The 57671-nt window shown below is 53.9% G+C and carries 52 protein-coding genes (1 of these 52 running past the window's edge); 33 read left to right on the forward strand and 19 right to left on the reverse strand.

The window, feature by feature from the left end; translation table 11 throughout:
* Positions 1–237: 237 nt before the first annotated feature.
* From WFP70_RS09660 to WFP70_RS09675, 4 genes are all read left to right on the forward strand, one after another.
* The gene (locus tag WFP70_RS09660) at positions 238–1245 is read left to right on the forward strand and encodes a PIN domain-containing protein (protein ID WP_337023371.1); all 1008 of its coding nucleotides are present in this window, start codon (positions 238–240) and stop codon (positions 1243–1245) included.
* 68 nt (positions 1246–1313) lie between these two features.
* Positions 1314–1505, forward strand: a complete 192-nt coding sequence (locus tag WFP70_RS09665; protein WP_337023370.1) for an addiction module antidote protein — start codon at positions 1314–1316, stop codon at positions 1503–1505.
* A complete protein-coding gene (locus WFP70_RS09670; protein ID WP_337023369.1) occupies positions 1487–3673 on the forward strand; it encodes an SEC-C metal-binding domain-containing protein in 2187 nt (728 codons plus the stop codon). The genes WFP70_RS09665 and WFP70_RS09670 overlap by 19 nt, the downstream gene beginning before the upstream one ends.
* A 371-nt stretch (positions 3674–4044) precedes the next feature.
* The gene (locus WFP70_RS09675) at positions 4045–6381 is read left to right on the forward strand and encodes a YecA family protein (protein ID WP_337023368.1); all 2337 of its coding nucleotides are present in this window, start codon (positions 4045–4047) and stop codon (positions 6379–6381) included.
* A 298-nt stretch (positions 6382–6679) separates the two neighbouring features.
* Here WFP70_RS09675 and WFP70_RS09680 read toward each other — a convergent pair whose 3' ends face one another.
* Positions 6680–7009 carry an addiction module antidote protein gene (locus WFP70_RS09680; protein ID WP_337023367.1) on the reverse strand — a complete coding sequence of 110 codons (330 nt, stop codon included), beginning with the start codon at positions 7007–7009 and terminating at the stop codon, positions 6680–6682.
* Between the two features lie 250 nt (positions 7010–7259).
* On the opposite strand from WFP70_RS09680, the gene WFP70_RS09685 reads away from it, so the two are divergent.
* Positions 7260–8036, forward strand: a complete 777-nt coding sequence (locus WFP70_RS09685) for a DUF3750 domain-containing protein (RefSeq protein ID WP_337023366.1) — start codon at positions 7260–7262, stop codon at positions 8034–8036.
* A 257-nt stretch (positions 8037–8293) separates the two neighbouring features.
* On the opposite strand, the gene WFP70_RS09690 is transcribed toward WFP70_RS09685, so the two are convergent.
* Positions 8294–8473, reverse strand: coding sequence for a hypothetical protein (locus WFP70_RS09690; RefSeq protein WP_034825711.1), 180 nt, complete (start codon positions 8471–8473; stop codon positions 8294–8296).
* A 475-nt stretch (positions 8474–8948) separates the two neighbouring features.
* On the opposite strand from WFP70_RS09690, the gene WFP70_RS09700 reads away from it, so the two are divergent.
* Positions 8949–9443: a helix-turn-helix transcriptional regulator gene (locus WFP70_RS09700; protein ID WP_097118596.1), complete on the forward strand. Its 495-nt coding sequence runs from the start codon at positions 8949–8951 to the stop codon at positions 9441–9443.
* 1 nt (position 9444) lies between these two features.
* Here the strand turns inward: WFP70_RS09700 and mgtE are convergent, their stop codons facing one another.
* The 5 genes from mgtE to ppk1 all read right to left on the reverse strand — a co-directional run bounded on the left by mgtE (position 9445) and on the right by ppk1 (position 15560).
* Positions 9445–10878: a magnesium transporter gene (mgtE, locus tag WFP70_RS09705; protein ID WP_097118595.1), complete on the reverse strand. Its 1434-nt coding sequence runs from the start codon at positions 10876–10878 to the stop codon at positions 9445–9447.
* A 126-nt stretch (positions 10879–11004) separates the two neighbouring features.
* Positions 11005–11193: a YfgG family protein gene (locus WFP70_RS09710; RefSeq protein WP_034825717.1), complete on the reverse strand. Its 189-nt coding sequence runs from the start codon at positions 11191–11193 to the stop codon at positions 11005–11007.
* 150 nt (positions 11194–11343) lie between these two features.
* Positions 11344–11943, reverse strand: coding sequence for a tellurite resistance methyltransferase TehB (gene tehB / locus WFP70_RS09715; protein WP_097118594.1), 600 nt, complete (start codon positions 11941–11943; stop codon positions 11344–11346).
* 27 nt (positions 11944–11970) lie between these two features.
* Positions 11971–13494 carry an exopolyphosphatase gene (gene ppx, locus WFP70_RS09720; RefSeq protein WP_034825721.1) on the reverse strand — a complete coding sequence of 508 codons (1524 nt, stop codon included), beginning with the start codon at positions 13492–13494 and terminating at the stop codon, positions 11971–11973.
* 5 nt (positions 13495–13499) lie between these two features.
* Positions 13500–15560, reverse strand: a complete 2061-nt coding sequence (gene ppk1, locus WFP70_RS09725) for a polyphosphate kinase 1 (RefSeq protein ID WP_034825724.1) — start codon at positions 15558–15560, stop codon at positions 13500–13502.
* A 182-nt stretch (positions 15561–15742) separates the two neighbouring features.
* On the opposite strand from ppk1, the gene WFP70_RS09730 reads away from it, so the two are divergent.
* Genes WFP70_RS09730 through pstB form a run of 3 tightly spaced genes read left to right on the forward strand, consistent with a single transcriptional unit; the run spans position 15743 to position 20211 of the window.
* The gene (locus tag WFP70_RS09730) at positions 15743–17836 is read left to right on the forward strand and encodes an ABC transporter permease subunit (protein WP_337023365.1); all 2094 of its coding nucleotides are present in this window, start codon (positions 15743–15745) and stop codon (positions 17834–17836) included.
* Positions 17833–19431, forward strand: a complete 1599-nt coding sequence (pstA, locus tag WFP70_RS09735; protein ID WP_160834299.1) for a phosphate ABC transporter permease PstA — start codon at positions 17833–17835, stop codon at positions 19429–19431. The genes WFP70_RS09730 and pstA overlap by 4 nt, the downstream gene beginning before the upstream one ends.
* A gap of 12 nt (positions 19432–19443) precedes the next feature.
* Positions 19444–20211 (forward strand): phosphate ABC transporter ATP-binding protein PstB, encoded by a 768-nt coding sequence (gene pstB / locus WFP70_RS09740; RefSeq protein WP_038645455.1) that lies wholly within the window; start codon positions 19444–19446, stop codon positions 20209–20211.
* Between the two features lie 137 nt (positions 20212–20348).
* On the opposite strand, the gene purN is transcribed toward pstB, so the two are convergent.
* On the reverse strand, positions 20349–20987 hold the full coding sequence (gene purN, locus WFP70_RS09745; RefSeq protein ID WP_160834301.1) for a phosphoribosylglycinamide formyltransferase: 639 nt from the start codon (positions 20985–20987) through the stop codon (positions 20349–20351).
* Positions 20984–22024, reverse strand: a complete 1041-nt coding sequence (gene purM, locus WFP70_RS09750; RefSeq protein ID WP_337023364.1) for a phosphoribosylformylglycinamidine cyclo-ligase — start codon at positions 22022–22024, stop codon at positions 20984–20986. The genes purN and purM overlap by 4 nt, the downstream gene beginning before the upstream one ends.
* A 239-nt stretch (positions 22025–22263) precedes the next feature.
* Here purM and upp point away from each other — a divergent pair, with 239 nt between their 5' ends.
* From upp to hda, 3 genes are all read left to right on the forward strand, one after another.
* Entirely contained in the window at positions 22264–22890 is a 627-nt protein-coding gene (gene upp, locus WFP70_RS09755) for a uracil phosphoribosyltransferase (RefSeq protein ID WP_034825735.1), read from the forward strand.
* 242 nt (positions 22891–23132) lie between these two features.
* Positions 23133–24416 carry a uracil permease gene (gene uraA, locus WFP70_RS09760; protein ID WP_337023363.1) on the forward strand — a complete coding sequence of 428 codons (1284 nt, stop codon included), beginning with the start codon at positions 23133–23135 and terminating at the stop codon, positions 24414–24416.
* A 93-nt stretch (positions 24417–24509) separates the two neighbouring features.
* Positions 24510–25211 (forward strand): DnaA inactivator Hda, encoded by a 702-nt coding sequence (hda, locus tag WFP70_RS09765; RefSeq protein ID WP_202403671.1) that lies wholly within the window; start codon positions 24510–24512, stop codon positions 25209–25211.
* Here hda and arsC read toward each other — a convergent pair.
* Both arsC and WFP70_RS09775 read right to left on the reverse strand, forming a co-directional pair.
* Complete coding sequence (arsC, locus tag WFP70_RS09770; RefSeq protein ID WP_058959115.1) at positions 25208–25555, reverse strand: arsenate reductase (glutaredoxin); 348 nt, start codon at positions 25553–25555, stop codon at positions 25208–25210. The genes hda and arsC overlap by 4 nt on opposite strands.
* A 5-nt stretch (positions 25556–25560) precedes the next feature.
* Positions 25561–27024: a beta-barrel assembly-enhancing protease gene (locus tag WFP70_RS09775; RefSeq protein WP_097118589.1), complete on the reverse strand. Its 1464-nt coding sequence runs from the start codon at positions 27022–27024 to the stop codon at positions 25561–25563.
* 639 nt (positions 27025–27663) lie between these two features.
* Between WFP70_RS09775 and WFP70_RS09780 the strand changes: the two genes are divergently transcribed.
* From WFP70_RS09780 to WFP70_RS09825, 10 genes are all read left to right on the forward strand, one after another.
* Positions 27664–28269, forward strand: a complete 606-nt coding sequence (locus WFP70_RS09780) for a DsrE family protein (RefSeq protein WP_058959113.1) — start codon at positions 27664–27666, stop codon at positions 28267–28269.
* 34 nt (positions 28270–28303) lie between these two features.
* Positions 28304–28912: a DsrE family protein gene (locus WFP70_RS09785; protein ID WP_058959112.1), complete on the forward strand. Its 609-nt coding sequence runs from the start codon at positions 28304–28306 to the stop codon at positions 28910–28912.
* A 126-nt stretch (positions 28913–29038) separates the two neighbouring features.
* Positions 29039–30055: a substrate-binding domain-containing protein gene (locus WFP70_RS09790; RefSeq protein ID WP_034825748.1), complete on the forward strand. Its 1017-nt coding sequence runs from the start codon at positions 29039–29041 to the stop codon at positions 30053–30055.
* Between the two features lie 23 nt (positions 30056–30078).
* On the forward strand, positions 30079–31083 hold the full coding sequence (locus WFP70_RS09795; RefSeq protein WP_249221656.1) for an ABC transporter substrate-binding protein: 1005 nt from the start codon (positions 30079–30081) through the stop codon (positions 31081–31083).
* A 2-nt stretch (positions 31084–31085) separates the two neighbouring features.
* On the forward strand, positions 31086–31943 hold the full coding sequence (locus tag WFP70_RS09800; RefSeq protein WP_337023362.1) for an ABC transporter permease: 858 nt from the start codon (positions 31086–31088) through the stop codon (positions 31941–31943).
* Positions 31940–32752 (forward strand): ABC transporter permease, encoded by an 813-nt coding sequence (locus tag WFP70_RS09805; protein ID WP_211728299.1) that lies wholly within the window; start codon positions 31940–31942, stop codon positions 32750–32752. The genes WFP70_RS09800 and WFP70_RS09805 overlap by 4 nt, the downstream gene beginning before the upstream one ends.
* The gene (locus WFP70_RS09810; protein WP_097118584.1) at positions 32749–33738 is read left to right on the forward strand and encodes an ABC transporter ATP-binding protein; all 990 of its coding nucleotides are present in this window, start codon (positions 32749–32751) and stop codon (positions 33736–33738) included. Before WFP70_RS09805 ends, WFP70_RS09810 begins: the two co-directional genes overlap by 4 nt.
* Positions 33739–33749: 11 nt before the next feature.
* Entirely contained in the window at positions 33750–34580 is an 831-nt protein-coding gene (locus WFP70_RS09815; protein WP_200578161.1) for a metallophosphoesterase, read from the forward strand.
* Between the two features lie 165 nt (positions 34581–34745).
* A complete protein-coding gene (locus WFP70_RS09820; RefSeq protein ID WP_337023361.1) occupies positions 34746–36338 on the forward strand; it encodes a sensor domain-containing diguanylate cyclase in 1593 nt (530 codons plus the stop codon).
* A 267-nt stretch (positions 36339–36605) separates the two neighbouring features.
* Positions 36606–37673: an AI-2E family transporter gene (locus WFP70_RS09825; protein WP_038645487.1), complete on the forward strand. Its 1068-nt coding sequence runs from the start codon at positions 36606–36608 to the stop codon at positions 37671–37673.
* A 34-nt stretch (positions 37674–37707) separates the two neighbouring features.
* On the opposite strand, the gene bcp is transcribed toward WFP70_RS09825, so the two are convergent.
* On the reverse strand, positions 37708–38175 hold the full coding sequence (bcp, locus tag WFP70_RS09830) for a thioredoxin-dependent thiol peroxidase (RefSeq protein WP_034825761.1): 468 nt from the start codon (positions 38173–38175) through the stop codon (positions 37708–37710).
* Positions 38176–38315: 140 nt separating this feature from the next.
* On the reverse strand, positions 38316–38915 hold the full coding sequence (locus WFP70_RS09835; RefSeq protein WP_370523124.1) for a glycine cleavage system transcriptional repressor: 600 nt from the start codon (positions 38913–38915) through the stop codon (positions 38316–38318).
* A gap of 110 nt (positions 38916–39025) precedes the next feature.
* Here WFP70_RS09835 and dapA point away from each other — a divergent pair, with 110 nt between their 5' ends.
* The 6 genes from dapA to ypfH all read left to right on the forward strand — a co-directional run bounded on the left by dapA (position 39026) and on the right by ypfH (position 45793).
* Positions 39026–39904, forward strand: coding sequence for a 4-hydroxy-tetrahydrodipicolinate synthase (dapA, locus tag WFP70_RS09840; protein WP_337023360.1), 879 nt, complete (start codon positions 39026–39028; stop codon positions 39902–39904).
* 14 nt (positions 39905–39918) lie between these two features.
* The gene (bamC, locus tag WFP70_RS09845; RefSeq protein ID WP_034825767.1) at positions 39919–40950 is read left to right on the forward strand and encodes an outer membrane protein assembly factor BamC; all 1032 of its coding nucleotides are present in this window, start codon (positions 39919–39921) and stop codon (positions 40948–40950) included.
* A gap of 144 nt (positions 40951–41094) precedes the next feature.
* Positions 41095–41808 carry a phosphoribosylaminoimidazolesuccinocarboxamide synthase gene (gene purC, locus WFP70_RS09850; RefSeq protein WP_034825771.1) on the forward strand — a complete coding sequence of 238 codons (714 nt, stop codon included), beginning with the start codon at positions 41095–41097 and terminating at the stop codon, positions 41806–41808.
* Positions 41809–42031: 223 nt separating this feature from the next.
* Complete coding sequence (gene ypfJ, locus WFP70_RS09855; RefSeq protein ID WP_038645493.1) at positions 42032–42895, forward strand: KPN_02809 family neutral zinc metallopeptidase; 864 nt, start codon at positions 42032–42034, stop codon at positions 42893–42895.
* Positions 42895–45024, forward strand: coding sequence for a tRNA(Met) cytidine acetyltransferase TmcA (locus WFP70_RS09860; RefSeq protein ID WP_337023359.1), 2130 nt, complete (start codon positions 42895–42897; stop codon positions 45022–45024). The genes ypfJ and WFP70_RS09860 overlap by 1 nt, the downstream gene beginning before the upstream one ends.
* 73 nt (positions 45025–45097) lie before the next feature.
* Positions 45098–45793 (forward strand): esterase, encoded by a 696-nt coding sequence (gene ypfH / locus WFP70_RS09865; RefSeq protein ID WP_337023358.1) that lies wholly within the window; start codon positions 45098–45100, stop codon positions 45791–45793.
* A 125-nt stretch (positions 45794–45918) separates the two neighbouring features.
* Here the strand turns inward: ypfH and WFP70_RS09870 are convergent, their stop codons facing one another.
* Genes WFP70_RS09870 through WFP70_RS09880 form a run of 3 tightly spaced genes read right to left on the reverse strand, consistent with a single transcriptional unit; the run spans position 45919 to position 47630 of the window.
* A complete protein-coding gene (locus WFP70_RS09870; RefSeq protein ID WP_034825779.1) occupies positions 45919–46107 on the reverse strand; it encodes a YpfN family protein in 189 nt (62 codons plus the stop codon).
* Positions 46108–46132: 25 nt separating this feature from the next.
* Positions 46133–47260: a succinyl-diaminopimelate desuccinylase gene (dapE, locus tag WFP70_RS09875; RefSeq protein WP_034825781.1), complete on the reverse strand. Its 1128-nt coding sequence runs from the start codon at positions 47258–47260 to the stop codon at positions 46133–46135.
* A gap of 1 nt (position 47261) precedes the next feature.
* Positions 47262–47630, reverse strand: a complete 369-nt coding sequence (locus WFP70_RS09880) for an ArsC family reductase (RefSeq protein ID WP_034825783.1) — start codon at positions 47628–47630, stop codon at positions 47262–47264.
* A gap of 404 nt (positions 47631–48034) precedes the next feature.
* Between WFP70_RS09880 and ypfM the strand changes: the two genes are divergently transcribed.
* On the forward strand, positions 48035–48097 hold the full coding sequence (ypfM, locus tag WFP70_RS26780; RefSeq protein WP_141399026.1) for a protein YpfM: 63 nt from the start codon (positions 48035–48037) through the stop codon (positions 48095–48097).
* Between the two features lie 95 nt (positions 48098–48192).
* On the opposite strand, the gene acrD is transcribed toward ypfM, so the two are convergent.
* The 3 genes from acrD to narQ form a co-directional block, all read right to left on the reverse strand.
* Positions 48193–51309, reverse strand: a complete 3117-nt coding sequence (acrD, locus tag WFP70_RS09885; RefSeq protein ID WP_034825785.1) for a multidrug efflux RND transporter permease AcrD — start codon at positions 51307–51309, stop codon at positions 48193–48195.
* A 195-nt stretch (positions 51310–51504) separates the two neighbouring features.
* Complete coding sequence (locus tag WFP70_RS09890; RefSeq protein WP_058959096.1) at positions 51505–52137, reverse strand: response regulator; 633 nt, start codon at positions 52135–52137, stop codon at positions 51505–51507.
* 41 nt (positions 52138–52178) lie between these two features.
* The gene (narQ, locus tag WFP70_RS09895) at positions 52179–53867 is read right to left on the reverse strand and encodes a nitrate/nitrite two-component system sensor histidine kinase NarQ (RefSeq protein ID WP_337023357.1); all 1689 of its coding nucleotides are present in this window, start codon (positions 53865–53867) and stop codon (positions 52179–52181) included.
* 241 nt (positions 53868–54108) lie between these two features.
* On the opposite strand from narQ, the gene WFP70_RS09900 reads away from it, so the two are divergent.
* From WFP70_RS09900 to napA, 4 genes are all read left to right on the forward strand, one after another.
* A complete protein-coding gene (locus WFP70_RS09900) occupies positions 54109–54381 on the forward strand; it encodes a YdgH/BhsA/McbA-like domain containing protein (protein ID WP_058959094.1) in 273 nt (90 codons plus the stop codon).
* Between the two features lie 278 nt (positions 54382–54659).
* Positions 54660–56162: an L-asparagine permease gene (gene ansP / locus WFP70_RS09905; protein ID WP_097118576.1), complete on the forward strand. Its 1503-nt coding sequence runs from the start codon at positions 54660–54662 to the stop codon at positions 56160–56162.
* Between the two features lie 162 nt (positions 56163–56324).
* Complete coding sequence (locus WFP70_RS09910; RefSeq protein ID WP_337023356.1) at positions 56325–56615, forward strand: chaperone NapD; 291 nt, start codon at positions 56325–56327, stop codon at positions 56613–56615.
* Positions 56612–57671, forward strand: the beginning of a protein-coding gene (napA, locus tag WFP70_RS09915) for a nitrate reductase catalytic subunit NapA (protein ID WP_337023355.1). It continues 1427 nt past the right edge of the window; only the first 1060 of its 2487 coding nucleotides appear in the window; the start codon lies at positions 56612–56614; its stop codon lies off the right edge, out of view. Before WFP70_RS09910 ends, napA begins: the two co-directional genes overlap by 4 nt.

Here is a 57671-nt window from a genome sequence, read left to right on the forward strand (position 1 = left end):
CTACAATAACTGGCATCCCCATAAAGGGCTGAAAATGCAGTCACCAAGGGAATACAGAAGTTCGCTGCTGGCTATAAATTAACCGTGTCCGTTTTAGCGGGGGCAACTCCAATCTGCAACCCCTCAAGTGTCATGAAAGTAGTTCTTCAAGGTTTAGAGACTTGAGATACCTAAGATTATCTGGTAACGATCTTATAGATTATAGGTATTTTATTTTCATAACTTGTGGGAGCTTAAATGCATCTAATTATGCTTGATACATGTGTTTGGCTTGATATTTCATCTAAAAAAGCTGAATTGCCAATGCTTACTGCCATCGAACATCTGGTACAGGATGGGAGTATCAAAATACTACTGCCAGACCTGATACGTGCAGAGTACGAACGAAATAAAGATAAGGTGATTGAGGCTACGCGGAAACGACTCGCCACTGAATTTCGAATAATTAAAGGGGTGGTTGAGTCTTTTGGCGGTGAAGGTAAAGATACTGCGCTCAAGACTTTGGATGATGTTAATCACAGACTGCCTATTCTTTCCGAAGTTAATCAAAATACAGTAAGTCGTGTTGCCAAACTTTTTGACATGGCCCACGAAATTATAATCTCTGATGCCGCAAAAATCAGAGCTGCAGAGCGGGCTATCGCTAAGAAGGCTCCGTTCCATAAGCAGAAAAATAGTGTTGCTGATGCAATGTTAGCAGAGACTTTCCATGAGTTTCGGGTGTCGCACGTAAGTGAGTACGAAACCTTTAGATTTGTCACTCACAATGTCACGGATTTTTCCGGCCAAGACCACAGGCAGCCACATGAAGATTTCGCAGATATTTTTGACGGCAGCAGCTCTTTATTCTTTAACGCCACAAGTTCTGCTATTGAGGGCTTGCTCGATCTTGAAGAATTTCACTATGAGAATAGCTTTTCTTGGGAAGACGAAACTCGTGGACTTCAGGAAATCATGTCTGCGATGGATGAGTTATTCGATAAAGTCTGGTACAACCGCCATATGAATAGGATGTATCACCTAGAAAATGGTGATATTGAGATAGTCCCCGCTGGCACAGAACGCTACGGCAATGATGTTATTCATGAAGATATTCTTGACCAAGCAAAAATTGTAGCCCAACGAGTCAGGGATAAATATGAAGATACCGGACCATGGAGCGATTTTGAATGGGGGATGCTCAATGGGAAACTCTCTGCCTTACGATGGGTCTTGGGTGATGAGTGGGACATGCTTGATACGTAAGTAAGGATTATATCGCTTCTATCCATAAAAATATGTGTCGATACCGTTCGACCAAGATTATGGATTAGATGAAAGACAGATCACATGACGAAGCTATGACGGTATTTTTCCGTGCCAACCCAAATTATGCTACTGAACTGCTTGATGAAGTTAGACGTACTGGGGATTCAGCAGAACTTGCCATTTTTGTTCGACAGGTAACTACTGCAAACTTGAACAACGAGGATGATGGGAGAAGAGAATGTTCTTCCATGCTGTAAATAATTTGGGGGGAAATATGGAAAAACCGAGAGACGAAGCCCATATTTTTGAGGATTTGGCAGCATTAGCTTGTTCGCCAGGATATGTTCATGCGATTGCGCGAATTTGTAATCGCGATAACGTCATTCATATTAAGGGAACACTAAAGCCATCTGACATGGATCGATTGTTCAGTGGTGAGCGCCTTATACGGACGGAGCTTACGACGTTGCTTGGTCTCATGGTAAAAGGACCGTTGGACCTAACTAAGCAACCGAAAGCTGTAATTGATGGCTATGTCCAGCGTACTGATGCGCTTATGCAGGAGCTTCACAACGCAATGTCCTATCCAATCTTCGCTTCTATGTTTGAAGCGATGAAGCAGGGAGGGGAGCCTCCAAACCCGTGGCATGGACCAGGGATGCGAGAACCAATCTTTTACGGTACAGAATCAGCTTATGCTTTCCAGTATAGAGATTTAGTGCCAGAAAAGTTTGGGGCGGATGATGAATGGCTGCTTAAAAACAAAGGCTTCACTTCTGGTCAGGCGCGCAACATAGCGAAGACAATGTGCACTTTGATGGATGAGAAGGGAACGAAACTTCTCGCTGATTTTCAATCAGATGAAGGCTCTCTAGCGACTTGGTTGCCAGTATTCGAGTTCTCGCTAGACGAAGTGGTATTCCACAGTGGTGTTGAGGCAAATATAGTTCAAGCCTTCTTTGCTGCATTTCTCTTTTCAGGGCATAACGATGGGTTTAAGGAGGTTGGGGATTTCAATGAGGTCGCTGCTCGACCGCTCATACCGACCGGGCATGGAACTATACTTCTCTTTTCACATTACGCCATTTACGAGGCATTATACGAATCTCCATTCTTTTGGATGTGGGACGACAAGGCTTATCGCCCGACAGCTGCTGAGCATCGCGGAGCTTTTACTGAACAATTTGCTGCACGCCGCTTATCTAGGGTATTTGGCAGTGAACATGTTCATGCGAATGTAAACCTATATCGTGGTAAAGATATTGTTGCTGAGGTTGATGTTCTAGTCATATACGGAGATCGACTCATCATTTTGCAGGCGAAGGCTAAAAAGCTAACTATTGCAGCACGCAAGGGCAACGACAACCAGCTAAAGGCCGACTTCGCTGCCGCAATTCAGGATTCGTATGATCAGGGGTGGGTGTGTGCGAATGAACTGCTTGCTGGAGGATGCCGGTTGGTGGATGACAACAAGAAAGACATAGCTCTTCCGACTAGCATCAAAGATATCTTTTTGTTCAGCCTTGTGTCTGAACACTATCCTGCACTTGCCTTTCAGGCAAGTCAGTCACTTAAATTCCAGACTACCAATGTCATTCGTCCTCCGTTCGTAATGGACGTTTTCCTCCTAGATACTTTGACGGAAATGCTGGCAACGCCATTGCGTTTTCTTAGCTATGTAAAATTAAGAGTGGCTGTATCAGATAAGTTGATGAGTGGGCACGAGTTAACCGTGCTTGGCTATCACCTTAAGCAGAATCTCTGGCTAGATGGAAATTACGACCTAGTGATGCTTGAAGATTCTGTCGCACAAGATTTAGATACGGCGATGTTAGTTCGCAGAGATAATCTTCAAGGTGATTATACCCCAGCAGGCATACTCACGAAAATGCGAGGAACACGTTATGAAGATTTGATTAAAGAAATTGAGAATAGAGCAGACCCGGCAACACTTGAACTCGGGTTCCACTTGCTTTCAATGAATGAGGATGCTTGTAGAAATGTTCACCGCATACTTGAAACTATCATAAGGAAAGCGCAGTTCGATGGTAAGCGGCATGATGTTACTCTGGCCTCGAGCACTCCACCTTGTGGAGTCAGCTTTCATTGTAATCCAAAGGTATCTCCTGAAGCGGTTGCTGTGTTGGAAGCTCACTGTGCAAAACGCAAGTATCAGCAACATGCAGCTCAATGGTTTGGAGTTTCTGTAAGCCCGAATGGGCAAGTCCAGTTCGGTGTGACTTTGGATTATCCATGGGCGGCGTCTGACGAAATGGAACGACTTACAGCTGACATGAAACCAGCATCTAGAGTAAGTGATGCTTTACCTCCATTTTTACGAGAAGGTAGGCGGATGAAACTTGGGCGAAATGAACCGTGTCACTGTGGAAGTGGAATTAAGTACAAAAAATGCTGTTTAAAATAGATTGGTGGGATTTTTTTTGATTTTTTATTAGTTGCGATTTGAGTTTTAACTATTTTTTAATTTAAGTTTTATTTTATTTTGATGTTTTGGGTGAGGTGGCATTTCATTAAAGTTTGCTTGGTCATGAATGCGGTGAAATACATCTGAATTTGCGTGTTTTTGTGGGGCTTTGAATCGCCACGGATAATCCCGGAAAAAATATCCACTACAGTAAGTGCTCGAAACCTCGACGTAACCAGAGTAAGGGCGATATATAAGAAAGCTGATTATCGTGAACAGCGTAAAGCCAAGATGCAGGACTGAGCTGATATGATTGACGAGTGAGCATTATGGTGCTTGAAAGATCAGTAGTTCAGAATGGAGTGATAAGAATGAGTATGGAAGAAGATCGAAAGAAAACTGTAGCTTCTTTATTGAAGGATATGGAATCCATTGCTGACCGAATGCGTGAGTTGATTGTCAAAATGCCTCCGCATGATTTGCTCGGGTACATCTACGCTCAGCACATGATGAAAAAAATGGGAAACCAAATTGGGGGCGAAAAGCTAGGCCAAGAGGGTAGCCCAGCTGACGTAGTTAATGAAACCCAGTTCTTACTAGAGTATGTTCACGCGGTTCTGGCATCTGAGGCCGCTCCTGCGGATATGGAATTCGACGAAGCACTGTGCGCTGAGTTGTTTGAACGTAGCCGAAAACTGAGAGAGCAGGCCATGTTCTATGCTATGGCCACCTCTGCTGAGACCAAAGATGGCATCTTCGGTCCTAATACGGCCGACATTGAATTCCGTGCGAAATCCACTTGGGTCATGATACGCGGGAATCGTTATCAAGTTTTGGAGGGCGAGTTCTATCGCTACGTTCTGGCGCCTCACAATGATGTTTTGGAGGAGGTGTACGGCATTGGTGCCACCGATATTGCGGAAGGCTTTCAGGCCATGGCCGACGCTACTCGTTCTGGGCAGGCCAACGCAATCATTGAGATGATGAAGCAGTTTGAGGCGGTAAAAGCTTTTTCTATAGAGCAAAGTAAGTCTATGGAAGACGCTATGGAGTCATGGATTGCTGAAAATGAGGAGCAGTCCAAAGCGGCCCGGGGGGCGATGGAGGATATGCTTCGCGGCGGTATTGCCAATGTAAGCCGTCACACGAAGTTGCCACCGACATTGCTAGCAGACTTGTCATACCAGCGAGGAGAAGATACTGAGTTCTTCGCAGCGGGCGATTTTAAGGGGACACCCTTTCGGACACTGCCAGCACGTAAGAAGCCTCTAATTCAGCTTGGGTCGGATTACTACGCGGTCGATCCCTGTTTTGCTCGCGATGCGGGGTATCGTGCGCTCCTATTTAATCTCCTACAGCGAAAGCCGGATTACAATAAGGCCTTTAAAGATAGGCAGAAAATGATGAGCGAAGCAGCCTTTGCCGACATTCTCTATGCCCAGCTTCCGGGAGCCACAGTTCTTCAGGAGGTTTACTACAAGGATCCTGATAGCAAGCAGTGGTCCGAAAACGATACTCTAATCCTGGTCGATGATGTGCTGTTATTAGTTGAGGCTAAGGCTGGTGCAGCAGCCACCATTGCATCACCGGCGCTTGATTTTGGCCGTCATGCTCAATCAGTGCAGGACTTAGTATTCAAGGCATATAAACAATGTGCACGCTTCTTCAATTATATGAATTCGGCGGATGAAGTGTTCCTCTATCACCTCGTGAATGGCAAATACGAAGAGTGTTGTCGTGTGCGTCGCTCTGACTACCGGGTGATGGTGCCTATTGGGTTGACAGTGGAGTCGTTCTCGCCCTTTTCCACGTACTGTAAAGAATTACTGCAGGTTGAGCCTTTACTTGGAAAGCATGCTTTCATCTCACTGTCCATCGACGATTTGTTTGTGCTCAAGCGACTCTTGCCCACACCCGGGGAGTTCGTCCATTACTTGGAGGTGCGGCAAGCCGTTGCCGGAATACGCGGGGCTCATCTCTTCGACGAGATCGATCACTTGGGTGCTTACCTGAAGAAGAACCGTTTTGATCTGGATATTATCGAGCAGTTGAAGGAAGAGAAAGCGAACATGGTTATCTGGGATGGCATGAGTGACATCGTCGACAGGACCTTCGAAGGTGAGGAGTGGGAAAGCAAACCGTTCCCAAGTCAGAAGTTCCCGGAGGAGGTTCTGAAGCTGCTTGGAGCACTCGATAGCACCCGAGCTAGCGGCTGGCTTTCAGCAGAGAGTCATATCCGTGACCTAGGAGAGGAAGGTCGGAATAATCTGGCCAAGATGCTGTCCGACCTTCGAAAAACACTGATTCAGCATCCCGTTCGTTACTTTGTTCTGGGCGGGGACGGTGTACCGCTCTTCGTTTGGCTTCAACAGCATGGTCATCCAATTGACTGGACTAAGGTGAACAATAAGGCTAGCGCAGTTGCGTTGAGCGCCAAGGCTACTAACGTCATTGGCATTGTGGCTGAAGTTAGTGCCGATGGTACTTATGTCCAGGCGCGGTCTTTCAAAATTTACATACCGACGGAGCATACAGCAGATAACGCACACATTTATGAAGACGCAGCGAGAATGGCCAATCCTGAGCGTACGGTCAATCTCGAACGGGAAAAACAAGTCCACTTTGGTCGCAAGAGCAAAAAGATTGGCCGTAATGTCCCTTGTCCATGTGGCAGTGGCATGAAATACAAGAGATGTCATGGACGGTAGAAGCTGCTTCGGAGTTCAAATAGAGGTAGTGCATAAATTTGTATAACATACTTATTTTTATCTTTAATTTTATATTTGATTCATGTTGTGCGAGAGTCTTCTCAGCATGAGCCTGAGCTTAATAAACGTCGATGAGCAGAAAAAATAAAAAAATCTCCGCATGGTATAGATTATGGTATCGAGAAAGATCGAGTTTCTAAGTGACTGTTATTTATATTAATTTTAATTTATAATGGAGTGGAAGTGATTTCCACTCATTGAATTGCCTATTAAGCCCGCTTAAATGCGGGCTTTTTCTTTAGAGGTGAGAGATAAGCCTAACGCCCGCCGCACGAGTAATCTCTGTTAAGGTAGTGAGCGTTGGATTTCCTTTTTCTGAGAGCGTCTTGTACAACTGCTGGCGCGACAACCCCGATTTGCGAGAGATTTCGCTAATGCCACCCCGAGCCTCAACTACCCGGCGAAGGGCGATCAGAAAGGCAGCTATCCCGCCTTCTTCGTAGATATCTTCCAATGCCGTTTGCAGGTAGATTTCAGCGTAATCCGGGTTTTCTCGCAACTCTGCTACCATCGGATCGTCGTGACTGACTGCTTTTTTCTTTGGTGCAGATTGAGTGATGATAGTCATGCTGTTACCTCGGTGTATTCCATAGCGTCCTCGCAAGCATTCAATCCAGCAAAAATTGTCTTTTATAAGCGACGTTGATGCAACGCAAGGGTCAGCGAAGAGTGTGCATCTGCGAGATACACTCCATTCTTTTGTGGCCAACTAACATCGGTTTTCAGAACGATTTGCCCTATCGCATAGTTAGTGAATACAAACTCACCTCTATCAATGCATGATGGCAGGTGAATTGTTAATCATCAGGACGCCGTCGATGCTGCCATTGAAAGCCTTTCTCCTCTCTTTCCTCTGTATTGTGCTGCTCTCACTGGCGGCCAGTCTGGCGCAAGCCACGCGCACCGGTGAGTTAACCAGTGAGCGCGGTGGCTGGGCGACGGCGCGACGGGATTCGGCCGGGTTAGCGCCGGACCCACATCAATATGCCAATCTGGCCATCGTGCAGGTCTATGCCGCGCCCACATATGGCTGGAAGGGCGCTGTCGCGGTGCATCCGTGGATCATTTTCAAACGCGCGGGAGAGACGCAGTACAACCGTTACGAAGTGATCAGCTGGGGCAGTGGCGACAAGGTGCGTCGCAACGCAAACCTGCCGGACGGATACTGGTACGGCGCGAAACCGCGTTTACTGGTGGAGCATCGCGGCAAGGAAGCAGAAGCGATGATTCCGCAGATCGAAGCGGCGATAAAATCCTACCCGTGGCCAACGACCTATCACGCGTGGCCGGGACCGAACAGCAACACCTTTATGGCGCACATTGGCCGTGAAGTACCTGCATTAAAGTTAGACCTGCCTGCTAATGCGTTAGGCAAAGACTATCGCTCTCTGCTTCATCCCATTGGATTACCACCGTCGGGGCGTGGGTTACAGGTGTCCTTGCTGGGTGTGTTAGGCGTTACCTTGGGTGCGGAAGAAGGGTTGGAAGTGAATGTATTGGGATTGAATCTGGGGCTGAACTTCGCGCCATTAAAACTGCGCTTGCCGTTTATTGGCGGAATTGGGCAAGATAATCTGCAAAAGGACAATCCGTGATTGTCTGCGTTCACGTCATGCAAAAAATTGCGTAATGCCATTCATTCACTTAAGCCAGTGAGTGCGTCTTTAACCTGGTACGCATGAATGCGCACTTTATGAAAACCGCACCAAACAATGTAAGGGCGTCATTAACCGCACCGAGCAGCGTAGCGCGTCATTCATGGCGAGCAAAACCAGGCATTACACAATAAATTACGCCGCTATGGCAGGGTGCACTGACCAGTAGCGGCGCTATTTATCGCGTAACGGAAGAATCAGCACACGCCGAAATCGCCTTCTTCGTGATACAAATTCACGCTATCTGCTCTGACTTCGATCTCACGTTTGATGGGATCGTCAATACGTGCACACCATAGCAACTCCCCTTCAACCCGTGTGACCTGCATCTTTGGGCCACCGGTCTTCGACTGCACAAAATCATCAACTTTAAACATGCTGTTTCTCCCTCAGGTCAGTGATAGCGCTAAGTGTATATGCGCTTGAACTCAGGCGCGCTCGATTTTGTGCGCTGGTATCCAACCTCAAATGAAATTCGGGATCACAGGACACTTCTTGTTTTTTCTCGCCTTAAATGCTGATGACATAGCATCAGAAAACCGAAGGTGGTTGTCAGTTGACAACCTAATGTTCAAAGTATAAGGTGGCATGCAATGTCAGAAAGGAAGCGACACCCGCACAAAGAGATTGAAAGCGTTTTACGTTATGCAGAAGTTCAGGGATGGAAAATTGCGCAGGGTGGGCATCATGCGTGGGGAAAAATGTATTGCCCGGAGAATTCAGCAGAGTGTCGATGCGGTGATTTCTGTATTACCTGCATTTGGAGCACGCCTAAGAGCCCTGAAAATCATGCCAGGATGTTAAAGCGAGTGGTGGATAACTGCTCAAGAGTGAAACGATAAGGATGTAAAAATGGAATTTGAATTCACGTTACGTTTTCAGTTGAGTGACGCTGTTTCTGATGACGAAGCCCTGGAGCGACTCGGTGCTGCCGGTTGCACTGATGCGCTGGTGGGTACTGGCGTAGCCGGTAAATTGAGTCTGATGTACTGCCGGGAAGCGGAGAGTGCGCAGCAAGCGATTCGCGATGCCTTAGCCGAAGTCATTCAGGCTTTACCCGATGCCGAACTGATTGAAGCGGCCCCCGATCTGGTCGGCCTTACGGATATCGCCGAGTTGATCGGCGTATCGCGCCAGAATATGCGGAAGTTAATGCTTACTCACACCCCGCAGTTTCCACGTCCAATTCATGATGGTAAAACCGCGCTGTGGCACCTTATCGATGTGGTCGAGTGGTTAAATCAACGCGGCTCATCGCGCGTAACACCAGGCATCCGGGAACTGGCGCACGCAACGTTGCAACTCAATTTGCAGCAAGCGCTGCAACGTTACGCGCACTGTCTTTGATTTAATGGTGCAGCAAAAACACCGTTGCCAGACCGAGGAAAATAAAGAAACCGCCGGTGTCGGTGATAGCGGTGATCAGCACGCTGGAGCCTACCGCTGGGTCGCGTTTCATCTTGGTCATGATCAACGGAATCAGTACACCCATGAGCGCCGCCAGCAGCAGGTTAAGCACCATCGCCAGCATCATCACGCCACCGAGTTGCATATTGTCGTACATCAACCAGGTGATGCTTCCCATGATGCCGCCCCAGAACAGCCCGTTAATCAGGGCAACGCCGAGTTCACGTACCACCAGGAAGGAGAAGTTACCGGGTTCCACCTGATGCAGCGCCAGCGCACGCACAATCATGGTGATGGTTTGGTTACCTGTGTTACCGCCAATCCCGGCAACGATAGGCATCAGCGCCGCGAGCGCCACCAGTTGAGAAATGGTCTCTTCAAACAGGCCAATTACGCGAGAAGCGATAAATGCGGTACACAGATTGATGGCGAGCCACGCCCAGCGTTTACCCACCGCTTTGCGCACCGGCGCGAACACGTCCTCACCCTGGCTGATACCGCCCATCTTACGAATGTTACTTTCGTTCTCTTCGTTAACCAGATCGATCACGTCTTCCACGGTAATACGGCCAATCAACTTACCTTTCGCATCAATAACGGCGGCAGAGATCAGGTTATAACGCTCAAAGGCACTGGCTGCTTCTTCGGCTTTGTCGTCGAGCTGAAAGGTGGTCGGGCGCGCATTCATCACATCCGAAACCAGCGTCTTTGGCTTGTTGAGTAAAATGTCGGTGAGTGTTAACTCACCCAGCAACTGATTCTGTTCGTCAGTAATAAAGATTTTATCGGTACCATCCGGCATGCTTTTGCGCTTGCGCAGAAAGCGCTGCACGGTGGCGAGGGTCACGTCAGATCGGACGGTCAGAATATTGAAATCCATAACCTGGCCCACGCGGTCGCGATCAAGCTCGATCACTTCCAGCAGGCGTGCACGCAGGTTTGGCTCCAGCGTGGTGAGTAAACGTCCGGTTAAATCGCGCGGCAGATAGCGTGCCAGATATACCTGATCGTCGATGTCCAGCGGCTCAATAGCGTGCAGAATCTCGCGATCAGTCATACCTTCCGTCAGGCTGGCCCAGACGGTTTCAGAGGCTTCGACCAGCACGCGACCGCGCTGTTCGGAGGGCACAAGGCGCCATAATGCCAGACGCTCTTGTTCAGGTAGCGCTTCGAGGATATCCGCTAAGTCAGCTGCGTGCAGTTGATGCAGCTCTTCTTCCAGCTGATGGCGCCAGTCGGTGATCTCCCGCAACTCGGCGGCATTGAGATCGATAGATTTATCCAGCAGCACATCAACGAGATCGTCCTCGCTGAGGAGCAGATGCAAGATGCGCTGACGGATTTCAGTTAATTGTTGTGCATACGGAGCAGACATAACGCGTCCCTTGTGTCTGTAAAGTCAGGTCAAAGTGTAGCGCGTTGCGGGTAATCAGGGCGCATTAAGCAGCATTGTCACAATCGGGCAATGTGAAGCGGCAAGCAACGATGACCCGCAAATTCCTTAGCGCGAATCGCTGGTGCTCAGTGTGGTGACCGGCTCAGGTGCGGCTTTTTTTTGCTGATGATGCTCAATCGCACCGGGGATAATGAAAATCAGACGGCCAACCAAAATGAAGAAACTGATCAGCAAAATAATGCGAGTCATGGTACCGGTTTTGGGACGTCTTCGTGCAGGGATGGCGCTGTTCACGCAGGGTGGTTCCTGTAAATGCCCGGCTGGGCGATGGCAACATTTAGTCACAGTTAGATTGTCAGGTCAATCGCTGTGTGAAAAATGAGCAGTAACGGTTAAGGGTGCGTTGATCAAAATCAGATGAGGCCGCACTCCGCGGCCTCGTCATCAATAGCTGGCTTTTTGCGCCAGTAGCGTGGCGAAACGATATTTGATGCGATCGCCGTTTTCATCCCGACGATGCAGTTCACCGATATCCTCGTTGTACTTCACGATGTGCCAGTTGCGATAGTAATGGCTCAGCTCACCGGATTTGAACGTAAACGGGAAGTTCTGCGAGTTGGGATAATCATCCGTGCTCATCGCCGCCACAATCAGGTTATAGCCATATTTCAGCGTACTGGCCTGCATATCGGCAATCAGCTGTGGGATGGATTCCGGTTGCAGGAACATCATCACCACTGTGGAGAGCACGAACTGATAGCCGCCGTTGAAACGCACCTGATTGAGATCGCACAGTTCAGTGCGAATGTTCTCCAGATTCTCTTCCTGAATAATGCTATTCAGACGCTCAAGGCTGACCGGATTGCTGTCCCAGGCCGTCACGTCAAAACCGTGCTGATTCAGGAACAGACTGTTACGGCCCTGGCCGCAGCCGAGATCTAACGCTTTGCCCACTTCCAGTTTTGGCAGTGCAGCCAGCACTTCGGAGTGGGTCGGCGTCAGACCGTATTTTTCCGCGTAATAGTTATCGGGACGTGTTGTCATAGTGATACAGCGGGCCAGCAGCCCGCATTACTCCTCTTCCAGCGTCAGTTTCCAGCCGGTGACATCATTCCAGTAGGCTTGCTCACGCTCCAGATCCAACTGTACCAGCGTATTCTGGCTCAGATAGCCACGCGGGAAAGTCAGCGTCCAGTTGCTGTCATCTGCGTTGAGTTTGAGCGAGTCCGGCTTGGTGGTGGCCTGGCGCTGATTATTCAGCAGCGTACCCAGACGCAACAGGAACACCATCGGCAGGAACTGTTTCTTTTTGAACAAGGTGAAACGCGGCATCTCATCCTGCTTCACCGCTTTACGGTGGTAGCGTACCAGCATGGCCAACAGCATCTGTTGATCCTGATTAAAACCAGGCATGTTGGAGTTCTGCAGGATGTAAGCCGAATGCCGCTGCATGCCGCTGTGATTGATGGTCAATCCCACTTCATGCAGCAGCGCAGCCCATTTCAGTAACGCCGAGAGCTGTGGATTCGCCAGTTTGGGATTTTGATCCAGCCACTGCAGATAAAGCTGCTCGGTCGTTTCCAGCACGCGGCGTGCCTGATCGCTATCGATAGCGTAGTGGTTAGCCAGACTTTGCGCGGTGCGGCTGCGGATATCCTGATGGCGGAAGCGACCTTCCATCTCATACAGCACACCTTCACGCAGCGCGCCGTCAGACAGGCGCAGTTCGCGAATTGCCAGCGCATCAAATACGCCACACAGAATCGCTAACCCTGGCACAAACACCGCTTTACGCTCTTCCGACAAGCCTGGCAGGCTCAACGCATTAAACGACTTGTGCTTAAGCACCTCAGAGACCAGCATCTCCAGCGTTTCCGGCGTGATCAGCTTCTCTTTCTCACCCATTGCCATCAACACTTCGCAGGCTGCTTTGATCGAGCCTGAAGCGCCGAGCGCATACTGCCAGCCGTGCAGACGATACTGCCAGGCCATGGTTTCCAGCTTCTGCGCTGCGGACAAACGCGCGCGACGGAAGTGTTCAGGCGAAATTTCCCCTTTCGGGAAATAGAGATTGGCAAAGCTGACACAACCCATGCGGCGGCTTTCCACCAGCTGCGGTTCAAAATCCTCACCGATCACCAGTTCGGTTGAACCGCCGCCGATATCGATCACCAGCTTGCGGCCTTTTTCCGGCTGCGTGTGCTCCACGCCCATGAAGATCAGACGCGCTTCTTCGTTGCCAGAGATGATCTCGATCGGATAGGGGATCACCTCTGCGGCGCGCTGCAGGAACTCTTCGGCATTGGTGGCGATACGCAGCGTGTGCGTACCGACGATAGTGACGTTTGCCGGGCTGAACCCCTGTAAACGCTCCGCAAACAGCGCCAGGCAGCTCAGGCCACGCTCCATCGCCTCATCGCTCAGGCGATTTTGCGCATCTAACCCATCGGCCAGATGCACGCGCTGTTTCAAACGCCCCAACACTTGCATGGCGCCATCGACCACACGGGCAATGACCATGTGGAAACTGTTTGAGCCCAGATCGATGGCAGCAAATTCCTGCGGTTTCGGCGTACTTTTATGGGAAATTGGCATAGGCGTTATTCGGGTTGTTCCAGTTTCTTGATGTAATCGTAAATCGCCAGCTGCGAGCGCACCTTCTTGCGATTGCCGCGCGGAACATAACGGTTACTCAGTTCTTTGTCCACGATGCGCGCTTTCACGGTATCACTCAACAGAATGGCAATGATATCCAGAATGCGCTGCTTTACGCGGGGATCAAGGATCGCCACGGCCACCTCAATACGGTGATCGATATTACGCGTCATCCAGTCTGCGGAAGAGAGATAAACCTTTTTCTCGCCGCCGCTCTCAAAAATATAGACGCGGTCATGCTCAAGATAACGGTCAACGATGCTGGTAATGCGAATATTTTCACTGATGCCCGGTAAATCAGGGATCAGAGAACACATGCCGCGCACCAGTAAATTGATCTTCACGCCCGCAGATGACGCGGCATAGAGGCGATCCACCAGGCCGTTATCGACGAGGTTGTTGATTTTCAGTGTAATGCCCGCCGGTTTTTTCTGCTGGGCATTGGCGATCTCGGCATCGATCAACTTATACAGCATGTCGCGCGAGTTCTGCGGCGACACCAGTAAGTGTTCGAACGTCACCGGACGATACGGGTTCTCAATAAAGTTGAACACGCGGCGCACTTCATTGGTGATGCGCGCATCGGCGGTCAGCAATGAATAGTCAGTATAAATGCGTGCGGTTTTTTCGTTGAAGTTACCGGTGCCGATATGCGCATAACGCACAATCTCATCGCCTTCACGACGTGAAATCAGGAACAGTTTGGCGTGAATTTTCAGACCCGGCGCGGAGAAGATCACGTGCACGCCCGCTTCGGTCAGGCGTTTTGCCCAACGAATATTGGCTTCTTCATCAAAACGCGCCTGCAGCTCCACCACCACAGTCACTTTTTTACCGTTGTACGCCGCGTGGATCATCGCATCCATGATGCGTGAGTTTTTAGCGACACGATAAATGTTGATCTTAATCGCCAGCACGCTTGGGTCGAACGATGCCTGACGCAACAGCTCCAGCACGTGCTCAAAGGTGTGATACGGATAGTAGAGCAGCACATCGCGATTACGGATGGCATCGAAACCGTTACGGAAGCCATCAAAGCCGATGTGACGGATTTGCGGCAGCGGACGGTTTTCCAGATTGGCTTTGCCGACGTTCGGGAAGCCAATAAAGTCTTTAAAGTTGTGGTAACGGCCGCCCGGCACAATCGAATCGTAGTTCGAAATCGACAGCTTATGGCGCAGCATTTCCACCATCGCATCCGGCATATCACGCTGATACACAAAGCGCACCGGTTCTGCGTTAAGACGCTGCTTCAGGCTGGAGGACATCAGTTCCAGCAGGCTTGATTCCATCTCGGTAACGAGGTCATATTCAGCATCGCGCGTCATCTTCATCGAATAAGCATTCAGCGCATCGTAATCGAAGAAGCCTTTGAAGATCTCATCCAGGCAATAGCGCAGGATATTATCCAGCAGGATCATCGGCTTGCGACGACGCGGTGATTCAGCCGGTAAGTTGACGAAACGGGGAACCTTGTCGGACGGGATCTCCAGCAGCGCGTAACGAATATCGTCGCCGCGAATGATCTCGACCGCCAGATAGGTGTAATCGTCTTTGAGGAACTCAATCAGATCGGTGTCGTGGTTAATCAGAATCGGCGTGACGTGCTGGCGTAATTGATGTTTGAAGTAATAGCGCAGCCACTCTTGCTGATTCGGCGACAGCTGGCGTTCGTTAATCAGGAAGATCTGATTACGTGCCATCTCCAGCAGCAGGTCATTGTACAGCGCATCGAATTCCTGATCCGATTTCTGCACCCGCAGTTGAATTTTTTTCAAGATATGACGAAGGGTCGTCGGGGTGCCCTGTTCTTCACCAATCAGAATGCGACGTTTCAGATCGGCGAAGCGCACTTTATAGAACTCTTCGAGATTGTTGGAATAGATTCCCAGGAAGCGCATGCGCTCGATCAGCGGGTTCGTTTTGTCCGCTGCTTCCTGTAATACACGTTCGTTGAAGCTTAACCAGCTTATTTCTTTTTCTATATACAGCTTTTCCTGACCCATTCTGACTCCGTGATGCTGTTGCTGGACGGATTGTCCGGCGGGAAAATCGCAAAAATGCGCCTCCGCTCAGTGTCCGTCACCATTATGGCGAGAGTATGGCAAGCTTGTCCAACGCCAAAGGTTGTCTTATCAATCAGCTACGGGCAACATAGCGACGTGTTTTCACCTGTAACCTGGCCTGCATGAGCATAAATCGTATCCCTGTCCATTTCAGCGACCGCCGTCGCCGCGCTGTCGATCAGTTTGTTCGTCGCGTGGTGACAGGCTGCGGCGTGGGCATTTTGCTGCTGATGCTGCTGCTATTCTTCTGGCTGATCTGGGTGGTGTTACCCCTTTTCAGCGCGCCAGGCATGCAAGCCACCACCAATATCCAACTTTGGGATAAAGCCCAGGTACTGGCGATGGGCAGCGATGGGCATCTCGGCTGGCGCATCAGCCGCAACGAGGCGCGCTTTATTCCACTCGATGGGCAGCCCGCCGCTGAGGCGCTGGTGCTGCAACAGCACCCTGATGCGGCGGTCAACAGCAGCAATAGCAATAGCGTATTGCTCAATATGCAGGGCGCACTGCTGCTGATGCAACCGCTGATCCACGAAAACCACGGTCAATGGTTCTTCCCGTTTGGCGATCGTCCGCTGCATCTGGCGCAAGGCGCGGTCACCACCATGGCGCTCACCTCGCTAAGCGATCACCAATGGCGGATTGCCGCCCAAACGCCGGCAGGCATCAGCGTAATGACGCTGGAGAACCAGCAAACCGTTAATCAGATTTTGCTGCCACAGCAGCAAGCCGAGCATTTGCTGTTATCCCCCGATGGCACATTGCTGTACGCCAGCGAAGGGCGTTTGCTGCGTGTATGGCAAATCACGCCAGAAGGCGCTCAGCTGCGCGAAACGCAGACCCTTAACCAGCGTCCGCAAAGCCTGCATATCCTCACCGGGGGGCGCACGCTGCTGATTCAGGATACCCAGGGGGTCAAGCAATGGTTTGCCATCGCAGGCGATAAAGGGCCGCGGTTGCAGGAAATTCATACCTTTGATCACAGCCAGGATGCGCTGAAGGTTGTGCCTGAGGCGCAGCGTCGTGTGTTTGCCACCTTTAATGCAGCGGGTGAGGTCAAACTGTTCGCCAGCAAGCAGCAGGGGCCGATTTTGACGCGTCAGCTGGCACCGGGCATCCAGGCGCTGGCCTTTTCACCCCGCGGCGATGCGCTGATTATTGAACGGGAAGGGCAGTGGCAACAGTTTGCGCTGGATAATCCGTGGCCCGACTTCACCTGGCGCAATCTGTGGCAAAAAATCTGGTACGAAAACTATCCGCAGCCGGATTGGGTATGGCAATCCACTGCGGCTGGCGACAGCTATCAGGCCAAATTCAGTCTGATACCGATGGTGCTAGGTACACTCAAAGCGGCCTCGCTGGCGCTGCTGTTTGCCACGCCGCTGGCTTTGGCGGCGGCAATGTACACCGCATGGTTTATGTCTCCGGGATTACGCCGCTGGGTGAAGCCGGGCATTGAAATGATGGGCGCGTTGCCAAGCGTGGTGATTGGCTTGATTGCCGGTGTCTGGCTGGCACCGCACGTGAGTACTGCGCTGGTCGGCGTGTTGCTGCTACCGCTGGTGCTGGCGGTGACTTTATTGCTGTGCGGCGTGCTCAGTCCGCATTTGCCAGCGCGTTGGCGACGCCCAGGTTTCGAGGTGATTCTGCTGCTGCCGGTATTGCTGGCCGTCACACTCCTGACGCTTTGGCTGCCCACGCAGTTGTGGCCGGATATCGGCGAGCGGTTGGCGCATTATGAACAACGCAACTTATTGGTCGCAGCGCTGGCGATGGGCTTTGCATTGGTGCCGTTGATTTTCACCTTGTCAGAAGATGCTTTATTCAGCGTGCCGGGCGCGCTGGGGCAAGGTTCACTGGCGCTGGGCGCTACGCCGTGGCAAACCCTGACGCGTGTGGTGCTGCCAGGTGCATCAGCAGGCATTTTTGCTGCCCTGATGATCGGTTTTGGCCGCGCGGTAGGGGAAACCATGATTGTGCTGATGGCCACCGGCAACACGCCGGTCAGTGAAGGCGGCTTGTTTGCCGGATTACGTGCACTTTCGGCTAACATCGCCATTGAGATGCCTGAAGCGGCAGCGGGTAGTGCGCATTACCGAATTCTGTTCCTGAGTGCGCTGTTGTTACTGATATTCACTTTAGTGATCAACACCGTCGCGGAATTGATTCGTCAGCGTCTGCGCCAGCGCTACAGCCAGCATGAGGGACAGGGATGAAAGCGATGCGTCAAAACGATCGCTGGCGCTGGCTGACAGCCGGTGCGGTGGCCGTGTGTTTACTGGCGTTTACCTTGCTGATTGGCCTGCTGGGATGGCAGGGCATGCGCGCCTTCTGGCCACAACCGGTGGATCAATATCTGTTTCAGCCGCCGGAAGGCTCGGCAGTGATGGTGCTGGGCGAAACGCTGCACAAACAGCCGCAGGGCGAGCAGTGGCGTTATGTGGTGAAAACGGGCAATCGCGATTTTGCCGCACCGGATTTCCGTGTGCTGTATAGCCAGGGCGCGGCGAAAACGCGTCGCCCGGCAGATGCGGTGGTTTTACAGCGCCGCAGCGGCGGCAACGCTTACGGTTGGCTGATTGAACTGCGGGAAGACAATGAAGTGCTGACCGCGCGCGATCGTGATGCGCTGCTGCATCAGCGGTTGGCGCAAGTCCATGAGCAGCTACGTCAGGCCAGCCACATTCGTCGTGTGCAAATGGCGCGCCTCAATGCACAGCTGGAAAGCCTGCAGCAGCAAGCTGATGAGCAACGTCAGCGCGGCACGTTCACCTTGCAGGATCAATCGGAATTCGATGCCAACAGCGTGGCGCTGCAACGGCGCTTTAGCGCACTAGCGCAACAACTGACCCATCTGCAACATGAGAGCGAACGCGACACGTTGGTGCTCCGCGATGTGCAGGGGCAGGATCATATCATTCCGCTGGCGCAGGTGGTGGATGCCTGGTATCCAAATGCGATGTCGTTTAGGCAGAAAGTACAGCACTTCTTCAGTCAAATCTGGCAGTTTGTCAGCGATTCCCCGACATCAGGCGGCGGCGAGAGCGGCGCGTTCCCGGCGATTTTTGGCACCGTGCTGATGGTGTTGCTGATGTCGATCATCGTGATGCCGCTGGGGGTGGTAGCGGCGGTGTGGCTGCACGAATATGCCGGACGTCATGCGTTAACGCGGCTGGTGCGCATTGCGGTGGTGAATCTCGCCGGTGTGCCGTCGATTGTGTATGGCGTGTTTGGTCTGGGCTTTTTTGTCTGGTTGATCGGCGGCACGATTGATCAGCTGTTTTTCTCGCGCGCGTTGCCGAATCCGACCTATGGCACGCCGGGCCTGCTATGGGCGGCGTTGACGCTGGCGCTGCTGACATTACCCGTGGTGATTGTCGCCACCGAAGAGGGGCTGTCACGCATCCCGGATAATCTGCGTCAGGGCTCGCTGGCGCTGGGTGCCACTCAGGCGGAAACGCTGTGGCGCGTGGTGTTACCGCTGGCGGTCCCGGCGATGCTCACCGGCCTGATTCTGGCTGTAGCGCGTGCAGCAGGGGAAACCGCCCCGCTGATGCTGGTGGGTGTGGTGAAAATGGCCCCGGAGTTACCGGTGGATGCGGTGTTCCCCTATTTGCACCTCGACCGCAAATTTATGCACCTCGGTTTTCAGATTTACGATTTGGCCTTCCAGAGCCCGAATATCGACGCTGACCGACCGCTGGTTTACGCCACCGCCTTGCTGCTGGTGGTGATCATCCTGTCGCTCAATCTGTTGGCGATGGCGCTGCGGCATCGGCTGCGCGAGCGTTACCGCCTCATGACGCACTAGAAAGGTTTTTAGATGACGCCCGATTACGACATCGCGTTAACCGTTAACCAGCTGTCGCTGTGGTACGGTGAACGCCAGGCGCTGAACAATATCGATCTGCACATCCCGAAAAACCGCATCACAGCGCTGATTGGTCCGTCCGGTTGTGGCAAGTCAACGCTGCTGCGCTGCTTTAATCGCATGAACGATGTGATTGATCGCTGCCGCATTGAAGGTGAAATTCTGCTCGATCAGCATGCGGTGATGCAGGCGAATCAGGATCTGCCTGCGTTGCGTCGCCGGATTGGCATGGTATTTCAGCGCCCGAATCCATTCCCGAAATCGATCTACGAGAACGTGGTGTACGGTTTGCGGCTGCAAGGGGTACGCGATCGTCGCGTGCTGAACGAAGCTTGTGAACGTGCACTGCGTGCAGCGGCACTGTGGAGTGAAGTGAAAGATCAGCTGGCACAGAATGCGTTGACGCTCTCCAGCGGTCAGCAGCAGCGTTTGGTGATTGCGCGTGCCATTGCCATTGAGCCGGAAGTATTGCTGCTGGATGAGCCGACGTCGGCGCTCGATCCGATTTCCACGCTAGTGATCGAAGAGTTGATGACCACGTTAAAGCAGCATTTCACGCTGGTGCTGGTGACGCACAACATGCAGCAGGCGGCGCGCGTGTCAGATTACACGGCGTTTATGCATAACGGACAACTGGTGGAGTTTGATGAAACCGACCGCATCTTCACCTCGCCAAAAGCGCGCAAAACCGAAGATTACATTACGGGTAGATTTGGTTAAGGGATAAGCAAGTTGCTCTACGTTTTCAGGGCGTAGAAAGGCAACAGGTTTTAGCAGCCCCAGGCGCTGACATCAGCCAGTGACTGGGGTGAATTAAGCGGGGCAACGTGTCTGCACGCGGCTGAATAAGGTGAAAATCAGTCGTGTGCGTAACCCTGAGGTGGCAACGGTTGCCCATCCAGCCAGGCTTTTCCATCACGCATCTGCAAACGACCATCGACAAACCAGCCGATCACCAGCGGATAAATCGCATGCTCCTGATGCTGTACACGTGAGGTGATCTCTTCTTCATCATCTTCAGCAAATACCGGAACGCGCGCCTGCAAAATCACCGGTCCGCCATCCAGTTCGTCAGTAACAAAGTGCACCGACGTGCCGTGTTCCTCATCGCCATTCTCTAGCGCCTGACGATGGGTATGCAGTCCGGGATATTTCGGCAGTAGCGACGGATGGATGTTCACCAACCGGTCGTGATAATGCGCGACAAACGCCTGACTGAGAATGCGCATGTAACCGGCCAGCACCACCAAATCCGGCGCATAGGCATCGATTTCCTGCATCAGTTGGCGGTCAAACGCATCGCGGTCGGCAAAGTCACTGGCGGCGAGACTATGGCCCGGCACGCTGGCTTCCTGCGCACGCGTCAAACCAAATGCCGAGGCTTTATTACTGAAAACGGCAGCGACGCTGCCGTTAATACGCCCGCTTGCGCAGGCGTCGAGGATGGACTGAAGATTGCTTCCGTTACCGGAGATCAGTACAACCAGTTTTTTCATGGATTAATAACCACTCGCTCTTCTGAGTCAGAGGCTTTAATCACGCCGATTTTCCACGCCTGTTCGCCAGAGTCGGTCATTAGCTGTACCGCTTTATCGGCATCGGCCGGGCTCAGCGCGATGATCATGCCCACGCCGCAGTTAAAGGTACGATACATTTCATGACGGCTGACGTTACCGGCCTGCTGTAACCAGCTGAACACGGACGGCCACTGCCAGCTCTTCTCGTCAATCACCGCCTGAGTATTGTCTGGCAACACGCGTGGGATGTTCTCCCAGAAGCCGCCACCGGTCAGGTGAGAAATCGCGTGCACATCCACCTGCTCGATCAGGCTGAGGATGTTTTTCACGTAGATGCGAGTCGGTGCCAGCAAATGATCGGCCAGTGGTTTGCCATCCAGCTGTTTGGTTTCTGGATCAGTCTGGCTGACTTCCAGAATTTTACGCACCAGCGAATAACCGTTCGAATGCGGGCCGCTTGAGCCCAGTGCGATCAGCACGTCGCCGTCCTGCACTTTCGAACCGTCAATGATTTCTGATTTTTCCACCACGCCGACGCAGAAACCAGCCACGTCATAGTCTTCACCGTGGTACATGCCTGGCATCTCAGCGGTTTCACCGCCGACCAGCGCACAACCTGACTGCAGGCAACCTTCGGCGATGCCGGTGATCACCGCAGAAGCGGTATCCACATCCAGTTTGCCGGTCGCGTAGTAGTCGAGGAAGAACAGCGGCTCAGCGCCTTGCACAATCAGGTCGTTGACACACATCGCAACCAGATCGATGCCGATGCTGTCATGACGTTTGAGATCCATCGCCAGACGCAGCTTGGTGCCGACGCCATCGGTTCCGGAGACCAGCACAGGCTCGCGGTATTTCTGCGGCAGCGCACAGAGCGCGCCAAAGCCACCCAGCCCACCCATCACTTCCGGGCGGCGAGTTTTCTTTACTACGCCTTTAATACGGTCAACCAGATCGTTACCAGCATCGATATCAACACCGGCGTCTTTGTAGCTGAGAGAGGTTTTGTCGGTCACTGCGGAATCCCCACGCGAATTGCGGTTGGTGGCAAAAATTAAGCGCGCTAATTCTATCAGCGCAGGCAAACGTTTGCGAGTGCCATCTCACGCCGCTTTGCACAGTGCTGATTTTTCGCCAATCCTTAAGATCACGCGAATCGCGCTAAGCCATTGACCAATGACAAGTGGCGCAGCGGCAAAAAGGCGGTATAATCCGGCGATTTTTTTTAGCTCAACTCAATTCCGGGAGAACAATCATGAAGATCGTGGAAGTCAAACACCCGCTGGTCAAGCATAAACTGGGCCTGATGCGTGAGCATGATATCAGCACCAAACGCTTCCGCGAGCTGGCCTCAGAAGTCGGCAGCCTGCTGACATATGAAGCCACTGCCGATCTGGCCACGGAGCGCGTCACCATTGAAGGCTGGAACGGCCCGGTTGACGTCGATCAAATCAAAGGCAAAAAAATCACCGTGGTGCCGATTCTGCGTGCGGGCCTCGGCATGATGGAAGGTGTGCTGGAGCACGTGCCAAGCGCGCGCATCAGTGTCGTCGGTGTCTACCGTGATGAAGAAACGCTGGAGCCGGTGCCTTATTTCCAGAAGTTGGTGTCAAACATCGAAGAGCGCCTGGCTCTGGTGGTTGACCCGATGCTGGCGACCGGTGGTTCGATGATCGCCACTATTGACCTGCTGAAAAAAGCGGGCTGCAACAGCATTAAAGTGCTGGTGTTGGTGGCGGCACCTGAAGGGATTGCGGCGCTGGAGAAAGCGCATCCGGACGTTGAGCTCTACACCGCGTCAATCGATCAGGGATTGAACGAGAAGGGCTATATCATTCCAGGTCTCGGCGATGCCGGCGATAAGATCTTCGGAACGAAATAAATAAAGCATCCAGCCGGCCAGAGAGTCGGCTTTTTTTTGGCAAAAACACAACAACTCAAGTAATGCCCTTTAGTTCAGTGCCGCATAAACACCAGCACCTTTGGTAGCGGCGCGATTTATCGCGCTCTTTTTCCCGACATGGCACTTAGCGTGTTGGAATATTGCGTAATGAATTGCGCCGCTCCCTGATGGCGCGGCCTGAACAAACAGCATTCATAACGACTAATGGGGATAGAGAGATAATGACAAGACGCGCGATCGGAGTAGACGAACGTCCACCGCTGCTGCAAACCATTCCACTCAGCCTGCAACACCTGTTCGCCATGTTTGGTGCCACAGTGCTGGTGCCAATTCTGTTCCACATCAACCCGGCCACCGTATTGCTGTTTAACGGCGTCGGTACGCTGCTGTATCTGTTTATCTGTAAAGGCAAAATCCCGGCGTATCTGGGTTCGAGCTTTGCGTTTATTTCACCGGTGCTGCTGCTGTTGCCGCTGGGTTATGAAGTGGCGCTGGGCGGCTTTATTTTGTGTGGTTTCCTGTTCTGCGTGGTGGCGCTGATCGTTAAAAAAGCCGGCACCGGTTGGCTGGATGTGATGTTCCCACCGGCCGCGATGGGCGCAATCGTTGCGGTGATCGGTCTGGAACTGGCGGGCGTGGCAGCCAATATGGCCGGTCTGTTGCCAGCCGAAGGCACCTCGCCAGACAGCAAAACCATCATCATTTCGATGGTGACACTGGCGGTCACGGTGTTTGGTTCGGTGCTGTTCCGCGGTTTCCTCGCCATTATCCCGATTCTGATCGGCGTACTGGCTGGCTACGCGCTCTCCTCCTTTATGGGCATCGTAAACTGGCAATCGGTGGCTGATGCGCCGTGGTTTGCACTGCCAACCTTCTACACGCCGCGCTTCGAATGGGCCGCGATGTTGACCATCCTGCCTGCGGCGCTGGTGGTGATCGCTGAGCACGTCGGCCACTTAGTCGTTACCGCCAATATCGTGAAAAAAGATCTGATTCGCGATCCCGGCCTGCATCGCTCGATGTTTGCTAACGGCTTGTCCACCATGATCTCCGGTTTCTTCGGCTCCACGCCAAACACCACTTACGGTGAGAACATCGGCGTGATGGCGATAACCCGTGTATACAGCACCTGGGTGATTGGCGGGGCGGCGATCTTCGCGATTCTGCTCTCTTGCGTAGGTAAACTGGCGGCCGCAATTCAGGCGATCCCGGTGCCGGTCATGGGGGGCGTTTCTCTGCTGTTGTACGGAGTGATCGGGGCTTCCGGTATTCGCGTATTGATTGAATCTAAAGTGGATTACAACAAAGCGCAGAATCTGATCCTGACCTCGGTGATCCTGATCATCGGCGTCAGCGGCGCGAAAGTGCATATCGGCGCTGCAGAACTGAAAGGCATGGCGCTGGCCACCATCGTTGGCGTCGCGTTGGCACTGATTTTCCGCGTAATCAATCTGTTACGGCCCGAGGAAGTGGTACTGGATGCCGAAGAAAAGCGCGAAAGTTAATGCGCTTTGCCGGGCAGGGAAGCCTGGTTCATCTCTTGCAAGGATCGTGATAAACTTGCGCCGTTTTCTGCCTGCTCATCCGTTGAGGTACTTCTGAACACGCCGGCACAGCTTTCACTGCCACTCTATTTACCCGATGATGAAACCTTTGCCAGTTTCTGGCCGGGGGAAAATCCGTCTCTGCTGGCGGCGCTGCAAGGCGCACTCTCTCAGCAACACGGCAGCTATCTCTATTTTTGGTCACGTGAAGGCGGCGGCCGTAGTCACTTACTGCATGCAGCCTGTGCTGAGATGTCGGCCCGTGGTGAAGCGGTGGGATATGTTCCGCTGGATAAACGCACCTGGTTTGTGCCGGAAGTGTTGGACGGCATGGAGAACCTGGCACTGGTCTGCATTGATAATATCGAATGCATTGCCGGTGATGCCGAGTGGGAGATGGCGATCTTCGATCTCTATAACCGTATTCTGGAAATCGGCAAAACGCGTTTGCTGATCACCGGCGATCGTCCACCGCGTCAGCTCAATCTTGGCCTGCCGGACTTAGCTTCCCGTCTCGACTGGGGACAAATCTATCGTTTGCAGCCATTGTCAGATGAAGACAAACTCCAGGCGATGCAAATGCGAGCAGGGCTGCGTGGTTTTGAGTTACCGGAAGATGTCGGGCGCTTCCTGCTGAAACGCCTCGACCGCGAAATGCGCACGCTGTTTGATACGCTTGATCGGTTAGATCGCGCCTCTATTAGCGCACAGCGCAAGCTCACCATTCCTTTTGTCAAAGAAGCGCTGGGGCTTTAAACAATCTCCAGCACCGCTTCCGGTGGACGGCCAATTCGTGCCTGATCACCGTTGATCACGATGGGGCGTTCGATCAGTTTCGGATGCTCAACCATCGCCTGCAGCAGTTGATCTTCACTCAACTGACTGTCTGCCAGATTTAACTCCTTATAAAGATCTTCTTTGCGGCGCATCAGATCGCGCGCACTACTCATGCCTAACTGTTGCAGCAGTTTTTTTAGCGCCTGCACGTCAGGCGGTGTTTCAAGATACAGCACCACATCAGTTTCAATGCCTTTATCCTGCAACAGCGCCAGGGTTTCGCGGCTCTTGCTGCAACGCGGGTTGTGATAAATGCTCACCATTATTTTTATCCTTTCTGATACTGACGGAACCGCTTTTGCAGTTCGCGGAACTGATCGATGCGAGCATCGTAACGTGCCTGTTTCAGGCTGCCGAGCGGCACCTGGGCGCTGGCACTGCTCAGGGTGGTGATCGCCTGATCGAGCTGGCCATTGAGTGCTAATCCTTCCGCTCGTGCCGACAACTCCTCATCCCGTAATCCCTGTGCTGCCGAGGCTTGTGCCAGTAAATCCCAGGCATTGACGTCATCGGGATGGGCAAAGGTATAACGATTGAGGATTCGCGTGGCGTTAGCGGGCTGTTTCGCCTCGACATAAGCGTTAGCGAGGTTGAGCTGTAATACCGGATTGGTGCTGCTACCTTTAGCGCTGGTCAGCATGTTGATCGCCTGCTGCGGCTGGTTCAGGCCGATGTCGATATCCGTCATGATATCCAGCAACCAGACGTTATCTGGCTGTTTCGCCAGCATTGGTGTGATGATTTTTTTCGCGCTGTCGAAGCTTTTTGCCTGCAGGAACTGCACCGCTTTACCGTATTGCGATGCCATTTGCTCACGTGAGTTGCCTTTGGCGTATTCATTTAACAGCTCATCGGTCAGCTGATTACGGCCAGTAGCGTACATACCCAACGAGCGCACCTTCGCCATATAGAAGCCTTCAGATGACTGCACCACCACCGGGCGCATCTGGTTGGCACGGTTACGCGCATCGGCCAAACGGCTATCCGGTAAGGGGTGCGTCAGTAAAATTTCCGGGGGTTTGGAGGAGAAGCGGCTTTGATCGGCGAGCTTCTGCAGGAAAGCTGGCATCGCCTGCGGATCGAAACCTGCACGTTGCAGCACCTGAATCCCGATGCGGTCAGCCTCTTGCTCATTGGCCTGAGTGAAGCTGATCATGCCCTGTTGCGTACCCGCCAACGTACCGGTTAACGCCGCCATCCCGGCTTGTGGGCTGGCAATGGCGAGCAGAATCGACCCTAATGCACCCACCCAGGTGAGTGGCGCATTACGCTTCTGCTCTTCCATCGCACGCGCCAGATGACGTTGGGTGACGTGGGAAATTTCGTGCGCCATCACCGACGCCAGTTGGCTTTCATTGTCGGTGTAGCGGAACAATGATGAATGCAGCACTACGTTGCCGCCGAAAAAGGCGAAAGCGTTCAGTTCGTCATTCTGAATGAGAAAGAAGTGAAACGGCGTGCGCACCGAATTGGCATGCGCCACCAGGCGCTGCCCTAACTCATTGATGTATTGATTTAATAGCGGATCGTTAATCAGCGGCGCACTGGCGCGCAGTTGGCGCACGTAGAAGTCGCCAATTTGTAATTCCTGATTAATGGATAGCGTTGAACCCGCCGTGGTTCCCATATCGGGCAGATTATCACTCACGTCCGCGTGCACGGAGAGTGCGGGCGTCAGCAGCAGCGTAGGAATAAGGGCCGCCAGCACTGATTTTTTCAACCGGTTAAACATGCCTTGATCCTGTAAAAGTCACCTGCAATTGGACAGGTAAGTCGTTCAAATGTTCTGCGCGTACTTTCCTTTGACGCAGCGCTTCTATCTTAACCAGCGCGTGGTAACAAGCAAATGAAGAAGCGACACAGACTTAAAATGAAAAAATGGCTACAGCGGGCGCTGATTGCAGCAAAAAATTGAATAGTCCGCCACGACCAGGTTAGCGCTTTTACAGGTTCAGAAGTTAAAGTTACGTAAAGTTGCTCAAAATAATTGAATCTGGCATGAACTTTTCCAGGTTTACTCTGAAAAACAAACGTCAAAACAGTGAACTGGCCTGTTTTATCCATCAGTGATTTTAATGGTGATTTTTTATAGGGTCGCCGAAATTTTAGTTAATTATGGTCATATTTTCAGCTCCCCTGGTTTGATAAAACCTAAATATCTGACAGTCGATTCAAGCCAGTTATTTTTTTAGGCATCTCTTCAGCTCAATCGAAAGCATTATTCAATTAGCCTGACTAATTATTATTTCCGCAATGAAAACCCCGGACAGGCCAAAACTACAGGACTTTTGCCCTGCTCACGCTGTGATATAGATAAGGCACTTTATTCAAACGGACTGTGAATTAGCGCAGTGCATGCCGGAGAGTTTTTATGCGTTCTGTTGTCTCTTACGCCCTGATTGCGATCGTGGGTGGGTTTGTTGGCGCCACCGTCAGCAAAAGTGATGATATTTATCAGCGAGTGGTGAGCCATTTTTCTGCCGAGCCAACCGATCCTGAAGGTTTCTGGAGCACACCTGCTGTCGATGGTTACGGCAAAATTCATTACGAATCTGATGCCGCCTTTAAACCGGTAGTCGGGCTGAGCAACAAAGTGGTGTTTCAAATCACCAAAAGCGAAGGGGACATGAAGCGGCCTAATCTTGGGCTGGAGCGCGTCGCCCGCGTCGTTAACCTCTACATCGCATCAGGCGTGCCTGCCGATCAGCTGCACTTTGTGGTCTCTGTGACCGGTGATGCCACGCCTGCCATGCTGGATAACGCGCATTTCCAGCAATTTTATAAAGCTGACAACCCTAATCTGGCGCTGATCGGCGAACTCAACAAATTAGGCGTCAAAGTGTCGGTGTGCGATCAGTCAGTGGCGTTCCATCACTTCCCGAAAGAGTGGATCGATCAATCGGTTATTCATGCGTTGTCCAGTCCGACCACGGTGTCGACGCTGGAAAATCAGGGTTATGCCTTCCTGCAAATGTAATTGGGCTTAAGGTCTTCTATCGAGGAGAAGTGAAATGCGTCCAGCGTCCTATATTGTTATCGCCGCACTGGCGGGTTTCGTGGGCGGTAATGTGTTACAGCTTCCAGAGCTGGTGGATAAGGTCAGCAGCAAGTTTGCTGACAACAAAAGCGAGCCAGCGGACTTCTGGAGCACGCCAGCCATAGCGGGCTACGGCAAAATCCATTTTGTGAATACGCCGGATTACAATCCCGCGAATACGCCAGGCCTGAGCAATAAGGTCGTTTTTCAGATCAACCGCACGGAAGGGGATGTCCGTCAACCTAACCTCGGACTGGAACGCGTGGCGCGTGTCACCAACCTTTATTACGCTGCCGGAGTGCCGCTAAATCAGCTGAATTTCGTGGTGTCAATCAACAGCGATGCCGTGCCTGCCGCGCTGAATAACGAACAATTCCGCAAAGCTTACGGCACAGATAACCCGAACCTGAAATTGATCGATGAGTTGAAGCAGGCGGGAGTGAAGGTCACGATCTGCGATCAGTCGGTGGCGTTCCATCAGCTACAGCGTGACTGGATCGATACGCGCGTCACTCATACGCTCTCCAGTGGCACCACAGTTGCCTCGCTGCAAAACGAAGGTTACGCCTTCCTGATGTTGTGATTCCTGCCTGACAGCAGTTCGCGCTGCTGTCATTTTTTCGTCATCTCCCCGCGATGTTGCTGTCACAGTTCGCCGCTACTTTAAGCGCCAATGAGATCGATCTCATTGCTCATTCACGAGGCGAACATGTCCGATTTAATCAGTGTGGCAAAGCTGGCTGGCGTATCTCGCGCTACCGCCGCACGCGCATTTTCTGATCCCCATCTGTTGCGGCCTGACACGCTGGAAAAGGTGTTGGCGGCATCAGAGCAACTCGGATTTCGCCCCAATCACATTGCACGTCAGCTGCGTACGCAAAGTTCTACCACGCTGGGTGTGCTGTTGCCTTCGCTGCTCAACCCGATCTTCTCACGCCAGTTACAGGCGATGGAACGTCAGGCGCGTGCGGCTGGATACGGTTTGCTGGTGGCAACCAGTGATTATCAGCCAGAGCGTGAAGCGGCGATCGTCGAACACATGCTGCGCCAGCGTGTGGCGGGCCTGGTGCTGACCGTGGCCGATGCGGATAACAGCGCGGTTCTGACCACGCTGCATGAAGCCAGCATGCCGTTTGTCCTGGCGCACAACGTGCCTCAGCAGAGTCACTGGCCAGCGATTTGCGTGGATAACCAACAGGCGATGCGGGAAGCCACCGAACATTTGCTAAGTCTGGGCCATCGTCATATCGGCATGGTCGCCGGGCCGATGCTGCAATCGGATCGCGCTCGCCTGCGTTATCAGGGCTACTGCGATGCGATGCAGGCCGCAGGGCTGAATGCGCTGCCGGTGATTGAAATGGCCAGCCATACCCATTCTGATTTCGCGCTGCTGCAACCGCAGTTGCAGGGCGCAGCACCGCTGACAGCGGTGATTTGTACAAATGATTTGCTTGCCATCAGCCTGATTGGTGCCGCGGCGCGTGCCGGTGTACGCATCCCGCAGCAACTTTCGGTGATGGGTTTTGACGGCATCGATATTGGCGAGCAGATTGCGCCGTCACTGGCGAGCGTCTCTCAGCCAGCCGACATGCTCGGTGCCTGTGCCATCGATATGTTGTTACAACAAGCCAGCCGCGGCACCCGCGTACTGGCCCACCGGTTGCGGAGCGGTGAAAGCATCGCCGCACCCGCCACCGTTTTGACTGCCACCACCAGGGAACCATAACCACCATGAAATTCCATAAAAAAATGAAAATTCTTGCAGGAGCGATCGCGCTGACCGCCGGTTCGCTGTTCAGTATGATGACGCAGGCCGCCGAAACCGCGATCTGCTACAACTGTCCGCCCGAATGGGCTGACTGGGGTACACAGCTCAAAGCCATTGCCAAAGACACCGGCATCACCGTGCCACAAGACAACAAAAACTCCGGCCAGGCGCTGGCGCAAATGGTGGCGGAGAAGGGCAATCCGGTGGCAGATGTGGTGTATTACGGCGTCAGTTTCGGCATCCAGGCCGACAGCGCGGGCGTCATCACCGATTATAAACCGCAGCACTGGGACGACATCCCAGCCGGAATGAAAGATCCGAACGGTAAATGGGTCGCGCTGCACTCGGGCACCATGGGCTTTATGGTCAACGTGGATGCGCTCGGCGGCGCGCCAGTGCCACAATCCTGGGATGACCTGCTGAAACCTGAGTACAAAGGGATGGTGGGCTACCTTGATCCGGCCAGTGCCTTTGTCGGTTATGTGGCTGCTGTGGCCGTTAACCAGGCGAAAGGCGGCAACATGCAGGACTTCACACCAGCGCTGAACTGGTTCAGGAAACTGCAGGCCAACCAGCCAATCGTACCGAAGCAGACGGCCTATGCGCGTCTGATTTCCGGCGAAATCCCGATTCTGCTCGACTACGACTTCAACGCCTATCGCGCCAAATATAAAGATCACGCCAACGTTGCGTTTGTGATCCCGAAAGAGGGCACGGTGACGGTTCCTTACGTCATCAGTCTGGTGAAGAACGCGCCACACGAAGCTAATGGCAAGAAAGTGATCGACTATGTGCTGTCGGACAAAGGTCAGGCGATCTGGGCCAATGCCTTCCTGCGCCCGGTGCGTACTTCTGCAATGTCACCCGAAGCGAAGAAATTCTTCCTGCCGGATAGCGATTATGCACGCGCCCAAACGGTCGACTATCAGCAGATGGCCGATGCGCAGAAAGCGTTCTCTGCGAAGTACCTGAGCGAGATTCACTAATCATGTCGATCTCCGACACCCTGGCGGCTTCACGCCGCCAGGCTCGCAGCTTGCCGGGCAGCAAATGGTTGTGGCTGACGCTGCCTGCGCTGCTGTTCTTCAGTGCATTTTGGTTGCTGCCGTTTGCGCGCCTGCTGCAAATCGGGATGCAAAACGATCGCACCACCCAGCACAGCGGCTACTGGACGGTAATTACTCAGCCGAATTACCTGCTGAGTTTGCTGAATACCGTATTGCTGTCGCTGGCGGTGACATTGGTCACGCTGGTGATTGCTGCCATCGTCGGCTGTTTTCTGGCGCGTCAGCGTTTCGCTGGGCGCGGCACGTTATTAGCCTTATTGACCTTCCCGCTGGCTTTTCCCGGCGTGGTAGTGGGTTTTCTGGTGGTGATGCTCGCTGGCCGTCAGGGCTTGCTGGCGCAAATCAGCATGAGCCTGGTGCACGAGCGCTGGACGCTGGCCTATTCACTCACCGGATTGTTTATCGGCTATCTCTATTTCTCGCTGCCGCGCGCCATCGTTACGCTCGTCGCGGCCAGTGAAAAGCTTGATCGCTCGCTGGAAGAAGCGGCACGTTCACTCGGCGCCAGTCAGTGGCGCATTACCTGGGACGTGATCGTGCCCGGCCTGCAGCCGGCATTGCTCTCTACCGGCGCACTCTGTTTCGCCACCAGCATGGGCGCGTTTGGCACCGCTTTTACGCTCGGCACCAATCTGGCGGTGCTGCCACTGACCATTTATGGCGAATTCACTAACTACGCCAATTTTGCCACGGCGGCAGCGCTGTCGGTGGTGATGGGCGCGGTTGCCTGGCTGGCGCTGATGTTAGCGCGCCGTCTGGCACACAAGGGGGCCGCATGAATCGTCGCGGATTGTTTAGCCTGCAGCTGCTTGTCACCACGCTCACCGCGCTGTTTATGATTGTGCCGGTGGTGCTGTCAATGCTGGCGGGTGTCACCAATAACTACTTTATCGGCCTGCGCAGCGGGTTGACCCTGAAATGGGTGGCGCAAGTGTGGGAGATGTACGCCGATACCTTCTGGCTGTCGTTGCTGATAGCGCTGTTCTGCTTGCTGGTCACTCTGGTGATAGGCGTACCCGCAGCGTGGGGCTTGTTGAAAGCGCCCGGCCGCTGGGCAGCACGTATTGAAGAGTGCCTGATGTTGCCCGTGGCGCTGCCCGGCTTAGCCACTGCGCTCGGCATCATTCTGCTTTACGGCCAGTTTTCCGGCCTGCGTGACAGCTGGGTGTTTATTCTGATTGGTCACGTGCTGTTCACGCTGCCGTTTATGATGCGACCGGTGCTGGCGGTGATGCAGGCGATCGATATGCCGCGTCTGGAAGAAGCTTCCGCCAGCCTCGGTGCCAGCCTGTGGCAGCGCTTCTTTACCGTGGTGGTACCCAACTGCCGCAACGGCATTCTGGCGGGCGCCTTTATGGTGATCACCCTGTCGGTGGGGGAGTTCAACATCACCTGGATGCTGCATACGCCGCTGACCAAAACCCTGCCGGTCGGCCTCGCGGACAGTTACGCCTCGATGCGACTGGAAGTGGGTTCCGCTTATACGCTGATTTTCATTCTGATGATTTTGCCGCTACTGCTGATGCTGAATGCGGTGAATCACTGGCTTAACCGCGCGGTATCGCGCCAAAACAAGGAGGCGGCATGAATCCTGCGGCCGTTACCGTGACGCTGCGCGGTTGTTCACGTCACTTCAATCACCAACTGGCATTGCATCCGCTCGATCTGACCGTGAATCCCGGGGAAACCCTGGTGTTGCTCGGGCCTTCTGGCTGCGGAAAAACCACCACCTTGCGCATCATCAGCGGGCTTGAGCGCTGTGATGCGGGCGGCGAGGTGTGGTTCGACGATCGTAACGTTACCGCGTTGCCGATTGAGAAACGCAACGTTGGCATGGTGTTCCAGAACTATGCGCTGTTTCCCAATCTTAACGTCGCCGAGAACGTGGCTTACGGCTTGAAAGTGCAGGGCGTGGCGCGTGCCGAGCGTGAAGCGCGCGTGCAGGAGATGCTGGAACTGGTGGATCTCAGCGCGTTGTCACAGCGCAGCATTGATAAGTTATCCGGTGGACAGAAACAGCGTGTGGCACTGGCGCGTGCGCTGGCAGCCAGACCCAAAGTGCTGCTGTTTGATGAGCCGCTGGCGGCGCTGGATGCACGTCTGCGCGATCGCCTGCGTCTGGAAATCGGCACCTTATTGAAGAAGCTGGCGATCACCGCCGTCTACGTCACCCACGATCAGCAAGAAGCCATGGCACTCGGCGATCGCATTGCGGTGATGGAGCAGGGGCGTCTGGTGCAGATCGATACGCCACAAAATATCTATCAGCATCCCGCTTCGAAGTTTGTCGCCGATTTTGTCGGGGCGATTAACTGCGTCGATGTCGATGCGCGTGGCAATGCACAGCGCTTCTGCCGCCCGGAAGATGTACTGCTCGCCAGCGACAATCGCTATGCGCGTCAGGGCTTTATCCTTGCCAGCACCTTTTTAGGCGCGTCGCAGCGGCTGATGATCGATATCGGTCTGGCCATGCCGATTCAGGTCGATCGCCATGCGCGTGAAGCCTGGCATGCCGGACAACCGGTGAGCTGGACGCTGGCGCAAGACGCCGCCCTGCAATTTTCTGCATCCTGAGGAAGAAATTCGTGTCTGAAGCATTGACGCTGATTGCGCAAATAAGTGATTTACACATCAAGGCGAACGGTCGCCTGTCGTATAAAAAAGTGGACACCCAGGCGGCGCTGCTGCGGGTTATCGAGACATTGAATCGTTTGACGCCGCGCCCGGACATGGTGGTGATCACCGGCGATCTGGTGGATTTCGGCAACGCAGAAGAGTATCAAACGCTGCGAACGGCGCTGCGACGTTTGCAGCTGCCTTACATGCTGATGGCGGGCAATCACGACGATCGCCAGCAGTTACGCGCGGCGTTTCCGGATCACCACTATCTGCAACGTGGTGAAACCCTCAACTGGCAGGCACGGGTAAAAGGGGTGCAGCTGCTGGCACTGGATTCCAGCGTGCCGCAGCAGCCGTGGGGCTACGTGGACCAAGCGCAGCTGGCCTGGCTGGAAGAGCAGTTGGTGCGCGAACCGCAATTGCCTACCCTGGTGATGTTGCACCATCCACCGTTGGTTTCCGGTATCGGTCATATGGATAAGCAACCGCTGCGTAATCCCGACGCGCTGGCGGCGATTATCCGCCAGCATCCGCAGGTGGAACGCGTGCTGAGCGGTCATTTGCACCGTTCGGTACAGGCGCGCTTCGCCGGGACGCTGGCCTGCGTGGCGCCGGGCGTCTCGCATCAGGTCGCCTTTGATTTGTCTGAAAATGGTCCGGCAAATTTCGTGCTGGAGCCGCCGGGTTTCCTGCTACATCGCTGGCACCCACAGCAAGGTATGACGACACACCAGTGCGCTATCGGCGATTATCCGGGCCCGTGGCCGTTCTATGATGCGAATGGTCTGATCGATTAGCGCCAACGTTTGCTGAATAATTACGCGTGTCTGACAGGATGGTTCGTGCTCAATCTGGTTTGCAGGTGTACAATTGGCGGTTCCCTCACCAGGGGTAGCTAGTCCAACTATAACTATATTGTCAGGCACGCGAATGATGAATTTTCACACCAGGGCGGTTGCGTCATGCTGATGCGCATCCGGCCAAAAACTGACCTGCGTACGCTGATCGCGTTGCTGGCGATCACCAGTATCGTCATTACGCTCGCCAATACCTTGTACGCCACCTGGCGTGTGCAGCGTATGGTGCTAATCGAGAGCACGCTCGAAGCCAATCGCGCTTATGCCACCAAACTGGCTGCCACCACGGAAGTTTTTTTCCAGCTGGCACAGTCGCAGCTGCACTACAGCGCGACGCAGTTGGGCAAGGATTTTGATAATCCAGAACTGGCGCAGCAGGAAGTGAATCGTCTGCGTGAGCAAACCAATAGCTTCAACTCCGTTGCGGTGGTCGACACCAATGGGATAGTGAAAGCGATTTCGCCTGAGTCACTGATGCTCAAAGGCATGCAGCTCACCAGCCAGGCTTCGCGGGAAGCGCTGGCACAGCGCCAACCGATGGTGAGCAAACCCACCATCTCTGCTGCCAACAATCTGATTGTGTTTGTCTCCTGGCCGATCTGGAGCAACGAAGGACGCTACCTCGGCTATGTAGGCGGCACTATTTATCTGAAGAAGAAAAGTATCCTCAATGCCTTACTCGGTGAGCAGTTCTACCGGGATGGCACGCGCGTGTATGTATTGGATCGCAACAATCAGGTGCTTTATCACCAGAATAGCCAGCTGATTGGTAAAACCGCGCCAGAGATCGTCAGCGAGCGTCAACGCAATGAGAGCACCAATGGCGAGGTGCAGGTCAAAGAAGAAGACACGCCGAAACTGGCGGGTTACGCCATTGTGCCGACCACCGGCTGGATGGTGGTGGCGCTCAAACCAACCGACGTCACCCTGCAACCGCTCTCGGGTTTGCTGCTGAAAGTGCTGAAAAACTCGGTGCCGTTTGCGTTGCTGACTTTACTGATGGCGGTGATCTTCGCCCGTCTGATTGCCTTGCCGCTGTGGCAACTGGCGCGTAAAGCCAGTCAGATGGACACCCAGGGCGTCTCGGGTGAAATTGGCGGTATTCGTGCCTGGTACTTCGAAGCCGCACAGGTAAAACGCGCCTTGCTCACCGGGATCGGACTGGTACAGGACAAAATCGGTCGGCTGAAATCGGAAGTACAAACCGATCCGATGACCAATTTGCTTAACCGCCGTGGCCTGAGTGCGGTGCTGGATTACTTCGAAACCATGCGTCAGCCTTTTGCGGTGCTGGCGCTGGATATCGACCATTTCAAGCGGGTGAATGACAACTTCGGCCATGATGTGGGTGATGAAGTGATCAAACAGGTGGCGCGTACCCTGCGTAACAGTGCGCGCCAGACCGACGTGGTGTGCCGTAATGGCGGCGAGGAATTTTTGATGCTGTTGCCAGCCACCTCGACGGAAGAAGCGCGGGTGATTGCCGAGCGCGTGCGTACCAGCATCGCCGAGAGCTGGATTGATCATGTTGGGCATATCACGCTTTCAGTGGGCATCGCACATTGGGAGGCCGATAACCAGCCGCAAGATGTGAGCTTGAAACAGGCGGATGCCGCACTCTATCAGGCGAAAAATGCCGGACGTAACTGCGTGATGATTGCCGGGCAGGATGCGCTGGTGAGCAGTATTACCCGCTAGTGCCTTAAGGGTCGACCAAAATGGCGACCCTATCACCAAAGTGCAGGATTTATACGGTGTGTAAAGACGCACAGGATTCTGCAAAATATCCAGCCCAATATGGGGTGATTAAACAGGCGCTATTGGACCTTAGCTGCTCAGGCTTTGCCGCCTGCCCCGAAGCGCAGATCCTCATCGGGTTTCTTAAGATGCAGGTTTATGCACATCAGGTTTTCGCCGTAAATTTCTGTACAATCGTCATCCCGTTTTTGGCGTCAAGGAAGTGAAATGCTGGCTCTGCTTTTCCAATGGTACAAACGTCGCTTTAGCGATCCGCAGGCGATTGGCCTGCTGGTAATCCTGTTGATGGCGTTCTGTATCCTGTTTTTCTTCAGTGGATTATTAGCACCGTTGCTGGTCGCGCTGGTGCTGGCTTATCTGCTGGAGTGGCCAACCGTTCGATTACAGCGCCTGGGATGCAGCCGCACCTGCGCCACCAGCATGGTGCTGATTGTTTTTGCCGGTATTTTGCTGGTGATGGTGCTGATTGTTGCGCCAGTGGCCTGGCAGCAGGGCATCAATTTGCTGCGTGACCTGCCGAATATGCTCAACAAGCTCTACGTCTATGCCGCCGGGTTGCCGAAGCGTTTTCCGGCGCTGGTGGATGCGGGCATCATCGATATCATCGTGGAGAATCTGCGTAGCCGCCTGACCGGGTTGGGGGAGTCATTGGTGAAGTACTCACTGGCCTCGCTAGTCGGGCTGATGACGCTGATGATCTATCTGGTGCTGGTGCCGCTGATGGTGTTCTTCCTGCTGAAAGATAAAGAACAGATGCTCAATGCTGTGCGTCGCGTGCTGCCGCGCAATCGCGGGTTGGCGGGCGTGGTGTGGCAGGAGATGAATCAGCAAATCACCAACTACATTCGTGGCAAAGTGCTGGAGATGGTCGCGGTAGGGTTTGTCACCTGGATTGCCTTCCTGGTCTTAGGGCTCAACTATGCGTTGCTGCTGGCGGTACTGGTCGGGATTTCCGTGCTAATTCCCTACATCGGCGCGATGGTGGTCACCATTCCGGTGATTGGCGTCGGTCTGTTCCAGTGGGGCTTAGGCACCGATTTCTGGACGATGTTTATCGTTTATCTGGTGGTGCAGGCGCTGGATGGTAATGTGCTGGTGCCGATTCTGTTTTCAGAGGCCGTCAACCTGCATCCGCTGGTGATCATTCTTTCGGTGGTGATTTTTGGTGGTATGTGGGGCTTTTGGGGCGTGTTCTTTGCCATCCCGCTGGCGACGTTAATCAAAGCCGTGGTGCGCGCCTGGCCGGAAACGGCGCTGGAGCATCAGCAGGGGTAAACAAAACGGGTGCACATTGTGCACCCGTTTTGTTTTATGCCGACTTCAGATAATCCAGCACGATGTCGTGGTGGTTCGACGTTTTGAAGTCGTCGAAGACTTTCTCAACTTTGCCGTTGCCGTCGATCAGGAAACTGATGCGGTGGATACCGTCATAGGTTTTACCCATAAAGGTTTTCTCACCCCAGACACCGAATTCCTGGCAGACCTGGTGGTCTTCATCAGATAAAAGGGTGAAGTTCAGCACCTCTTTTTCGGCGAAGCGTGACAGTTTTTCAGGCTTATCGGTGCTGATGCCCAGCACTTCCACGCCCACGGTTTTCAACGCATCCATGTTGTCGCGCAGACCACAGGCCTGAACGGTGCAACCCGGCGTCATGGCCTTCGGGTAGAAATAGACCAGAACGCGCTGTCCCTGGAAGTCGGCCAAATTTACTTGTTCGCCGTCCTGATCGGGCAAGCTAAATTTCGGTGCGGTATCACCGGCTTTCAGTGGATTCATCACAACTCTCCATTTTTTTCTTCATGCTGTGGGTAATACACCCTCGCGGCAAAAAGCACCAGCGGGTGCCACCCTCTGGGTTATTTCACTACACGGTATGCCGCAGGGCAGAGTGTGTGGAGAAATAATCCGGCGTTAGCTTACAGGGTGTTGTTGGCATCGTCGGTGACACTATAAAGACGAATTGAACCTTGTGCATGCAGTTCTTCACACAGATTGTTGAAGGCCTGTTCAAACGGTGCGCTGGCCTGATTATCCGGGCTGTGTGCCGTCATCTGAATATACAGTGTCGGTGGGACACCTTCCTGTGCCGGGGTAATACGCGACACCAATTCGGCAATGTTCATCTGATGTTTATCGAACAGATCGGTAAAGCGCTCAATGAGATGAGGAGAATCTGGCACTTCCACCTGCACCCATACCGTGGCTGGCATCGGTGGGGTGACGCGCGCATTAGTGCGCTTCATCACAATCAACAGTTCCAGCTCAGCCCCTTTCATCGGCAGCGTGGATTCAATCAGGGTTATCGCGTTCCAGCTCCCCGAAAGCAACATGATGAAGGTGAACTCATCGCCCAGCATCGCCAGACGACTGTCTTCAATATTACAGCCGCAGCTACTGACGTGGCGAGTGATGGTATTGACGATACCCGGACGATCAACGCCCAATGCGGTGATCACCAGATGGTGAGGCTGTGACTGCGACAAAATGGCATTTCCTGTACGTTCGCTAATAACCATAAGGTAAACATAAAAAAAACTGCTGACAAGGGTAGGAATGGCTTGGCTCGCTTGCTTTTCTTTCGAGGTAAAACGTAACATGAGGCACTTGTTTGTCGAGGGGATAGCCCATGTTCACCGGAAGTATTGTTGCGCTCATTACGCCAATGAATGAAAAAGGTAATGTCTGCCGCGAGAGTTTGAAAAAACTGATTGATTATCATGTTGCCAGCGGCACCGCGGCGATTGTTTCTGTTGGCACCACCGGCGAATCCGCTACCCTCAGCCATGAAGAACATGGCGATGTGGTGATGCAGACCCTGGAGCTGGCGGATGGCCGTATCCCGGTGATTGCCGGTACCGGCGCCAATGCCACTGCTGAAGGTATCTCTCTCACGAAGCGCTTTACCGGCTCCGGTGTGGTGGGTTGTCTGACCGTGACGCCTTACTACAACCGTCCAACTCAGGAAGGTCTGTTCCAGCACTTCAAAGCGATTGCCGAAAGCACCGATCTGCCACAGATGCTGTATAACGTACCATCACGTACGGGCTGCGACATGCTGCCAGAAACCGTGGCTCGCCTGGCCGAAATTAAAAATATTATCGGAATCAAAGAGGCCACCGGGAACTTATCGCGTATTTCTCAGATCCAAGAGCTGGTTAATGATGAGTTCATTATTGTCAGCGGCGATGACGCGACAGCTTTGGACTCCATGCAACTGGGCGGCAAAGGCGTAATCTCGGTTACAGCCAACATTGCAGCGCGTGAAATGGTTGAACTCTGTGCGCTGGCGCAACAGGGTAATTTTGCCGAAGCGCGTCGCCTGAATCAGCGTCTGATGCACCTGCACCAGACGCTTTTCTGTGAACCCAATCCAATCCCGGTTAAATGGGCAGCGAAACAGCTAGGATTAATCGCGGATGACACGCTGCGCTTGCCGATGACGCCACTGACCGAAGCCGGTCAGGCGAAAACGGCTCAGGCGCTGATTAAAGCGGGTCTGCGATAAATTAGGGAGAATCAATGAGTTATTCAGTTAAGCGCTCGACGCTGGCAACCGTGGTGGGCTTGTCCACCCTGATGCTGCTAACAGCTTGTTCCAGCGATCAGCGTTATAAGCGCCAGGTCAGCGGTGATGAATCTTACCTGCAGGCGCCTGAACTGCATGATTTAAAAGCCCCGGCGGGGATGATTCTGCCTCTGCAGAATGGCGATTACGATGTGCCGCACACTGTTGCGAAGGGTGCAGTAGGTAAAGAACTGGATATTCGTCCTCCGGCTCAACCTCTGGCGCTGCTGAACGGCACGCGTGCACAGTTCACTGGTAATACCGGTGTGCTGGCGGTTGAGAGCAGCCGTGGCTCGATCTGGTCACAGGTGGTGAATGTGATCCAGTCCTACAAGTTCCCGATTGCACAGCGTGATGATGCTGGGCAGCAGCTGACCACCGATTGGGTGCAGTGGAACCGTGCGGATGAAGATAACCAGTATCGTGGTCGTTATCAGATCAGCGTACAAAACCAGAGCTATCAGCAGGTGTTGACAGTCCGTCTGCTGGAATTGCAGCAGAAAGGTGAGACGGTGACGGCTCCGGCACAGATCCAACGCTACACCGGCCAGATGTTGAACGACATCAGTACCGGTCTGGATAAGATCGACACCGCCAGTGCTGATGCCGCTGCGGGCCGCGCGACCGGGCAGATTGATGTCCAGAGCGGCGCAGATGATACCGGTCTGCCACTGCTGGTGCTGCGTTCACCGTTTAACGTCACCTGGCAGCGTCTGCCAGCGGCGCTGAAGCGTGTGGGCATGGAAGTCACCGATGACAACCGCTCGCAGGGTAGTCTGAAAGTGACCTACAAGCAGCCGGGCAGCAGCGCGTTTGACGCGATTGGTGCGAAAGATCCTGAGCTGCCAAACGGCGATTACAAATTGCAGGTTGGCGATCTGGATAACCGCAGCAGTCTGCAGTTCATTGATCCTAAGGGCCACGTGCTCACTCAGGCGCAGAACGATGCACTGGTGGCGGTGTTCCAGGGTGCACTGAACAAATAAATTGCCAAAGGGCCGGAGATTCTCCGGCCTTTTTGTTTTGGATTTGGCATAATAGCGCCCGGCGAAGTAAACGATTGCGTCAGGCAGTCATCGCGCGGTGAAACACCGCTGAACACGGGTTCTTTCATGTTTGGAGTTAATGAGATGCAAAAGCGAGCTGAGTTGTATCGCGGTAAAGCGAAAACCGTATACAGCACCGATAATCCGGATCTGCTGGTACTTGAATTCCGCAACGATACGTCAGCAGGAGACGGTGCACGAATCGAGCAATTTGATCGCAAAGGAATGGTGAACAACAAGTTCAACCATTTCATTATGACCAAATTGCAGGAAGCGGGCATTCCGACCCAGATGGAAGCGCTGCTGTCGGATAACGAAGCGCTGGTCAAAAAGCTGGAGATGGTGCCGGTGGAGTGCGTAGTGCGCAACCGTGCGGCAGGATCGCTGGTAAAACGTCTGGGCGTGGAAGAGGGCATGTTGCTCAATCCACCGCTGTTTGATCTCTTCCTGAAAGATGACGCCAAACACGACCCGATGGTCAACGAATCCTACTGCGAGACCTTTGGCTGGGTCAGCAAAGCCAATCTGGCGCGCATGCAGGAACTGACTTTCAAAGCCAACGACGTACTGAGCAAACTGTTTGATGACGCCGGTTTGATCCTGGTCGACTTCAAGCTGGAGTTCGGTCTGTTTAACGGTGAAGTGACGTTGGGCGATGAGTTCTCGCCAGATGGCGCGCGTCTGTGGGACAAAGAAACCATGGACAAAATGGACAAAGACCGTTTCCGTCAGAGCCTCGGCGGCCTGATTGAAGCGTATGAAGAAGTGGCGCACCGCCTGGGTGTGAAACTGGATTAAGTCTTCAGCGATGCCTTTTCGGTGCGCATTCCAGCGCACGGTAAACAGGGGGTCGTCATAAATGAAAGGTCGTCATCGTTGGCGGCCTTTTCTGTTTCTACCCTGCCTGCACGTTATTTAATACGCCTCCTTTCTCTCAATCTCGCGACGCTAACGCCGCAACGCTGGTGATTAGCGATGCCGCCAACTAAAATCATGCAAAACCTTTTAACAGGAGCGAGCCATGCGCTGGCAAGGTCGTCGTGAAAGCGACAATGTAGAAGATCGTCGCAATGATTCACCCGGATTGGGCGGCGGCGGTCGGCAAATCCGCATTCCACGCGGCAAGGGCGGCATCATTCTGCTGATTGTGGTGGCCGTGGCGGGTTATTACGGTTACGACCTCACCGCGCTGCTGGAAGGCGGCACGCCGGTGACACAACAGCAACAGCGCCCGGTGAACTCTGCGCAGGATAATGAGGATGCCAAATTCACTAAGGTGATTCTCGCGACTACCGAAGAGACCTGGGGCACGCTGTTCCAGAAAATGGGCAAACAGTACGTTCCGCCTAAGCTGGTGATGTATCGCAACTACACATCGACCAGCTGCGGCACCGGCCAGTCGGCGATGGGGCCGTTTTACTGTCCGGCGGATCAAACCGTCTATATCGATCTGTCGTTTTACGATGATATGAAAACCAAGCTGGGTGCGGGCGGAGACTTCGCGCAGGGCTATGTGATTGCGCATGAAGTCGGCCATCACATCCAGAAACTGCTGGGCATCGAGCCGAAAGTACGTCAGATGCAGCAGGGTGCCACTCAGGCGCAGGCCAATCAGCTGTCGGTGAAAATGGAGTTGCAGGCAGACTGCTTTGCCGGCGTGTGGGGCCATTATGTGCAGCAGCAAAATATGCTGGAAGTGGGCGACCTCAAGAAAGCGCTGGATACCGCAGAAGCGATTGGTGATGACCGATTGCAGCAGAAAAGCCAGGGCCGCGTGGTGCCGGATAGCTTCACACACGGCACTTCACAACAGCGCTATACCTGGTTCAAACGCGGTTTTGACAGCGGAAACCCGGGCGACTGCAACACCTTCGCCGCCAACTGATGTCGTTAGTTGATATCACCGCCGCGATGCAGCGAGCGGGCATTCGTCGCTTGTGTGTGATCGCCGGTGAAGCTGACTGGGCGATGCAGCAGGTAGTTGAGTGGCGTGCAGCGCTGTCCGGCGACTGGCTCACGCTCAGCGACAGCGATGATTTCCCCCAGCGCGTGGCGCCTGCAGCTCTGCGCACGCTGCTGGGTCGTGAATTCCAGCATGCGATTTTCGATGCGCGCAGCGGTTTCCATGCGGAGGCCTTTGCGGCGTTAGCGGGCACGTTGCGTGCGGGAAGCTGGTTGTTGTTACTGACGCCGCCGTGGCAAGACTGGGCCACGCAACCGGACTGCGACAGCCTGCGCTGGGCCGATGTCGGCGAACCGATCGCCACGCCTCATTTCATTCACCATCTGCAGCAGCTGATTGAGCAGGATCCGCAGGTCATATTGCTGCATCAGCATCAGCATCAGTATCAGTATCAGTATCAACATGAGCGCGCACCCGAATTGCTGCAGCAACACCAGCCTGCGCGCGCATCCGGATTACTGCATCAGCATCAACCTGAGCGCGCATCTGAATTACTGCATCAGCATCAATGTGAGCGCGTACCCGAATTACAGCACCCACACCAGCCTGCGCGTACTCCTGCCTTACTGGACTTACCCGATTGGCACTGCCAGGCTCCACAGCAGCAGGCGCGGATCCTGCAACAGCTGCTTAAGATGCCCTTCGGCGTGGCGGTGATCACGGCTGCACGTGGACGGGGCAAATCGGCGCTGGCCGGGATGCTGGCCAAGCATAATCAGCACTGCCTGGTGACGGCACCGGCCAAAGTTTCCACTGAGGTGCTGGCAGCATTTGCCGGTGAACATTTTCGTTTTATGGCACCGGATGCCATTCTCGCGATGGACGCTGAGCCGTCAGTGCAGTGGCTGATCGTTGATGAAGCGGCCGCCATTCCAGCACCGTTGTTGCAGCAGTTTGTGCAGCGTTTCCCTCGTGTGCTGATGATCACCACCGTGCAGGGTTACGAGGGCACCGGGCGCGGTTTTATGCTGCGTTTCTGCGCTACCTTGCCACAGGTGCAACATTTCCAGCTCGATGAACCCTTGCGCTGGTCAGTGCACGATCCGCTGGAGCAGTGGCTAAGCCATGCGCTGCTGTTTGAGGATGCGATAGAAAGCGGACCTAACGGCGAGATAACGATTTTCCCCGCCACGCCAGAGCAAGGAGCACTGGAAGCGGGCTACCGTCTGCTGGCGAGCGCCCACTATCGCACTTCTCCCATTGACCTGCGGCGCATGCTCGATGCCCCCGGCATGCGTTTCTGGCTGGCAGGCACGCCAGAAAATATTGTCGGCGCACTGTGGCTGGTGGAAGAGGGGGGGTTAGACAAGCCGCTGGCTGATGCCGTCTGGGCGGGGTTGCGCCGTCCGCGCGGCAATCTGGTCGCACAGTCACTGGCAGCCCATGCGGGATTTGCCGAAGCCGCCACCTTGCGCTCGCAGCGTATCAGTCGCATTGCCGTGTTAGCCGCACAACGACAGCGCGGTATTGGCAGCGCGTTGGTGGCCATGGCACAGCAGCAGGCGGAAGGATGCGATTTCCTTTCGGTGAGTTTTGGCTATACCGAATCGCTCTGGCAGTTCTGGCAGCGTTGTGGCTTTACTCTGGTACGCATCGGCTCACAGCGTGAAGCCAGCAGTGGCTGCTATGCGGCGATGGCGATACGTCCCTTAACGCCTGCCGGAGAACAACTGCAGCAGCAGGCGGCACAGCGATTTGCGCGTGACGCGGTGTGGTTGCGTGACATTATTGATGTTCCCTTCAAGACAACCGATCACTCTCAGACACTGAGCGAGGATGACTGGCCGCTGCTGGCAGGATTTGCCTGGGCGCAACGGCCTTATGAGGCGAGCTATGCCGCGTTGCAGCGCCTGGTGCGAGCCTCCTCGCAACCGCTGCTTGAAGCCATACTTGTGCAAAAACAAGCGTTGAGTGCTGTAGCGCAGCAAGCGGGACTCAGTGGTCGCAAAGCCCTGGTGCAACGCTTACGCCAGGAGACGGCTGAAGCATTGATTCAGTGTGATGCCAGCCGGGCGGAACAGTGGCAGCAGCAGTTGGCATCGTTGCAATAAATCCATTATCTCGTTCAAATTTTCCCAATATCACTCCCGCCTCAGCGGCGTATAGTGATTTGAGGAGGATCTTATGGCACTACGATATGTAATTGTTCAGCAACCGACACACGCTGCGCAGCTGTTTTTGCTGTATCACGGCGTGAATGACAATCCTGATTCGATGGCGCAAGTCGGCAACTGGTTCGCCAAAGCGTTTCCGGAGGCATTCGTTGTCTCAGTGGGTTCGCCCTATCCGGCTAGTGAGCCGCAGGGTCGCCAATGGTTTGCGGATATTCCCGCGCATGACCGCTCGGAACAGCAGGGCGTGAATGCCGTGATGCCGATGTTTGTGGAATCGGTGCGTCACTGGCAGCAGGCATCGGGTGTCCGGCCGGAAGCTACCGCGCTGGTCGGCTTTTCGCAGGGCGGCACCATGGTACTGGAAGGCGTCAAAGCCCATGCCGATCTGGCAGGACGCGCGATTGTGTTTAGCGGTCGTTACAGCACGCTGCCGGAGCGCGTCAGCTCTCGTAATACCATTCATCTGATCCACGGTGATTATGATGAGCAGATCCCACTGGAGCATGCCGAAGCCGCAATGCAACGGTTAACCGCACTGGGTGGGGATGTGACGCTGGATGTGGTGGACGATTTGCCGCATGCCATTGATGATCGCAGCATGCAACTGGCGTTGAATCATCTGCGTTATACCATTCCGCGTCGCTACTTCGACGAGGCGCTCAGCGGGGCTAAACCGGGCGATGATGATGTCATCATGATGATGTGATGGTTGAACAGTGAGGGTTGCTCTTAACGTAACGGCGAGATTAATCGCGCAATTCTGTAGCGACTTCGCTATCAGAAGCGCGGCGCATCACGCCGCTACGTATACAGGGAGGAGATTAACCGCAATTATTTTTTCTTCGGCCAGTCGTCGTCATCATCCCATTTATCGTTAAAGTCGCGATGTGGTGGTAAATCCGGTTTGTTATCCATGAATTTTTTATGATCGATACGTTTTAAGTCTTTATAAACGTTCATTAAAATGCCGACCATCAGCAGGATCACTAAGATCCACCAGTACTCTTTAAAGAATTCCATCCCATTGCTCCTTTAGCGTGCTTACTTAAGCGATCAGCTGTTCCATGATGCGCTGGTACATACGACTCAGCATCTGCAAATCTGACGCTTTCACGCACTCATTGATTTTATGAATGGTGGCATTCACCGGGCCCAGCTCCACAACCTGCGCACCCATCCGCGCGATAAAGCGTCCGTCAGAGGTGCCGCCTGTGGTCAGTAACTGTGGCTTAATCTCATTATAGTGCGCGACAGCATTTACCACGGCATCAACCAGTTTGCCGCGCGAGGTCAGGAACGGCTGACCGGAAACATTCCACTCCAGTGTGTAACGCAACTGATGGCGATCCAGCAGGGCAGCAACACGCTCTTTGATCATCTGATCGGTGAGTTCGGTGCTGAAGCGGAAGTTGAACTGCACGAAAAATTCACCGGGGATCACGTTATTACTGCCGGTGCCGGCCTGCACGTTGGCAATCTGCATGCTGGTGGGCGGGAAGAATTCGTTGCCCTGATCCCACTCGGTGGCCACCAACTCATTCAGGGCTGGCATCGCGCGGTGCACCGGGTTATCGGCCAGATGCGGATAGGCCACGTGGCCCTGCACACCGTGAATGGTGAGATTGGCAGTCATCGAACCGCGACGACCGTTTTTCACCACATCGCCAACGATTTCGGTACTGGAAGGCTCGCCCACCAGGCAGTAATCCATGCGCTCGTTGCGCGCCATCAAACGCTCAACCACTTTCACCGTGCCGTTAACCGCGCTGGCTTCTTCATCGGAAGTGATCAGAAATGCCAGACGTCCTTTATGTTGCGGATTAGCCGCGACAAAACGTTCTGCAGCCACCACCATCGCCGCCAGCGATCCTTTCATGTCCGCGGCACCACGACCAAACAGCATGCCATCACGAATCGAAGGCTCAAACGGCGGGCTGATCCAGCGATTAGCATCACCTGGCGGCACCACATCGGTGTGACCGGCAAACGCCAGGGTTTCGCCCTGACCACGTGTGGCCCAGAAGTTCAGGGTATCGCCGATGTGCATCTGTTCGACCGTAAAGCCAATCGCTTCCAGACGTGCCACTAACAGCGCCTGACAACCGGCATCATCCGGACTCAGTGACGGACGACGAATTAGCTGCTGAGCCAGCTCAATGACCGGACAGAACATGTTATGACTTCTCCTGGATAAACGCGTGATAAAGGGAATCTTTGAAACCGACCAGCAAGTCACCGTTAGGGGCAGACAATACCGGACGTTTGATAATGGCAGGCTGGGCGAGCATCACGGCTTTCGCGCTGGCCGCATCGGTGACGGCTGCACGCTCCGCTTCTGGCAGATTACGCCAGGTGGTACCGCGCGTATTGAGCAGCACTTCATAGCCAAGCTGATCGATAAACGATTGCAGTAGCGCGTCATCGATGCCATCCACGCGATAATCGTGAAAACGATAGTCGGTGCCGGATTCTGCTAAATAGTTGCGTGCTTTTTTTATGGTGTCGCAATTTTTAATTCCGTACATCACCCACTGCGCTGTCATCGCCTGTTCCCATCCTGTGAAAAATAAAGCGCGAGTTTACCATAGCGCTCTGCTGGCTGTGACCTCTGCGGCGTTAGGCGCTGCGTTTTATTTGTTTTTTAATGATAATTTCAGCGTTATCAATTCTATTAATTAGGTCCAGTAAACGTTTTCATTAACGTCCTGAATAGTTCCTGGTGGCATCATCAGTTTCCTAAGAATTATCCTGATCGGAAAAATGTGCTACCCGATAACGCAGGTGATTTTTCCCTGTGGTGTTAACGGCTTGCTGAAATGTGCGTCAGTACGCATTTTCGACAAATTGAAGGTTTTTTGCGCTTTTGCCGATAGTGTTGAGTGGTGGAAACGTATTCACCTGTAGAAAAAATCGGCGTAGAATCACCACTACAATAAGAGAGGGTATGATGGTCGACACCGAATTGGGGAACTGGAAAGAATTTATTGAAGCGATGTTACGTAGTAAGTAATCGCGAAGAGAAAAGCAGGGCACTCCCAACTTGCTGTAATTCAATCCAAATAACAACGGGGCTGCGAATATCGCGGCCCCGTTTTATTTTAGGCTTTAATCGTGTGACTTCTCTTTTAACGGGAAGCGACGACGCACCAGCACAAAGAACAGCGGCACGAAGAAAATCGCTAATATCGTCGCGGAGATCATGCCGCCCATGACGCCCGTTCCGACCGCATGCTGGCTGCCGGAACCCGCCCCGCTGCTGATCGCCATCGGCAGCACGCCGAAGATAAAGGCCAGCGACGTCATCAGAATCGGGCGCAGACGCTGACGTGAAGCCTCCAGCGTCGCCTCCATCAGCTCACGTCCTTTGCTGTTGATCTCATTGGCGAATTCCACGATCAGGATGGCGTTCTTCGCCGACAAGCCAATCACGGTGAGCAAGCCAACCTGGAAGTACACGTCGTTCTCGAGTCCGCGCATCCAGGTTGCCACCAGCGCACCCACCACGCCAAGTGGCACCACCAGCATCACGGAGAACGGAATCGACCAACTCTCATACAGCGCGGCCAGACACAGGAACACCACCAGCAGCGAAATCGCATACAGCGCAGGTGCCTGTGAACCGGAGAGACGTTCCTGATAAGAGGCTCCGGTCCACTGGAAGCCAACGCCTAACGGCAGTTGCCCCACCAGTTTCTCCATCACATCCATCGCGGTGCCGCTACTGACGCCATTGGCGGCCTCGCCGACGATCTCCAGTGAAGAGTAGCCGTTGTAACGTTCCAGACGCGGCGAACCGGTTTCCCAACGGCTGGTGGCGAAGGCGGAGAAGGGCACCATAGTGCCGCTACTGTTGCGAACGTACCATTTGTTGATATCGCCTGGCAGCATGCGGAATTCCGCTGCGGCCTGCACATATACCTTCTTCACGCGGCCGCGATCGAGGAAGTCATTCACATAGGTTGAGCCCCATGCGGTGGTCAGCGTGTCATTGATGGTGTCGAGCGAAACGCCCAGCGCCTGGGCTTTGCGCTGATCGACATCAATTTGCAGCTGCGGGCTGTCATCCAGGCCGTTGTGACGCACGCGAGAGAGGGCCGGATTGCTGTCGGCCAACTCCAGCAGCTTGTCACGCATCGCCATCAACTGGGTATGACCAATACCGCCGTGATCCTGCAGCTCCATATCAAAGCCCGACGAGCTGCCCATGCCGGTAATCGCCGGTGGGCTGCTGGCGATCACGCGGCCCTCTTTGATTTTATGGAAGGCTTTGGTGGCGCGATCGATGATGGCGAATGAGGTACGATCGCTGCCTGGACGCTCTTCCCAGTTTTTCAGGCGTACAAACAGGCGCGCCACGTTTTGGCCGTTACCACCCGGACCGGCACCGATGGTTGAGAACACCGACAGCACGTTGTCTTTCTCGGCTGTCATGTAATAGTTTTCAACTTTCGCCACCACGTTGGAGGTCTGCTGCAAGGTCGCGCCCGGCGGCAGCTGCACCTGCGTCAGGAATACGCCCCGGTCTTCCAGCGGCAGGAACGAGGTCGGCAGCTTGATAAACAGAAACGCCATTACGCCGATGATGCCGAGATAGAGCACCAGCCAGCGCCCGCCCTTCATCAAGATACGCGCGACTCCGCGTTCGTAGCGTTCCGCGCTGGCATTAAAGTTGCGGTTAAACCAGCCAAAGAAGCCGCGACGTCCATGATGATGGCCTTGTTCGAGAGGTTTGAGCAGCGTCGAGCACAGGGCTGGCGTCAAAATCATCGCCACCAGTACCGACAACACCATCGCCGACACGATGGTGATCGAGAACTGGCGATAGATAGCGCCCACGGTGCCGCCGAAGAAGGCCATCGGTACGAATACCGCCGACAGCACCAGCGCAATACCCACCAGCGCCCCCTGGATCTGTCCCATCGATTTTCGCGTGGCGGCGCGCGGTGAAAGTCCTTCCTCACTCATGATGCGTTCAACGTTCTCCACCACCACGATGGCGTCATCCACCAGCAGGCCGATGGCGAGCACCATGGCGAACATGGTGAGCGTGTTGATACTGAATCCGCAGGCATACAGCACCGCGAAGGTGCCGAGCAGCACCACCGGTACGGCAATGGTCGGAATCAGCGTGGCGCGGAAGTTCTGCAGGAACAGATACATCACCAGGAACACCAGCAGAATCGCTTCCAGCAGCGTTTTCACCACGTCGGTGATCGAGGCTTTCACAAACGGCGTAGTTTCGTAGGCGATTTTGGCTTCCAGCCCGTGCGGGAAGTAGTGCGACAACTCTTCCACACGTGCACGCACCAGCTTATCGGTGTTCATTTCGTTGGCGCCGGACGCCAGCTTAATACCGAGACCGGACGCCGCCTGACCGTTGTAGCGGCTGAGGAAGTCGTATTTTTCCGCCCCCATCGCCACGTCAGCCACATCGCCCAGCGTCACCACCGAGCCGTCACTGTTGGTTTTCAGCGTGATGGCTTTGAACTGCTCTGGTGTTTGCAGCATCGACTGCGCATTGACGGTGGCATTGAGCGCTTGTTTATCCACCGATGGCAAGCCGCCAACCTGGCCGACCGCCACCTGGGTGTTCTGCGATTCAATCGCCGTCACCACGTCATCGGTGGTCAGCGCATAGGCAATCAGCTTGTTAGGATCGAGCCAGATACGCATCGCGTATTGCGAACCATAGGCATCAACCTGACCCACACCATCGATGCGGCTCAGCGGATCCTGAATGTTACTGGCGACATAATCTGAAATATCCTGTTTGTCCATACTTCCGTCGGTAGAGACAAACGCAATCATCAGGATATTGCTGTCACCGGTTTTATTTACCGTGACGCCCTGAGATTGAACGGCGGCGGGTAATTTACGCAGTGCGGATTGCAGCTGGTTTTGTACCTGCTGGCGGGCTTCATCAGGATTGGTGCCAGCAGTAAAGGTGAGGGTGATTTGCGCCTGACCCGTGTTACTGCTGTTTGAGGACATATACATCAGGTTATCGATACCGGTCATGTTCTGTTCGATAACCTGGGTAACGGTGTTCTCCAGCGTTTCCGCAGAGGCACCGGGATAATTGGCAGTAATACGCACGTTAGGCGGTGCGAGATCGGGATACTGCTCAATGGGCAGGGAGATGATCGCTAGTGTGCCGCAAAGACAAAGCAAAATAGCCAAAACCCAGGCAAAAATGGGGCGGTCGATAAAAAAATTCGACATGGAACCGACACTCCTCAGCTGCGTATTTTTTACTTTTATTATGTAAAACGTGAAGCGCAGTCGGCTTCACGTCGGCGGAGTGCAAGGTGCTATCCCGAAAACTCCTGCTGCTGCCTACTGTACGCGGCGCAAATTAGAGAATCGTGGATAAATTATGGAGAAAGTGTAAATGTCGTGCTGGTTTTCTGTGCGCTGCTACACATTGCGGCTCTCGAGCCAGAGCACTGTGGCGGCGACGCGTGAACGAACGTCCAGTTTACGCAGCAGATTGCGGATGTGCACTTTTACCGTTTCTTCGGAAATATGCAAGGTGGCGGCAATCTCTTTATTGGATAACCCGCGCGCCACTTCCTGCAATACATCCAGTTCACGCTCGGTGAGTTGTTTGAAAGGATTGGCGCTCGGCTGGCGCGTTGCCAGATATTCTGCCACCACTTCACTAAACACATTCTCACCCATTGCACCGCGCATGACCTGCGCCAGCAATAATTCCGGCTCACTGTCTTTCAGCAAATAGCCATCAGCGCCGGCATCGACCATGGCGTAAATATCATTGCGTGCGTCGGAAACGGTCAGCACCAAAATGCGCGAAGCGATCCCTTCGTGGCGCAGGGCTTTCAGGGTATCTAAACCCGACATGCCTTTCATGTTCAGATCGAGCAATATCACATCGGGCGAGAGGCGACGTGCTTCAGCCAGCGCTTCTGTACCGTTGTTGGCTTCGGCCACCACTTCCAGACGTGGTTCCAGTGCCAGCAGTTGGCGGATGCCACGACGCATCAGCGGATGATCGTCAACGATCATAATAGTCAGGGAAGAGGGGGCCATAAATTCTCCAGTCAAAGTCCATTCAACATAAGTGTATCGCGTTAAGCCAGCCGGTGTGCCGGTCGCGGTGGGAAACGCAACGTAATGCGCGTGCCACGCGTCTGCGGAGTAATCAGTAAGCTGCCAGAAAGCCGGGCAGCGCGCTCCGCCATTATCGTCAGACCGTAATGGCCTGGAGGTTCTTCCAGGCTACGGATGCCGCAACCGTCATCTTCAATCGTCAGCAGATGGAATGCGTCTTCATCGCGCTGATAAAAAATATGGATTTGCTGCGCCTGTGCGTGACGAATGGCGTTCAGCAGGGCTTCACGTGCAATCTGCAGCACATGCACCTGCTGTTGCGCATCCAGCGTTTGCAGGCCCGATTGGTAATCGAAGGCGATCGCGGCGTGAGACTGTTCCTGCAACGGGGCGATCATTGCCTGCATCGCCTGCACTAAATCTGCCTGTTCGATAGTCAGACGAAAGGTCGTCAGTAACTCGCGCAGTTGCTGATAGGCCTCGGCCAGGGCGCGATCAAACTCGGCAATAATCGATTGTGCCTGGGGCTGGGTGTGATCGACATTGCGGCGCAACAACGTAAGCTGGATGCGCAGGAAGGAGAGCGACTGCGCCAGCGAATCATGCAGTTCACGCGCGATGGTGGATCGCTCTTCTATTAATAGCATCTGCTGGTACTGTTTTTGCGTCTGCCAAATCCATAACGAACGCGCCAGCATGTTGGCCAGGCTTTGCATCAGTTCATCGGCAGGAGGCGCTCGCCGTGTTTGCCAGCACAGTTCGCCGAGTGACTGATCTTCTTGTTGCAGCGGCAAACGATGCCATTCGAGACCGTCCTCTGCCACGCCGGCCTGAAAATCAATACCGTCGCTGGTGATGCTCAATAGGGTTAACGCCTCACGACGTTGAACCAGCCGCAGCAATCCCTGGAACAATTCCGGATTAAGTGGGCTACTGGTGAGGACCTGCGAGCATTCATAGAGTAATTTCAGCGTGCGGTTGGCTTGCGTCAGATCTTCCGTTTTATTGCGCACCGCCAGCTCAAGCAGGCGATAGTGCGAGTGCAGACGTTCAGCCATGTGAGTAAAAGCTTGTGCCAGTACACCCAATTCGGTGGTCTGAGAGACGGACAACGGTGGAAAGCTGAAATTTGCCTGCTCAACGTATTGGCTGGCAGTAACCAGTGAATCCAGCGGGCGTACCACATTGCGACGGATAAAACGGATGGTCCACAGCGCCAGCGCCACAATCGCCAGGAAACCAAACAGGCTACTGGCCGCCACCAGATGCATTTTCAGTTCGGCGTAATGTTGCAGTGCCAGCACAAAACGGTCGATTTCACTGACGTACCCGGCAACGCGTTGCTGATAGATCTGCGCGCGCTCGGGCTGTAGCGTTTGTTGCAATTGCGGCCAGCTATCGCGCAGATAGCGATAGCGGCTGGCGACTTCCTTCGGCACCCACGGGCGCTCCAGATGCTGCAGAGCCGGTGAGCTGAGGGTTTGCTGATAGATTTGGATGTGCTGCGTCAACTGCTGCGGATCGCGCGTGCTATCCCAGGCGAGGCGGTAAATTTGCATGCGCAGTGAGCCGGCGACATTCACCGCTTCGGCATCACGCAAACTGCTGGAGAGCGTTAACAGCGCGAGGCCGGTGGTGAGCAGCGACAACAACACAATCGCGCTCAGGGCACGGGCCATGGTGCGGGTAACAGGACGTTTCACTATCACAATAAAACCCTTATAAGAGCGTGGGATTATAAGGCAGCGTCAGGCAGACAGCGAGCCGGAATCGTCACATCAGGTTACTTTTAGCAGAGAAATCCACTTCTCTTTACCTTTCCCTGGATTGCATCTCGTTAGCTGGCGAATTATTGAACGGCTTTACGGCCTGCTGTGCCTGTTTTTCATTACTTCGCTGATAATTTGCAGCGTAATCACTTTTATGAACGGACGACAACAGGAGCAAATGATGAAGACACCGATTGCCATTCTGACTGCTGCACTGCTTGCCACCGCAAGTTTCACGGCCTTCGCCGCGCAACCCTTAAGTGCTGAGCAGGCGGAAAATCTGCAAAGCAGCGGTACCGTTTCCATCAGCGGCGTTCGCGGTTCCATCGATGATGCAACCCGCCAGCTGTCGCAGAAAGCGGAAGATATGGGCGCCAGCCATTACCGCGTAATTGGCGTGCAAAACCCAGGCGATTCCAGCCTGTGGAGCGGCACCGCAGAGATTTACCGTTAATCCCCTCCCGTAGTATTTCCCTGTAGCCACCCCTTTACCGGCCATTCACTGGCCGGTTTTTTTGTGCACCGCGACCGATTCTTACAAATCAACTCGTGCAACCAAACGGTATTTTTTGCTTCGTTCATGCAGAACGGGTAGGATTCATCGCCGTAAATTCCCGGCTCACCGCGCGACATCGTTCCGCCGTATCGGTAGCGGGTTTTACCCCATTTCGCACCGCCGCACGCAAACGATTGGTCAGGCGATGATTGATGGTCAGGACAAACAGGAAAGCTATGAATTCAACTAAAAAAACCGCAGCCGAACAACGCGCTGCGAAAAGACGCTGGCTCAATTCCCACGACAGCGGTTACCACAAAGCAATGGGTAACCGTCAGGTACAAATGATCGCCATTGGCGGTGCCATCGGTACCGGCCTGTTCCTTGGTGCAGGTGCGCGCTTGCAGATGGCCGGTCCTGCTCTGGCACTGGTTTATCTGGTGTGCGGTATCTTCTCCTTCTTTATTCTCCGTGCATTGGGCGAACTGGTATTACACCGCCCATCAAGCGGCAGCTTTGTTTCTTATGCACGTGAATTCCTCGGGGAAAAAGCGTCATACGTGGCAGGCTGGATGTACTTCGTTAACTGGGCGATGACCGGTATCGTGGATATCACCGCAGTTGCGTTGTATATGCACTACTGGGGCGCGTTTGGTGATGTGCCGCAGTGGGTATTTGCCCTTGGCGCACTGGCGATTGTCGGTACCATGAACATGATCGGCGTGAAGTGGTTCGCCGAAATGGAGTTCTGGTTCGCATTGGTGAAAGTGCTGGCGATCGTGGTGTTCCTGATCGTCGGTGTGGTGTTCCTCGGCAGCGGTAAACCGCTGGACGGCAATACTACCGGCTTCCATCTGATCACGGACAACGGCGGTTTCTTCCCGCACGGCTTGCTGCCGGCGCTGGTGTTGGTGCAAGGGGTGGTGTTTGCCTTCGCCTCGATTGAGTTGGTGGGCACCGCGGCCGGGGAGTGTAAAGACCCGAAAACCATGCTGCCTAAAGCCATCAACAGCGTGATCTGGCGTATTGGTCTCTTCTACGTCGGTTCGGTGGTGCTGCTGGTACTGCTGCTGCCATGGAACGCCTATCAGGCAGGGCAGAGTCCGTTTGTGACCTTCTTCTCCAAACTGGGCGTGCCTTACATTGGTAGCGTGATGAACATCGTGGTGCTGAGCGCAGCGTTGTCGAGCCTCAACTCGGGCTTGTACTCCACCGGTCGTATTCTACGCTCCATGTCGATGGGCGGTTCTGCGCCTCAGTTCATGTCGAAGATGAGCAAACAGCAGGTGCCGTTCGCCGGTATCCTCGTTACCATCGCGGTGTACGTGGTCGGTGTGGTGCTCAACTACTATGTGCCATCGCAGGTGTTTGAGATTGTACTAAACGTGGCTTCATTGGGCATCATCTCTTCCTGGGGCTTTATCGTGGTGTGCCAGATGCGTCTGCGCAAAGCGATTAAAGAAGGTAAAGCGGAAGACGTCAGTTTCAAGCTGCCGTGGGCACCGTTCACCTCATGGTTGACGCTGCTGTTCCTGGTGAGCGTGCTGGTGTTGATGGCGTTTGATTATCCAAACGGTACCTACACTATTGCATCCATCCCGCTGATTGCCGTGGTACTGGTGCTGGGCTGGTTCGGTGTGCGCAAACGCGTGCATGCGGAAGCCATGAAAGAGCACGACCATCATCATGACGAACAGGATGATGGGGCAGCTAAGCTGGCGGAAGATAGCTCGCGTTAATCGCAGCCATTCTCATCAACGGGGGCCTTTTGGCCCCCGTTTTCATTTCAATTGTCCTTCCCTTGATCCCACATCGGGATATACACCTTTCGGGTGATATAGCCCTGCAAAAGCTCAGGGTATTTTACGCCTCATCTCAAGCTGGCTAAACGAGGTGAGCGCATGACGCACTCCATTCTCCCTGAAAGCAGTTGGCACGTATGCGGTCTGGTCATCCAGGCGCGATCTCACGCCATCCCGGCGGTAAAGCAGGCATTGCTGTTGCTTTCTGATTGCGAAATCGCCGCCGAAGACAGTGCACGCGGCACGCTGGCCGTGACCCTGGGTGCTGCTGATAGTCGCGCCTTGCTGAATAACATCGAAGCCACCCGCAATATCCCGCATGTATTGGCCGTTTCTCTGGTGTATCACCAGCAAGACGAAACGGGATATCGTCACAAGGAAGCATCATGAAAGTCAGTCGTCGAGAATTTATGAAGGCCAATGCGGCCGCAGCGGCGGCAGTGGCCGCAGGACTTACGATTCCCAGCGTCACCAAAGCCGTGACCGCACTGGGCGCCCCGATCCGCTGGGAAAAGGCGCCGTGTCGTTTTTGTGGCACCGGCTGTGGCGTGCTGGTGGGCACCCAGGAGGGGCGCGTGGTGGCCTCACAGGGCGATCCGCAGGCGGAAGTGAACCGTGGGTTGAACTGCATCAAAGGTTATTTCCTGCCCAAGATCATGTACGGAAAAGACCGCCTGACGCAGCCGTTGCTGCGCATGACCGATGGCCACTACGACAAAGAAGGCGAGTTTACCCCGGTGAGTTGGGATCAGGCCTTCGACATCATGGAACAGAAGTTCAAAGCGGCGCTAAAAGCCAACGGGCCTGAATCCATCGGCATGTTCGGTTCCGGTCAATGGACGGTATGGGAAGGGTATGCCGCCTCTAAATTGATGAAAGCCGGTTTCCGCACCAACAATCTCGATCCTAACGCGCGCCACTGCATGGCCTCGGCGGTGGTGGGCTTTATGCGTACCTTCGGCATGGATGAACCGATGGGCTGCTACGATGACATCGAAGTGGCCGATGCCTTTGTGCTGTGGGGCTCGAACATGGCCGAGATGCATCCGATTCTCTGGTCACGCCTGACGGCCCGTCGCCTGAGCGATGACAATGTTAAAGTCGCCGTGCTCTCTACCTACCGTCATCGCAGTTTTGAACTGGCTGATAACGGCATGGTGTTTACGCCGCAAAGCGATTTGGCGATTCTTAACTTCATCGCCAACTACATCATTCAGAACAACAAAGTCGATAAAGCCTTCCTGCAGAATCACGTCACGCTGCGTAAAGGCGTCACGGATATTGGTTATGGATTACGCCCGAGCGATCCGCGTCAGGCCTCAGCGAAAAACCCGGATAGCGGCGAATCCACGCCGATCAGCTACGACGAGTACGCCAAATTCGTTGCCGAATACACGGTAGAGAAAGCCAGTGAGATGAGCGGTGTAGAGCAGGATCAGCTGATTG

Origin of the sequence: Pantoea sp. USMM079 (assembly GCF_037153115.1) — a bacterium.
GTDB lineage: Bacteria > Pseudomonadota > Gammaproteobacteria > Enterobacterales > Enterobacteriaceae > Pantoea > Pantoea communis.

Bases quoted from the DNA above. Each gene is read 5' to 3' on its own strand.
- bcp (WP_034825761.1), bottom strand. From the start codon at position 38,175: ATGAATCCACTGAAAGCCGGTGATACCGCACCGAAATTTAGCTTGCCC.
- WFP70_RS09835 (WP_370523124.1), bottom strand. From the start codon at position 38,915: ATGGTTATTAGCGAACGTACAGGAAATGCCATTTTGTCGCAGTCACAG.
- dapE (WP_034825781.1), bottom strand. From the start codon at position 47,260: ATGTTCTGTCCGGTCATTGAGCTGGCTCAGCAGCTAATTCGTCGTCCG.
- WFP70_RS09860 (WP_337023359.1), top strand. From the start codon at position 42,895: ATGTCGTTAGTTGATATCACCGCCGCGATGCAGCGAGCGGGCATTCGT.
- ypfJ (WP_038645493.1), top strand. From the start codon at position 42,032: ATGCGCTGGCAAGGTCGTCGTGAAAGCGACAATGTAGAAGATCGTCGC.
- mgtE (WP_097118595.1), bottom strand. From the start codon at position 10,878: ATGTCTGCTCCGTATGCACAACAATTAACTGAAATCCGTCAGCGCATC.
- acrD (WP_034825785.1), bottom strand. From the start codon at position 51,309: ATGTCGAATTTTTTTATCGACCGCCCCATTTTTGCCTGGGTTTTGGCT.
- WFP70_RS09670 (WP_337023369.1), top strand. From the start codon at position 1,487: ATGTTCTTCCATGCTGTAAATAATTTGGGGGGAAATATGGAAAAACCG.
- WFP70_RS09730 (WP_337023365.1), top strand. From the start codon at position 15,743: ATGAGCATAAATCGTATCCCTGTCCATTTCAGCGACCGCCGTCGCCGC.
- WFP70_RS09780 (WP_058959113.1), top strand. From the start codon at position 27,664: ATGCGTTCTGTTGTCTCTTACGCCCTGATTGCGATCGTGGGTGGGTTT.
- WFP70_RS09825 (WP_038645487.1), top strand. From the start codon at position 36,606: ATGCTGGCTCTGCTTTTCCAATGGTACAAACGTCGCTTTAGCGATCCG.
- WFP70_RS09820 (WP_337023361.1), top strand. From the start codon at position 34,746: ATGCTGATGCGCATCCGGCCAAAAACTGACCTGCGTACGCTGATCGCG.
- WFP70_RS09795 (WP_249221656.1), top strand. From the start codon at position 30,079: ATGAAAATTCTTGCAGGAGCGATCGCGCTGACCGCCGGTTCGCTGTTC.
- WFP70_RS09675 (WP_337023368.1), top strand. From the start codon at position 4,045: ATGAGTATGGAAGAAGATCGAAAGAAAACTGTAGCTTCTTTATTGAAG.
- WFP70_RS09690 (WP_034825711.1), bottom strand. From the start codon at position 8,473: ATGTTTAAAGTTGATGATTTTGTGCAGTCGAAGACCGGTGGCCCAAAG.
- WFP70_RS09900 (WP_058959094.1), top strand. From the start codon at position 54,109: ATGAAGACACCGATTGCCATTCTGACTGCTGCACTGCTTGCCACCGCA.
- WFP70_RS09660 (WP_337023371.1), top strand. From the start codon at position 238: ATGCATCTAATTATGCTTGATACATGTGTTTGGCTTGATATTTCATCT.
- WFP70_RS09700 (WP_097118596.1), top strand. From the start codon at position 8,949: ATGGAATTTGAATTCACGTTACGTTTTCAGTTGAGTGACGCTGTTTCT.
- WFP70_RS09680 (WP_337023367.1), bottom strand. From the start codon at position 7,009: ATGACTATCATCACTCAATCTGCACCAAAGAAAAAAGCAGTCAGTCAC.
- WFP70_RS09800 (WP_337023362.1), top strand. From the start codon at position 31,086: ATGTCGATCTCCGACACCCTGGCGGCTTCACGCCGCCAGGCTCGCAGC.
- bamC (WP_034825767.1), top strand. From the start codon at position 39,919: ATGAGTTATTCAGTTAAGCGCTCGACGCTGGCAACCGTGGTGGGCTTG.
- ansP (WP_097118576.1), top strand. From the start codon at position 54,660: ATGAATTCAACTAAAAAAACCGCAGCCGAACAACGCGCTGCGAAAAGA.
- tehB (WP_097118594.1), bottom strand. From the start codon at position 11,943: ATGACAACACGTCCCGATAACTATTACGCGGAAAAATACGGTCTGACG.
- WFP70_RS09775 (WP_097118589.1), bottom strand. From the start codon at position 27,024: ATGTTTAACCGGTTGAAAAAATCAGTGCTGGCGGCCCTTATTCCTACG.
- WFP70_RS09910 (WP_337023356.1), top strand. From the start codon at position 56,325: ATGACGCACTCCATTCTCCCTGAAAGCAGTTGGCACGTATGCGGTCTG.
- WFP70_RS09810 (WP_097118584.1), top strand. From the start codon at position 32,749: ATGAATCCTGCGGCCGTTACCGTGACGCTGCGCGGTTGTTCACGTCAC.
- purC (WP_034825771.1), top strand. From the start codon at position 41,095: ATGCAAAAGCGAGCTGAGTTGTATCGCGGTAAAGCGAAAACCGTATAC.
- pstA (WP_160834299.1), top strand. From the start codon at position 17,833: ATGAAAGCGATGCGTCAAAACGATCGCTGGCGCTGGCTGACAGCCGGT.
- WFP70_RS09785 (WP_058959112.1), top strand. From the start codon at position 28,304: ATGCGTCCAGCGTCCTATATTGTTATCGCCGCACTGGCGGGTTTCGTG.
- arsC (WP_058959115.1), bottom strand. From the start codon at position 25,555: ATGGTGAGCATTTATCACAACCCGCGTTGCAGCAAGAGCCGCGAAACC.
- purN (WP_160834301.1), bottom strand. From the start codon at position 20,987: ATGAAAAAACTGGTTGTACTGATCTCCGGTAACGGAAGCAATCTTCAG.
- WFP70_RS09665 (WP_337023370.1), top strand. From the start codon at position 1,314: ATGAAAGACAGATCACATGACGAAGCTATGACGGTATTTTTCCGTGCC.
- ppx (WP_034825721.1), bottom strand. From the start codon at position 13,494: ATGCCAATTTCCCATAAAAGTACGCCGAAACCGCAGGAATTTGCTGCC.
- WFP70_RS09790 (WP_034825748.1), top strand. From the start codon at position 29,039: ATGTCCGATTTAATCAGTGTGGCAAAGCTGGCTGGCGTATCTCGCGCT.
- WFP70_RS09890 (WP_058959096.1), bottom strand. From the start codon at position 52,137: ATGGCCCCCTCTTCCCTGACTATTATGATCGTTGACGATCATCCGCTG.
- WFP70_RS09880 (WP_034825783.1), bottom strand. From the start codon at position 47,630: ATGACAGCGCAGTGGGTGATGTACGGAATTAAAAATTGCGACACCATA.
- ypfH (WP_337023358.1), top strand. From the start codon at position 45,098: ATGGCACTACGATATGTAATTGTTCAGCAACCGACACACGCTGCGCAG.
- upp (WP_034825735.1), top strand. From the start codon at position 22,264: ATGAAGATCGTGGAAGTCAAACACCCGCTGGTCAAGCATAAACTGGGC.
- uraA (WP_337023363.1), top strand. From the start codon at position 23,133: ATGACAAGACGCGCGATCGGAGTAGACGAACGTCCACCGCTGCTGCAA.
- WFP70_RS09870 (WP_034825779.1), bottom strand. From the start codon at position 46,107: ATGGAATTCTTTAAAGAGTACTGGTGGATCTTAGTGATCCTGCTGATG.
- WFP70_RS09805 (WP_211728299.1), top strand. From the start codon at position 31,940: ATGAATCGTCGCGGATTGTTTAGCCTGCAGCTGCTTGTCACCACGCTC.
- dapA (WP_337023360.1), top strand. From the start codon at position 39,026: ATGTTCACCGGAAGTATTGTTGCGCTCATTACGCCAATGAATGAAAAA.
- WFP70_RS09685 (WP_337023366.1), top strand. From the start codon at position 7,260: ATGCTGCCATTGAAAGCCTTTCTCCTCTCTTTCCTCTGTATTGTGCTG.
- ppk1 (WP_034825724.1), bottom strand. From the start codon at position 15,560: ATGGGTCAGGAAAAGCTGTATATAGAAAAAGAAATAAGCTGGTTAAGC.
- pstB (WP_038645455.1), top strand. From the start codon at position 19,444: ATGACGCCCGATTACGACATCGCGTTAACCGTTAACCAGCTGTCGCTG.